Here is a 57,671-nt window from a genome sequence, read left to right on the forward strand (position 1 = left end):
ACTCCAGTCAACTCTGCAACAAAAAGAGGCTGAGCTTGCAGAGGCTAACTCGAAAATTTCTGATCTCGTTCAGCTTTCAGATCAAGTTCAACAGCTCAAAGCTTCTTTAGAAAACAAAGAGGTTGCTTTAAATGAAGTCACAGCCAAGGCTAATCAACTCGCGCCTCTACCTGAACAGCTCGGTGAACTCCAGACTGCCCTGGAGCAGAAGAATGCTGCACTCACCCAAGCAAATGCTAAAATAGCGGAACTTGCACCTCTACCAGAAAAGCTTAAAAAACTCCAAGAGGATATCATACAAAAGGAAACCATTCTCACGGAACTTACAGCCAAAGCTGAACAACTTGCTCCTCTACCTGATCAACTTAACGAATCCCAGACTGCCCTGGAACAGAAAGATGCTGAACTCACTCAGGCCAAAGCTAGAATCGCTGAGCTTGCACCATTACAGGAGGAAATCGTCCAGCTGAAAGAAACAATTCAGCAGAAACAAAGTGCATTGACTGAAGCTACGGCCAAGCTTGAAGAACTCACCCTGCTGCCTGAACAACTTACAGAACTCCAAACCGCGCTTGAACAAAAAGATGTCATACTTACCGAAGCAAACACGAAGCTTGAAAATTTTATGACATTAGAAGCGGAAACTACAAAACTCAGCGAAGTAATAGATCAAAAGGACGCTGCACTTGCAGAAGTAAACGCCAAACTTGAAACACTTCCTGATATACAAACCCAACTGGAAGAATCAACGAACAGACAGGCCGAACTCAGCGCTACTCTTCAAGAGAAAGAAACAGCACTTGCAGCAATTCAGGCACAGCTTGAAACTCTTCCTGCCATGCAGGAACAACTGCAACAGCTGCAGCAGGCCAATGCGAAACTCAATGAGACTGTTTCGGCAAAAGAAGCAGCTTTAGCTGAGGCACAACAGAGCATCTCTGCACTTACACCGTTAAAGGAACAGCTTGAACAATCCTCACAACAAATTTCTCAGCTAGCTGATAATGTTGAAAGCAAAGAAACTCGTATCAATGAGCTTTCTCAAGAACTGGATAAGTTACTGCAACAGAAAAACGCGTTGGGGGAAAAAGTAGAATCACTGCAGCAAACAGCAAACAAGTTTGACGAACTGAAGGTGTCATTGCAGAAAAATGTCGATGCTCTGACCATTGCCAAAGTCAAATTGGCCGAGGTAACCAGTGAACAGGATGTCATTGCAGATCTTAACGCTAAACTCGAAAAGGTCAGTCAACAATTTGAGGATGCCAAAGCTGCTCAACAACAAGCTGAGCAGAATGCCACTCAAAATAAACAACAAATTGAGCGGCTCACAACAAGTCTTGCTTCCAGTGAAGAAAAGATAGCCAGTCTCGAAACCCAGTTGCAATCCTCCTCCGAAAAAATAACTCAGCTCTCTGAAGAGTTAGCGGATAAGCCTGAAATAAATCAAGAAATGGTACAGCAGCAACAGGAAAGCCAAGACCTCATAACAGCATTAAAAACCCAAGTAGACCAACTGAAATCTCAACTGGATACCATGCAGGCAGAGCAGGAAAAGACCACGCAACAAATCCAGGCCCTTAACCAACAGCTTGAAGACAAAACACAAGAGCTGAGAACAGCTGCAGAAAATGTTATTGAGCTGCAGAAAATAAAGACAAGCCTGGAATCTCAACTGGCTGAAAGTAATAAAACGGCTGAGGCTTCACAGACACAGATATCCTCACTGCAAGAGAAAATCAACGCATTGCAAAACAAAAATGAGCAAATGTTGATGCAGACAACCGACAGTGACAATGATGGCGTCAATGATGCCCAGGATGCCTGTACCGATACACCTGAGGGTGTAACTGTTGATGCCACAGGATGTGAAGCTGATACAGACCAAGATGGCGTTGTTGATCGCCTGGACCTCTGCCCGGCCACAGAACAAGGCTCTACGGTAAATACAATGGGATGTCTCCCTGAGGCTGCCATTATTCTTGAAGGCGTCACTTTTAAAACAGGTACTGCAGTTTTAACCGATGAGGCAAAACAAGGGCTGGATAAAGTGGTGGCAATTCTAGCAGGCTTTCCAGCTATACAGCTCGAAGTAGCGGGCTTTACAGATTCCATAGGTGAAGAGACTCGCAACATGCAGGTTTCACAAAAGCGAGCCCAGGCCGTAGCAGATTATTTCATCAGCAAAGAACTTGCTGCGGAACGCTTTATCGTTAAAGGATATGGACCAGCAAATCCAATTGCTGACAACGGAACCGCAGCTGGGCGAGCTAAAAACAGACGTGTGGAACTCCATCCCATCACAGAGTAAACACGCTTTGAGCATTGAAAATAAAAAGGGCTTTGCCTATCATGGCAAAGCCCTTTTTTTGATTCTATGAACATTGATGAAATGCAATCATACGCTGGGAAAATACCTCCATATTTTTTTTAGCTCTCACATGTAACTGTTTTTAAATTACGGCAGACTTCCGATATCAGCTCTATATCATTGGTACAATGTATTGTTTGCTCGGTTGATTACTATTGCCTAAACTTAAGCAAAAATTCTCCTCTATGGACAGACACTACTTATATTTTTCAACAGCACACTCTGGTAATAGCCGAAGAATAGTCATATAATACTGTAAAATCACTTCTTGGCAGTATATTGCCTTTTATTCAGCACAGGAGTTATCATGCAAACCAATGCTGAAGCAGTAGACACGCCACTCGACTCCGCACTCAGTAAAACAAAAGACCCTCAATATCGCATGGTTAATCGTATCATGTGCCTTCATAACTATCAACCGGATGCCCTCATAGAGACCTTGCATGCTGCGCAAGATTCTTTCGGCTGTATTACATTGGAAACGATGCGCTATATCAGCCATATGCTGCATCTGCCTCTGTCCAGGGTCTATGCCGTAGCAACCTTTTACCACTATTTCACGCTCAAACCTCCGGGAAAACACCGCTGTGTCTTATGCATGGGAACCGCATGCTATATTGCAGGAGCAGAATCCATTGAAAAAGCAATTACAGAGAAACATCATATTTCACCTGGCGAAACAACAAGCGACGGAGAGATTTCTCTGTTAACTGCCCGTTGTCTTGGTTCATGTGGTCTGGCACCTGCCGCTATTTTTGACGATAAGGTCATGGGGCAATTAACCCCTAAAAATGTTCTTAAACAGTTGCAGGACTGGAGGGATCATGTCGCTGACACTTGAAGAACTGAACGATATTGCGGAAAAAGAACTGAGCAGACAGCAGCAATTTTCCAGACAGATCAGAGTGTGCTGTGCTGCCAGTTGCCTGTCCTGCCAGGACGCAGACCTAACGCAACAGTTACAGCAGACTGCCAGACAGCAGGCCATGGGAGAAACTGAAATTAAGCCTGTAGGCTGCCTGGGATTATGCAAAGAAGGACCGCTTGTTTCAGTGCACCCTGAAGGGACGCTTTATTCCCATGTGCAAATAAATACCTCAAAAGCTATTCTTCTCTCTGAGTCGTCCCTGCCAAGGCCCAGTGCAATTGATCCCGGGCAATCCCTTTTCTTCACCAGACAAAATCCAATTGTCTTACGCAACAGTGGCTCCATTAACCCAGAACGCATAGAAGAATATATTGCTGTTGGCGGTTACAAAGCATTGTATCAGGCCATACGTAATATGCATCCCGGAGAAATTCTATCACAAATTCAGCAAAGCGGTTTACGAGGACGAGGCGGAGCCGGATATCCCACAGGCCTGAAATGGTCTGCTGTTGCTAAAACAAAGAGCACCCAGAAATATGTGATCTGTAATGCGGACGAGGGGGATCCGGGAGCATTTATGGACCGGAGTGTCCTTGAAAGTGATCCACACAGCGTGTTGGAAGGTATGGCAATTGCCGGATATGCCGTAGGCGCTCAGGCTGGATATATTTATGTACGGGCAGAATACCCTCTAGCGGTTCAACGCCTGCGTACGGCTATCAGACAGGCAGAAAAATTTGGTCTCCTTGGTAACAATATTTTTAACTCATCCTTTCATTTTTCTTTGACTATACGATTGGGTGCTGGTGCATTCGTTTGTGGTGAAGAAACAGCCATAATAGCATCCATTGAAGGTCTGCCGGGTAAACCGCGACCTAGACCTCCCTACCCTGCCACATCAGGCATAAAAGGCTGCCCTACTCTAATCAACAATGTAGAGACATTCGCCAACATCTCCCCTATTCTTACTCGCGGGAGTGCGTGGTTTGCTGGTATCGGCACAGATAAAAGCAAGGGAACCAAAGTTTTTGCCCTTGCAGGACGGGTGAAGCGAACGGGTCTCATAGAAGTTCCCATGGGGACGACTTTACGTGAAATCATCTTTGATATTGGTGGTGGAATAAGCGACAACGGCACATTTAAAGCAGCCCAAACCGGTGGACCTTCAGGTGGCTGCATTCCAAAACAACATCTGGATATCCCCATGGACTATGAATCACTGGCCTCAATCGGGTCAATTATGGGATCAGGAGGGTTGATCGTTCTGGATCAAAGCTCCTGCATGGTTGATGTGGCGAAATTTTTTATGGAATTCTGCACGTCAGAATCATGCGGTAAATGCGTGCCATGTAGAGTTGGAACCATGCAGATGTACACCATTCTGGATAAAATAACCCGAGGACAAGCACAACTAAGTGACCTCGAACAACTTGAAGATCTTTGTGATCTTGTCCGATCAACATCGTTATGTGGTTTAGGTCAGACTGCTCCCAACCCTGTTCTCAGTACTCTTCGCTTTTTCCGTGATGAATATATCTCCCATATTCAAGATCAACACTGTCCAGCCGGTGTTTGCTCTCTGCTAACTGGAAAATAAAGACCATGACAGATCACAGACTCCAAAATAGCGTACGGCAGCGCCATTCACTTCATCCTGAAGATATTGTTACCCTGGTCATCGATGGCCAACAGCTAACTGCCGACCCCAACGACACCCTGCTCACTATTGCCCAAGCCCACAATATACACATCCCTACCCTCTGCTTCCTTGAAGGAATCTCTGCTTACGGCGGCTGCCGTGTATGCCTGGTTGAGGTAGAAGGCTATGGCAAACTGGTCCCTGCCTGCCTTACCCATCCTGCAGAGGGCATAATTGTGCGTACCCAGTCGCCACGTGTTATAGAATACAGAAAAAAAATTGTTGAACTTCTACTCAGTGAACGTAATCATATCTGTTCTGTCTGTGTTACCAACGGTCATTGTGAGCTGCAACAATTAGCTTCAACTCTAGGAATCACCCATATTCGCTACCCAGGTCTCTTCCCATCACTTGCAATTGATGCAAGTAATACGCGATTTATTCATGACCCCAACAGATGTGTACTCTGCAGTCGCTGCGTGAGGGTATGTGCAGAGATTGAAGGAGCCCATACCTGGGATATTATACATCGAGGCATAAAATCCAGAGTATCTGCTGATCTCAATCAGCCCTGGAAAGAAGCTGTTACCTGTACCGGATGTGGAAAATGTGTTCAGGCCTGTCCAACCGGAGCTCTCAGTGAACAAGGTAAGGCTGTTGGAGAGATGCTGAAAAAGAGATATACAGAATCTACAACATAATTCTATGGCATGATCCCAGGCAGGAGTACGAAGATGACCATAAATACATTGCAGATTGCAACTATCTGGCTTGACGGGTGTTCAGGGTGTCATATGTCTTTACTTGATATGGACGAACACCTCGAAAAGATTGCTCACCTCTTTGATATGGTCTACAGTCCCCTGGTTGACTCAACGTCTCTTCCGGCTTCAGTGGATCTTATCCTCATTGAAGGAGCTGTAAGCTCTGAAAAAGACCTAGAACACCTTATGAATGCACGGAAAAGTGCTGCATGTCTGGTCGCTCTGGGGGATTGCGCTGTAACCGGTAATGTCCCGAGCATGCGAAATTCATTTTCTCTCTCTGACGTTCTTGCCACAAGCTATCAGAAAGATGTTTCTGCCAATCCGCAGATACCAACCGGTTTTGTTCCAGCCCTTCTTGAACACGTCACACCTCTGCACGCACATGTTCAAGTGGACCATTTTCTCCCAGGCTGTCCTCCTCCTGCGTCAGCAATTTTCGCACTCTTATCGCATCTGCTGCAGGGAAAGCAACCTGATGTCAGCAAATTGAGCAGATTTGGATCTTGAATCTACGGGGAATATCATGGATCAACCCATTATAATTGAACCTATTACACGCATAGAAGGTCATGGCAAGATATCCATCCATTTAGCGCCCAATGGAGAAGTAGCTGACGCCAAACTGCATGTGACCCAATTTCGAGGATTTGAGACATTTTGTCAGGGCCGACCATTTGCAGAGATGATTTCCCTGGTAGAAAGAATATGTGGAATTTGCCCGATCAGTCACTCCCTTGCATCTGCCAAAGCCTGCGACGATATTCTAGGAATCAGAGTCCCTGAAACTGCACAAAAACTCCGGGTTTTACTGAATTGCGGCGAGTTCATCCAGTCCCATGCTTTAAGCTTCTTTCATCTTTCAGGCCCTGATTTAATTCTCGGTATGGATGCACCTGCAGAAAAACGTAACCTGTTTCACATGTTACAAAGTCACCCTGAGATAGCCAAAGACGGTATTCGCCTCAGGCAAATTGGCCAGCAAATCATTGAAGGCTTAACAGGAAAACGCATTCATCCAGCCTGGGTTGTACCTGGTGGGGTCCGTACTCCACTGCAGGAGCATGAACGAGATACACTGCTTGAACGTCTGCCGGAAGCGCAGGCTATTCTTGAGAGAGCTATTACTCTCTTCATTGAATCACTTAAAAAATGGCAAGATGAAATTGAACACTTTGCTAATTTCCCAACGCTTTTTGTCGCTCTCACCAACAGTTCGGGCCAACTCGAGCATGTACATGGTAATCTGCGATGTATTGACGAAAATGGTGCAATTCTGGAGCAATGTCAAACAGCAGCCGCCTATCAGGATATTATCGGCGAAGCCTCTGAACAATATTCATACTTGAAATCTCCGTTTTATATACCAAGGGGATATCCTGCTGGAATGTACAGGGTTGGTCCTGCTGCGAGGCTCAATGTGGCAAATGGATGCCCTACTCCATGGGCGCATACATTGTGGGAGCAGTTCAGATTATTTGCACAGGGTCCTATTTTGAGTTCGTTTTATAATCATTTCGCTCGATTGGTAGAAATTGTTTACTGCCTTGAAACAGCAGAACAGTTACTGCAGGAATCAAATATCACAAGCAAACATATTCGCGCCCATGCACAACCAAATTACCATGAAGGAATAGGAATTGTTGAAGCTCCCAGAGGAACGCTTATCCATCATTATAATGTTAATACAGATGGACTGATAGAGCGGGTTAACCTCATCGTGGCAACAGGGAACAATAATCTTGCCATGAATAAAGGCCTGGTTCAGGTTGCAAAAAAATGGGTGAAAGGTTCTTCTCTGTCTGAAGGTGCTATTAATCGTCTCCAAGCCGTAATCAGGGCCTTTGATCCGTGTCTCAGCTGTTCGACTCATGCCGTGAGAGGGCCGGTTACCGCCATTGAATTACTCAATTATGATGGAAAACTTCTGGATTCCATATGAACAAGACTGCTTCTCCCCAACTACATGGCCGAGAAAAAGACCGAATCGTTAAACAGGCTCAACCTGAGGAATCAACTCAAGAAGTTGTTTATAATATTGCGGTGTGGAGAGAATCCAGGCCTGCTCGTCTTTATTCATAAACTCTAAAATATCCTCTGCGTTCCGTACATCATTCCATTTGGCTACGACCTGAGCCTCTCTGGTTGTAAATACACCTCGGAGATGCTGAGGGACGGGAATGATAAACGATGTCCGACGTAAAGCACAGCTTTTATCCTGGATAAGGTCTTTCACCCTAGGTGTTCTTTTGACCATTTCCTGATACCATGGCAGAAGTTCTTCCATCTCCTGAAGCACATAAGGCCTGGACACCTCTTCCGGAGTGACCAACAGACCTTTATGCTGAAACCACTCCCCCCAGTCTTTTCTGGCTGTACAATAGGAAAGAGGAATAGCAAGCAACATACCGATAATTGCAGGCATCATCCAGGCGAGAAGCTGACCAGAATGAAATGTTGCTCCCACTGCCATAAGCAGTCCAATACATGTATGAACTCTGTGCTTGTAAATCACTGTTGACCAAGGCAGAGAACCGTCATCACGACGTTGAGCTGACCAACCACTATCTCTGCCGCTGAGTATAGACCAGACTGCACCGGTATGGATAAGCATCATAACCGGCGCAATAAGTGCGGAAAGAATGACTTCAGTCAAGGCACTCTTCACTATTTGCCATCCTCCGCCCAGGATTTTACGAGAACTGCGTCTGCAGAGATTATCGATTACACCTAAAAATTTGGGACAAAAAAGTACAGACATGGTCACAGCAAAAAGACGCAGCGCCCGTTCAGCATCCAATATTGGCCACACAGGAAACAGGGAAAAAGTAGCGGGAAAATATTCCGGCCGTACAAAATGAGTTTGCAGCGCCATGGCAAACCCTGCCAATACCAGCATCAGCCACAAGGGAGAACACATAAAAGACATTATTCCAGTAACCATGTGCATTCGACTTACAAAGGTAAGGCCTTTGGAAAAAAGTATCCTTGTATGTTGCATATTACCCTGGCACCAGCGCCTATCGCGAACTGCCATATCTAAAAGCGACGGTGGGCTTTCTTCATACGATCCCTGTAGATCCCAGGCAATGTCCACCACCCAACCGGCACGGCGAAGAAAAGCAGCCTCAACAAAATCGTGGCTGAGCACATGTCCTCCGAAAGGAGGCTTGCCTGGCAAAACCGGCAATCCAGCTGCTTCCATAAATGCGCTCACCCGAATAATGGCGTTGTGTCCCCAAAAATTCCCATCTTTATCTGCCCACCAGGCCAGTCCCGTACCAATTACAGGCCCGTAAATTCTGTTCGCAAACTGCTGGAGCCTGGCCATGAGTGTTTTACCCCGTATCAGACATGGGATGGTCTGAATCAAGCCAGTGTCCGGACAGGCTTCCATTCTCCTGGCAAGCTCTATAATGGTTTCTCCTTCCATCAAGCTGTCAGCGTCCAACACGACCATATGATCGTATAATCGCCCCCAGTTAACGCAAAAATCCTGAACATTACCTGCTTTTTTGCCAATATTTTCTCTGCGTCTCCGGTAGAAAACATTCGCCTTCCCCTGGAGTTTTTTCTGAATTACTCGAACCGCCTCTTCCTCCTGCAGAAAGATGTCAGGTTCTGTTGTATCGGAAAGAACGAACCAATCAAAACTCAACCCTGCATTGTTCTGTATAAGCCCATTGGCCATTGCCTCAATGGCGGCAAACACATGGGCGGTATTTTCATTGTAAGTCGGGATTAAAATAACATTTTTTGACTCAACCTTTTCTTTCATTTTGGGTTTCTTTGTACATACTATACGAAGGCCAAAACCAAAAAGACCACTGACACAAGCCAATGCAATCCAGAAAAAAGTCGCACCAAAGAGAGCAACCACAATATACTCTGTCCAGGCTGTATCCCCGACAGCAAACACCTGATGCATTTCATTTACGGCAAATGCAGTCAGTAACGTTGCTCCCCCCAAGACAATTACTCTCCTGTACCCGCGAGAACGAACAGCAGAAGAAGAAACAGCCTTTCTCAACTTACATACAGAGAGAGATTGCGGGGGCATCTCCCCTGGTAGCTTACTTGGGGTAACTTTCATGATTTCGATGTCCATCTATAGAGCCATGTTTCAGCCTTTCTATTGTCTTCAAACTTTAATTCAAGCCGAAGCTCGGAGAGTGCTACACCATCAGGCTGTAAATGAAAACTCACTCTGTAGCCATGCACATGTGGATTTTTTTGAACAACAACATTGCTGATTTTCCCTGCAGATGCAAGCACCTGTGCATCTGGCAAAATTGTTTCATCAAAATCAGGATCAGTATAGTCCACAACAAACAAACGATCAGGAGTGGGATGTTTAACATCAGCCCTTCCCATTCTTGTGGCAACAACCCGGGCTATATCTGTTATGGATTCATTGCCCCAGGAAAGTCTGTAGCTGAACGAATACTCGCTTCCAGCTTTAAACAGTTCTCTGGGTTTCCAAAATGCGACAATGTTATCATGTATCTCAGATTGACTCGGGATCTCCACAAGAATGACATTTCCATCCCCCCAGTTTCCCACAGGCGCAACCCAGAGGCCAGGTCTGTTTTCGTATGCTGCTTCAAGATCTTCATAGGATGAAAAATTACGTTCGCGCTGCATCAGCCCAAAACCAACAGGCGCAGAATCTGCAAAAACACAGATCTGCAATGTCTGAGGATTCGCAAGAGGCCGCCAGAGTCGTTCTCCCTTACCTGTTTCCATCAACAACCCGTCAGAATCATGGACTTCCGGCCGGAAATCATCTGCCACCCTTCCATTCATGGAGAACATATACATACTGGTCAAGGGAGAAAGCCCTACTTTGTCCATGTCGGTTCTTGGAAACAATGTGGCTTCGACATCCATTATTGTATTATCACCAGGACGAATGGTAAAGCGATAGGCACCAGCCACACTGGGACTATCAAGGAGAGCATGAACGACAATAGAGTTGCTTTTAGTGGTAGGTTTTTCTATCCAGAATGAACGAAACACCGGGAACTCCTCACCTTTAGGATCTCCGGTACGTACAGCCAATCCCCTTGCAGAAAGCCCGTAATTCTGTTTCTTACCAAGCGAGCGGAAATAACTTGCCCCTTGGAAAACCACTACTTCATCAAAATAATCCGGCCTGTTCATGGGATTATGAAGACGGAAACCTGAAAAGCCCACTTCTTCCTTAGGTAAGGATTGATCTGGATTGTTGCGATTTACAAACATTTCAGGATGATAATGCACTGTATGAACACGATTCTTTTCAACAATTCCAACCTCAATCGGATTTTTAAAAATATGCCCAAGAAGGAAAAATTGCATCTGATAGGGTAAATCCGTTTTTGCCCAAATTGCCTGTTTAGGCGAAAAGGCAATATTCCGATAGGTATCGTAGTCCATATTCTTTATGGCGTCAGGTATGGTCTGCTCAATTGGTTGATAAGGTTTTCTTGCCAGATTTCTAGCATAGGAAATGACCATTTCCCGATTAAATGGCCCATCCTGAATGAGAAAAGGCGATGACTCCTCCTGGGCTGTACAAACCGAAGACATCCCTAAAAAAAAGAATATAACAAACACTGTAGACAAACCTTTCATAGACAACTCCTTCTAAAAACGAGAGTACCTGCACTCAGTTAGCAGCACGTGCAATGTGCACAGGAAATATATTTTTCAAGGATGCAATAAGATCAAAATTTCGTTAGAAACAATTTAATTTTAAGTTAAAAAACTCATTCCATCTTGATGCACTTTCCTAATAATCTGATGGATATATCGCTTAAGGGTCACAGAACAAATAAATTATCCAATCTTGCTTGTCTCTCAACTCGGTAACGTCATCGCGTAAATGGCTCAATACGGCCGATATGGAACCATTGACGCGACGATGTTACCATACCGATATCCTACGCAATTTTTGAATATCTATTATTTTCCGTGACCCTAAGATAATGCTGACATGCAGCAAAACATGTTTCCAATTGCACCACAGATATACACTTGATATTATATGGATAAATTCAAGAGCGTAATGAAAAATTGCTCACGAAGTCCATATGACATATTGTCCGACACTTCATTTAAGCAAAAAGCATTCCAATTTATTGAGATAACAATATGGGATAAAAAAAGAAAACGAGAAAAAAGAGAGGACCTGAATACTTGTTTTTTCCCTCAAGATCTATATGCAAAAAAAATAAGACTTCAAACGTCATATGAACACCACCTTAGACTTGATATACCAGCTTATTGAGGATTCCCGTCTCGTGGAACTTATCCAGGCACTGGATGGCGAACAACTTCTACAGGTTATCGATCATGTGGGGGTGGAAGATGCAGGAGATTTCATGTTACTTGCCTCTCCCACACAACTTACCCAGATTTTTGACAACGTATTCTGGAAAAACAGCAAACCAGGGGGAAGGGAACAATTTGATCCCCATCAATTTGCACTTTGGCTGGAAATAGCCTGGGAGCACTCAGCTGATACGGCTAAAAAAATTATCAACGATATAGATGATGAATTACTCACCCTTGGTCTGGCTGAAAATCTAATCGTCATTGATCATGAATCCTTTTTGCTGCGTATGCAGAATTCAGCTCGATCTTTTGAAGACGATCTGCTTGACAAACTCCTTGATAGTGATCGCTTAATGGAATGGAGCAACTATTTCATTATTCCAAGAACCGGAACCAGCTGGGATGCGATTATTGCCATACTGGTGGATATTGATAATGAAGACAGTGACCGGGTAAACAGAATGCTGGAGACGATAAACCATATTTCCACAGAATACATTCAAGATAACGGTGAGTTATATCAAGTTCTTACTTCCTGCGAAATGCTGGAAAGTGATTTGGCTGCTGCACGGGAAGGGAGAAGGGAAAAACAGGGGTATGTATCACCTGAATCAGCTGTAGCGTTTCTACAACAAGCACAGATAACCACTCTTGATGAACTTATATCATCCCCAAAATATGATTATTTGACCAGTTGCTATTTTGCGGCGTTTTCACCGACTGAACGTGCACAAATGAGAAGCAAAACGTCCCGTACAGGGGTTCTGGAATACATTTCCAACTCTTTCCCAGGTACTGGCTATCAGTTTTCCGATACTGCAAAAAAAGTCTCTCTGGGGATAGAAAAATTACCCATGGAACCCGAAAAAAAGACTCCTCAAGCGGATATTACCTCGGCACTTCAGCTGATTAAAAGAGAGGAACCGCAAAATTTCAACAAATATATTTATGAACTCAACTATCTTGCCAATGTTTTAATTGCTGGAGATATCAGTACAAATAGGCAATTAACACCAGTTGAAGCAGCCGAGAGAACCATACAGGTCTGCCAAGCTGGAGTGTTACATATTCTCGATTCAGGACAGAAAATACATCCGCATTCCATCAAACAACAAATATTCAACAACGGTTTAGTGAAACTATTTCGTATTGGTTGGAATATAACAGCCAGTAGCAGGAATCAGGAGTAGCCCGCATTTCAGCCCTTCATTTTACAGCCATGGTTCGCGAAGAGTCCCCAGCAGCTCGATGATCTCTCTTGTATTTATCCTGATTGGAACAAGTACATGAATGCAATCACAATGTCTCCTCTTTTGACATTGCTGAACTAATCCGGCAATTTGCAAATCCACCTGGCAGATGGTTTAACCTGTTCACTTAGGATATATTGGTCATAGGTTGTTAACAGATCCCCTTCTTTCAGATAACCTACCACCGTATCAGGTGCGTCCTGGGAAACAACCGGCAGAAAAGAAAAATGACGACTGGAAAAAATATGAAACGCATCTTCAAGATTTTGATCCTCTCTCACCGTCACTACTTTGCGGCTCATTAAATCAGCAGCCACCACGCTCGCTTGATCCTGGCTGTCGTCAAGAAGAACGGCACGCACATCGCGCAGGCTGAGTACTCCTGCTAATTTGTCTTTAGAATCCAGTACAACGAAGTGTGGAAAAGAACTGGTCAACACCAGATCCATTACGTCCTGCAACGGCATATGGGTTCGAATGGTCTCAAAATTGCGAATCATAGTGTCGCTGATTCTAATAGCCCGTAATCGATTGACATCGTGTCCACGGACGATTTTTATTCCGCGATTTAGGAGTGTGGTTTCATAAATAGAATAACCATGCAGAAGCCGAACCACTATTATTGCTGGTATACAGGCGGTCATCAATGGAAGGACAACTTCATAATTATAGGTGAGTTCAAAAATAGTCATGATCGCAGTGATCGGGGCCAAGGTTGTTCCGGCAACCACAGCTCCCATACCGACTAAGGCAAAATGGCCTGACGACAATAAAGCCTGGGGCCAAACACTGATTGCCAGATGACCAAAAAGTGACCCCAGCATTGCTCCCTGAAACAAAGAAGGTGCGAATATTCCGCCACTCATTCCAGAACCGACACAAACTGCGGTGCAGATGAGTTTGGCTAAAAGAAAGATCAGCACCGCTGAGAACACAAGTGAACCATTAAGAGAACTATGCATGGTTGTTGTACCAAGGCCAAGGGCTTCAGGAGCCGCAAGACCAATACACCCCGCTATGACACCACCGATGCAAGGCGTCAACCATGGAGGAATACGCAAGTGCTCCCACAGTTGACTGGTTTTGAAAATTGCCCACAGAAATAATAGACTGAAAAAACCGGCAGCGATACCGAGTCCAAAGTAAAAAATCAGCTCAATTGGCTGCTCCAGGGAAAAAAAAGGAATTTCAAATACAGTTTCTCTGTCCCAGAAAAGCCTGGAGACAACGGTGCCGGTAACAGCAGCGATGACAATGGAAGAAAGAGACCCCACTTCCAAATCAAACAGGAGTATCTCTACAACAAACATGGTGCCGGCAATAGGTGCCTGAAAAATAGAGGCTATACCTGCGGCAGCGCCACAGGCTATGGCAAGCTTACGTTGCTCCGGCCCCATGCGGAAAAGCTGAATTATAGAAGAGCCAATGGAGGCTCCTATCTGCACAGTGGGCCCCTCCCTGCCTACGGAATTACCTGCAGCAACAAAAGTAGCTGTTACAAAGCTTTTCAGAGCGGTAATTCGATGACGGATAATGCCATCTTGCTGGTTAATAGCAACCATCACCTCTGGGACGCCGGTACCCCTTGCTTCCGGAGCGACATACATAAGCAACGGCCCCAACAGAAGTCCGGCCCCAGCGGGGATACCCACCTTCATCCACCAGGGCGAGCAACTATACTGATGGAGAAAATCAGCTCCGGCCGGCCATAAAAAACTCTGTTCCCAGCCAATGAGCCAGCGAAAAGCCACTGCAGCAAAACCTGCCAGAGCACCAATTGTCACAGCAATCAGCAGAGGTAACAACATATGATTAAAAGAATGTTTCAATGTTATCCTCTCCGAATAGCCAGTGTTTGTCCTGTGTCGAGATTTTTGAGTTACGTTAAGACAATAGCTGTGAAAAAAACTTTATCCACTTGTAATGGTCTCTCAGGGTCGCGAACATTAATAAATACCCAAAAATGGAATATATCGGTTTGGTAACGTCCTCGCATCAATGGTTTCATACTGGGCGTATTGAACCATTGACCATTGTTTAACGAGACACACCAACAGTACACATCCTGCGCATCACAATTGACAAGAAATAACAAACACAAACCCTTCAACCAAGCTGCAAAAGGAATAAATTCATTAATCCAATAATAAACCCCAGCATAGCTCCAAAGAGATTAATATACTTAAACTGCTCTTCCATAATTGATAGCAGCAACTGTTCAAGCTTCAATAAATCCAACGTGTTAATTTTATCAGTTACCAACTGGCTGATCTGCAATGACTGCACCAGGCCTGGTACTTCTTTGAGAAAAACCCTGTTCAGAGTCATAACACCATATTCAGTTATTGCCTCATGAATAGAAGGATGAATCATTGTCGAAAGTTGACCGATACGTATCTCCAGGAGACGATGACCAGCTGTACAAAGAAATTTTTGTAGATTTTTTTCAATATTGCTGCTTCTGGTAACGGCAAGAATGACCTTATGTAATGCAAACTCTTTTTGATCAATTGTTTTTGACGCATTAATTTTTTCTAAAAGACTATCAACAGTCATACTGCCATTTGCAATAAAGGCCTCACAAGTCTCCTTAATCAACCGTTGCATGCCCCCCGCCTCCTGGTTGGAGAACGGCATCAATATCATCTGCGCAAGCGAATACAAAAATGCCTGTAGTTTCTCCTCACCAATGTGGTCCTTAATATCTGCAAAGCTTGCATCTAACAGGCCATCAATGTGTTGCTGAAGCGCGATCGTTACCTTTTCTATCAACTTGGGATTCTGCAACCAGGTGAGTATTTCATCTTCCTTACTCTGTAGATACGTGTCCAGGCTTTGCTCCAGGTTTTCAGCGTCAATGAATCCTTTTGCCATGGCTCCCATTGGCCCAAGAGAATCCAAGAAATGGTCAACTGCGCCAAGTATTCCCTGGATAATTTTACTTCGGACCTCAGGTTCGGTTAGCTGTCGTCCCATGAGTTCAAGTAATTGTGGAGCCTGGTCTCCCATGACACCGTGTAACATCTGGACCAATTGCTCAGGACATACCTGTCGAAGACATTTCTCCGCCTTGCATCCCTCCTCAAACCAGGCTAAAAAAACTGAACCTATTTTTTCTTCAGTTTCTGAAGAGGCTAATACCGAACCGAAAATTTGTCCAGCCAGGCCATACAGTTGTTCCCTTGTACGTTTATCAATGAACACCTCTACAGGTTCTGAGCCTAACTTCTCCAATTGTCCCTGCGTGGTTTCATGCAGCTGTCTTTCCCATTCATCGGTACTGAAATATGCTGTCATCCGTGCAGCCGCCGTTTGAGCGAACTGTTCCAATCCGCCGGAAACCATGGCATTATGCGATTCAGGCATGAGAGATGATAAAGTGCCCAGATCTTTATCCAACAACTCAGCAAGACGATTTGAAATAATATTGTGAAGATGCTGTTGGAACTGTTCTGTAGAGAGAGCGGTTCCTATTTCTGTACTTGTCAAAAGGTGACTTCCAACCATTTCACCAATATTGGCGGCCAGATCATGCCTTTTTGAGGGGATGACCCCAGGTGTCATGGGGACTCTAACCCCAAATATTCGCCAGGCCTTTAACGGCCTGAAAAGCATACGGATGGCTACCCTGTTTGTCAGATAACCGATAAATGCACCAATTAGAGGAGGCCCGGCATAGGTTGCAGCGGGTAAAAACTCAGATATCATTGTTGTTTACTAATGGTATTTGTTGATCGAATCAGTGCCTGTTCATACATGGTATCTTTGCCATATCGTGCATTATGCCAAATGTTACCTCTACGCATCAAACATATGGCTACCGTAATTTTTCACATCTCTGCAATGTAAAGCAAAGCCCTCTTTTTCGAGCAGACACCTGTTGTATTATTTATCCAATGTTACAAGTGGCACAAGTTCTTCTGGTGATGCCACCAGATACTTTGCTCCTGCTTGTTGCAATTCTTCTCTGGTTCGAAACCCCCATAGAACGCCGGCACTGTCAAGCCCCGCATTGGCAGCGGTCTGCATGTCAATAGAGGTGTCTCCCACATAAAGGACTTGCTGTTTTTCCATTCCCAACTGTTCAACTATTTCCAATGCCCCCCGAGCATCAGGTTTTTTGGGAACACCAGGCCGCTGTCCAAGCACCTTGAAAAAGCTCCATCGAGGAAGTAATTTTTCAACGCAGAGCGTTGTAAAATCGTGAGGTTTATTAGACAGAATGCATAAGGTAGCACCACATTCCTTCAGGCCATCCAGCATGTCAGACACGCCCTTATACGGTCCTGTTTTAGCGTACCAGTTTCGACTATACTGGGTTTTGAAAATTTCTATGGCCGTTCCCAGGGTTTGGGTTGTCCTCTCATCTTCCGGTAAAATTCTTTCCACGAGTGTATGCATGCCACTGCCAACAAAGTACCGGTAAGCATCGACAGGATGTTCCGGGAATCCCAACTGCTTCAGCGTATGATTTGCGGCGTCGGCTAGGTCGTCAAGGGTATCTAATAATGTTCCGTCAAGATCAAAAATTACAGCTTTATAATACATGTATTGCCTCAATGTCATTGTATCAGAGGGTAACGGGTTTGAGCAGCCAGTCTCACATTTTAAAAAATGAGATAACACATTCCTGTTTCCATGCCTTATTTTGAAAAGCAGAAAATCTTCAGGCTTGGTAAGGGGCGCGAAAAATAAAACCTATCCACAAATTATACAGGATATCAACGAGATTAGATACTTTCTTTTATGCGCGATCCTAATGGCTCAAAGGTAATGAAAATCGGGGAACTGTAGCTCTGTGGGCAATGATTTATACATAAAACTTATACTTTGCTGAACCTGCAAATCATGCGGCACGCGTCTTACGAAGTACCCCGATTCTTTATTTCAGACAGTTTAATTACGTCTCCCCCCTTTACAATGCAACAAAAAACCTGATAAAAATGTATGATTTGGGTATGCTATTATTCAGGAGACTGAAATACCACATGAAAGGTTGGCCCATAGGTAACTGGCACCACCTTGTGGAACCGAATAAAGCTGGGACAGCTGGTCCCTTTTCAGAACCAGCTACCGCAACACACTCGTCATGCGGGGGTCCTTATTATCAAACGGAGCACCGCACACCACGGAGTCTATGACACAACTGAACACATCTTCACAGGCCATGGTTGATCTTACCAGAGTTTCTAAAACATATCCTCCGGATGTGAGAGCCTTGGATGATATAACCTTGTCGATCAGCAAAGGAGAACTTGTCTATCTTATTGGCCGCAGTGGATCCGGCAAAACTACCCTGCTCAAACTTATCAGCAGGATTGACCGTCCCACCAAAGGTATGATCGAAGTGGCGGGAATGGATATCACTAAAATTCAAGACAACCGCCTGCACCTACTCCGAAGAAAAATAGGCATGGCATACCAGGATTTCAAACTTCTCCCTGACCGTACAGTGGCAGCTAACGTGGCGATCTCGATGGAAGTTGCTCATAGAAAAAATTCTTTTATCCATAAGCAGACAAAAGAATTACTTGATCGCCTCGGCTTGTCCAGAAAAACCCACACGCTTGCCGCTGAATTGTCCCGTGGAGAACAACAGCGTGTTGCCATAGCCCGTGCAGTTGCCAATCAACCCGAAATAATTCTGGCTGACGAGCCAACAGGAAACCTGGATTCTGATACCACATCACGGGTCATGGACCTTTTTCATGAACTGCATAAAAAAGGTACGACTCTACTGATAGCTACACATGATGAAAATATTTATAAAAATTCCTCAAACAGAATTATTGAGTTAAGATTTGGCCGACAGCAAGCGACTGATCTTCCCGCTCCGATAGATACTCAATCAATAATCCTGTGACACAGCCCTATACCATGAGCCTTGTATCAACTGCCCTGAGCCATACAGGTCGAAATCTGAGACTGACCTGGAAATCACAGTTCATGACCCTTTGCACAGTTACCTTATCGGTGCTGATCTTTTCTTTTTTCTACCTCATCTACATTAATGCCATGCATATCAGCCATGAACTTGGTGATGATCTTCGGCTTGTCATTTATCTGGATGAAGAACCTTCTGCTCCCTTGCAGGAAGAATACAGGAGAAAAATTCTCAAATTCGATCAGGTGGAAAAAATTGTCTTCATTAACAGAGATGAAGCATACAATCGATTCAGTGACCAACTGGGAGAAGACAAAGATATCCTTGTGGATATACCTAAAACCTTTCTTCCTCCATCCATTGAAGTGTATCCCATAAAAACACTGGACAGCCTCTCCAGGATTAAACGGTTTTCAGATTATCTGCAAACCTTACCTGGCGTACTCAAGGTACAATACGGCAAAGAATGGATTGAGCGGTTCTATTCTTTTGTCCAGATTATTCGCATTGTGGTTATTCTTTCAGGCTTTCTCCTCATAATGACAACAACTTTCATGGTAGCGCATACCATTCGCCTCACCCTGCTTGCCAGAAAAAAAGAACTGGAACTTCTCCGACTTGTCGGGGCCACCAACAATTACATCCGAACCCCTTTTCTTCTTGAAGGAGCATTGCAGGGACTTTTTGGGGCATCGTTAGGTGTAGGCGCACTCTTTCTCCTGTACACGTGGATTGAACTGCAATTCACAGGAGCGACTTTATTACGTCTGTTCCCATTTACATTCCTCTCTCCCAAATCCATTGTTCTGGTCATCGGTGCTGCAACCTTGCTCTGCTCGTTGGGGAGCTTTACCTCAACACGAAAAATGATTCACTTGTAAAGCCTATCCATGCGACTGATTACTACCGTGCTCATCATTAGTCTTTTTTCTTCATGTCTTGCTGCAACAGGATTGTGCCTGGCTGCGGAGTCCCAGCCTATTAAACGACACAAGTTGACCATAGGTAAGCTCAGGCAGGAAATGAAATCACAGAGTATAAAAATTGAACAAAATGAACAAAAGCAAAGCAGCCTGCTTAATGAATTAAATACAATTGACGATAAAATAGCTGAGCAACAAGAAAAAGTTCTTCAAATTCAAGACAAAATCATTGAGCAAAAAAAAATAATTGCCTCAAAAACCGCTGAAATAGAGGCGATAAATGCAGAAAAAATGGCCTTGCAGGCTCATCTAGAAAAACGTTTACATGCATACTATCTCATGGGGAAAAATGGCATACTGCACATTGCCTTTTCCAGAGAATCTATCCCTGAGCTTCTTATATTCAACGATTCTTTTAAATATCTTGTAACGTACGACCATGCTATTTTTGAAGCATATCGCCAGAGAAAAGAATCTATTATACATGCAAAAAAAGCACATGAACTGGAAAAAAGTGTCCAGGAAAATTTTTTACAGCGTGCAGAAGAAGAAAAAAAGACACTTCTCTACATTTCCGAGCAAAAGAACCATCTTCTTAAAAGAGCTAAAACTGAAAAAAGCTTATATGAACTTGCTCTAAAGGAAATGAAACTCTCAGAAACTGAGCTGACAGATCAAATAGCAAGTCTTAAGAAAAAAGAGGAAAAAAAAGCCAAAGGATTTCTTTTGAACAAAGGGAAGCTCACCGCTCCAGTAGATGGAACTTTGCTTTCAACCTTTGGGCAATCCGACAAGGATGTATCCCAGTCAAAAGGTATAACAATCAGCATACAGGATGGTGCGCAGGTGCATGCCATTTTTCGCGGCAGAGTTATTTTTACTGGATACATGCGAGGATATGGCAGAACGGTTATCATTGATCATGGCTACAATTACTTCACAGTGACATCACGACTAGAACAGATTATTGTCGAAAAAGGCGATAAGGTCGAGCAAGACCAGATTATAGCTACCAGCGGTGATATTGCCACCCTTTTTGGGAAAGGACTGTACTTCGAAATCCGCCAGGGATCCGTAGCACAAGACCCTTTGGAGTGGCTCCGACCAAACGCTTTTTCCCAAGAACAAGATCCCGGCAAGTAAATAATTACCCTGTTTGATTTCTGATTAAACTGAGAATTGCCACATTATCCATTGCCACACCAGCTATTTCCAGTTACCCTAAATAGTTAAGATCAAGATATCTTATTTATCCACAGACTCAATGATAGAAATCATGAAGCTCCCTTTTTCACTCCACCCTTTCATATATTCTTATCACATGCGCCTCAGTATTGTTTTATGTTGTATTGCAATAAGTTACCTGTTTCCTTTTACTCCAGCCATTGCCGATGATACATCGCAGAACAGGGACACCTATCAGCAGTTGGAAACTTTTGCCAACGTTCTCACCCTGCTCCAGCAACATTATGTGGATGAAATAGATACTGAAGATGTTATCACCGGAGCCATAACAGGTATGCTCAGTTCTCTTGATCCTCATTCTGCTTATATGTCTCCTGAAGATTTCGCGGAACTGCAGGAGGAAACCAAAGGCAGCTTTGATGGCATTGGCCTGGAGATAACCATTCGTGACGAAGTGCTTACTGTTGTAGCCCCAATAGAGGGAACTCCAGCAGCGAAACAAGGTATACAGTCCGGAGATCAAATACTAAAAATCAATGGAGAAATAACAAAGAATCTCTCTCTGATCGAGGCTGTTCAAAGACTCAGGGGAGCCAAAGGAACGAGCGTTACTCTTTCTATTTTCAGAAAGTCATGGCAGAATATGCGGGATATCACCCTGAAGCGAGATATCATTCCTGTGCAGTCAGTACGTTCTTTTGAACTGGAACCCGGTATTTTCTACATACGGATTTCTAATTTTCAGGCAACCACCACGCGTGATTTCCGCAAGCAGCTTGCAAGCGAGAAAAAAGATCATCCCATTAAGGGGCTGGTCCTGGATTTACGTAACAATCCTGGGGGGCTTCTTGACCAGGCTGTTAAAATTTCGGATATTTTTATCGAAGAAGGGTTGATCGTATCTACTAAGGGGCGCAATGGTCAGGAGCAGATGGTGTTCAATGCACATAAAGGCGGCTCCGACACAGATTACCCCATGGTAGTCCTCGTTAATGGAGGGTCAGCGAGCGGAGCAGAAATTGTTGCCGGAGCTCTGCAAGATCATAAACGTGCGATTATACTCGGAACAAGCACCTTTGGTAAGGGGTCGGTTCAAACTATCCTTCCTATTCCGGGAGGAGCAGGAATTCGTCTGACAACGGCCAGGTACTATACTCCGAGTGGAGACTCCATTCAGGCAACAGGAATAAAGCCTGACCTTATCGTCCCCCTGAACGAGGTACAGCCTGAACAGCAGAAGGGACAAGCACAGCATCAATTAAAAGAACGCGACCTTCCCGGCCATTTTACCAATGACGGCACGACAGAAGTCCATGAGGCAGACCAAAAGCCATCAGTCGCGCCTGCCTCAGAAGAAGATGAAAATGGCGCAGTCAGCCAACGCCTGGCAACGGATAATCAACTGCGCACAGCCTTGTTCATCCTGAAAAGCCTGGAAATTGCTGGCAAACAGTAGAGCATACCCTGAACCGATGCCTGTTCAAAAATGCTGACTTGCATTAACGTTTAGGACACGCTCAACATTTTGCCATAAACATTGCTTGCCTTGAACATTGGTTTTCTGGAAATACAAGCGGAAGGAACACAAAAGCTTTCTCGCCCAGAGAGCAGCTATCAGGCTACTTGAGGCCAAGCTCTCTGAGCATGCTTTCATTTTCAGTCCATTTTTTTCGTACTTTTAACCAAAGATGAAGACGTACTGAACAACCAAGCAACTTCTCTATGTCAGAGGTGGCCTGCTTACGAATTTTTGCGAGCATCCTTCCTTTGGCTCCGATAAGGATTCCTTTCTGTGACCCCCTTTCAACCAGGATGGTGGCGTGAATAATAATAGGTGAGCTATCATCAGTTTCCTGAAAAGAATCGATGACCACTGCGGTTGAATATGGAACTTCTTCCTTGGTTAAAAGAAATATTTTTTCACGGATGATCTCTGCCACTATAAAACGCTCAGAGGCATCGGTTGGAATATCGTCTGGGTAATACTGAGGGCCCTCGGGAAGAAAAGAAACAATTTTTGCAATCAGTTCTTGCGTCCCCTCCCCGTCCAGGGCACAAACCGGCATTACAGCATCAAACCCATGCATTTCCACAAACCATTGAGTCAGTGGCAGAAGCGCTTCTTTTTCTATCAGATCGGATTTATTGAGAGCTAATACGGCGGGAACACGAATCTGGCTGAAATACTCCCGGTACTGTTTAACAACCTTTTCTCTTTGTTTGTGTGACATTGCAGCGCTATCTTCTACAAAAAGTACCACATCTGCCTCATCCACACTGTCGAGAGCAACTTTTACCATTTCCTGGTTCATCAAATCACGCGCTTTGTGCAAACCAGGGGTATCCAATAATATGATCTGGTATGTATCGCTGGTCACTATACCGGCAATACGGTTACGGGTTGTCTGTGGTTTGTGTGAGACAATTGATATTTTTTGTCCCAAGAGATAATTTAACAGAGTGGACTTGCCTGCATTGGGTGGCCCCACAATGGCCACAACACCGGAACGATAGTCAGCAAGGCCATTGTTTTGCCTAAATTTAGTCAGTTCCATAATATTCCAACATAGCCTTATAGCCTCATTTTAACTTTTAAAAAAAATAAACTTAAGAAATTAATGACAAAGGATAATATTCCTGCTATCCACTGTACCTTACCATGACTTATAAACTTCGCAATGCGTAAGCTTGTAATTTTCGTCATTTCTGGCCGCGACAGATTCAAGGTCTTTGGCAATTACATACAGCACCGTCCCACGGATGAACAGCCTCCGGCAAAATACTACTATAGCGCATTGCATACATTTGCCGAACATCATGAATGAATTTTGGAAAATTACGATAGAACCCCCTTTGCTGCATACGTTGACCATCTCCCCCCATGCTCATGAGAAATTCGAGTTAGACACATGATCAGTACCGGTAACCTCATAGAGTATTTGGATAGTGGCAAATTTCTTTGCGCCCTTGTCACCCAGGTCCAGGATAAGCGACTTCTTGTCATCAATCAAAATGGCAGAGAGATACCTTTGCCCGTTGCCAGAGTGCTCTCTGCTTCCAGCGAACAATACAGCACGAACCAGACAAGGGAAGAGGTCATGGACCTGCTGAAAGCAACAGCTGATAAACGTGCGGCGTTGGCAGCAACTTTCGATTTAGAGGAACTGTGGCAGATTGTTTCAGAAGAAGAACACCTAACATTCTCCCCCCTTTTCCTTGCTGAATTGATTCTTGGCCACCAGCCTGACGATGATGACCTTGCAGCGTTCCTCAGAGCTGTTATAGCAGATCCCTTTTACTTTAAATATAAAAATCAGCGAATAACGGCGTATACGCCTGAGCAGGCAACACACCTGCAGGACGAATTTCAAAAGCAGCAGGAAAAGGAACAACTGCTTAAGGATGGAGCGTTCTTCCTTCACAAAATACTCGAGGGCGAGCCTGTCAGTTCCGACCAGTGGCCAGACAAAGATAAATGCCTCACCTGGTTGGAAGACTATGTCCTTTTTGGTAACGATGCGCAAGAAAGCAAGCTGATAAAAAATCTCCTCAAAGAGGCATGTCTGACTGCTCCTCATGTTGGGTACAACATTCTCGTACGTGCCGGCAAATGGGACCGGGATGAAAATCTATCCCTGCGCAGATCCGATCAACCGGTTGATTTTTCCGATGAATGCAATGTTAAGGCAGATTCCTTTAAAGAACCCTCGGCTGAAGAACTGTTAACCGATACCAAGCGTAAAGATTTTCGCAGCCTTAACATTGTTACCATTGATGGTACCTTTACCCGGGATTACGACGACGCTCTTCACATTGAACGTGTTGATAATGGATACCTGGTCGGGATTCACATTACCGATGTCAGCTATTTTGTATCTCAACGCGATGTTCTTTTTGCTGAGGCTCAGCAACGGGGCACCAGTCTGTACTTCCCGGAAGGCCATATCCCTATGCTGCCCCAAACTCTTTCCCTGGGAGTTTGCAGTCTTATACTTGGAAAAATCCGTCCGGCAATAAGCTTCCTGGTCACACTATCCCATGATGGCATGATAATGCACACCAGTATCGTTCCATCTGTTATTCAAGTAAAAAGACAGCTGAGTTATCGTGAAGCAGATACGCTAGCTGAAACAGACCCTGACCTGCGTCTGATGAGCAGGGTCAGGGATCTTCTGCGTAAACGTCGCGTGGACAATGGTGCTTTACTTTTACCCTTTCCCGATGCCAATATTGACACCAGAGACAAGGATAATATTCAGATTTTTCTTTCTCCCATGGATACGCCTTCTCGCAGCCTGGTTTCTGAACTCATGATCCTGGCCAACGGGGTGGCGGCAGATTTTCTCGCCAGTCGGGGAGCACCAGGTCTTTTTCGTTCTCAGCCACCGCCTAAAAAGCGTATCATTGAGGGTATCAATAATAGTCTCCAGGATATTGCCCTGCAGAGGAGGTTTCTTTCTCGAGGTGAACTGACAGCGCACCCCAAACCGCATAGCGGCCTTGGACTAAACAGCTATACCACCATTACGTCTCCGATTCGCCGTTTCCTCGATCTGGCCATGCAGCACCAGATCAGTAACATGATTCATGGCAAAGGCATATTGTTCTCCAGCGAGGAGTGTAAATCCTTTGCTGGAGTTATCCAGCAAAAATTAAGCCGTGCCAACAGTGTACGCCAACAACGACACAGGTATTGGATTTTACGCTATCTGGAACCCAAAGTAGGTCAAAAAATGAATGCCCTGGTTGTTGGCCAGGGAAGCAAACGGGTTAACCTGCTCCTTACTGATTGCCTGTTTGATGTAGACCTACCTCCCAACCCCTACTTTCCCGTTGATCCCGGCGACATGGTTCGTATACGTATAGCTAAGGTCAATCCTCTCGATAATATTCTGAAGGTCGAATGGTAATAAAGTGGTCTGGCAAGGCCATAGCTGTTCATAGCTGAGGATTTTGGTTAGAAAGTAGGGCCGCGAAAACTCCAGAACATCTTCAATAGTTATCGCAGAAATATACTGATATCAGACCGGTAAGCGAGGATGGGAATATCCGGAAAGGACATGAATTAAGGCGCAAACACCAGGAGATTGTCCGAGAATAGGAATTTTCGTTCAGCTCGGGGCAAACCTGAAAAAATACCACAGGCATATATATGATATTCCGAGGATATTTTTTCAGGTTTAACGAAGATATGGGCGGAAATAACATTCTTGGACAGCGCTCCTAGAGCGCTACCCGCATGCTCGGCTACAGGCATGGGATTATGCTATTTTTTTAGGCATAGGAAAACTGTTACAAACAGACACGCATTTACATATCCATATACACTTCCGCTTTTTTAAAAGAGGCAGCCTGCCTGTCTTTTTCAGAAAGGATCGGTTTGTCGTCATACTGCCAGTCAATGGCCAGGTCCTTATCGTTCCAAATGATAGACCGCTCATGCTCGGGAGCGTAATAGTCAGTGGTGTGATACAAGAATTCCGCGACATCACTGAGAACGATAAAGCCATGAGCAAACCCTGGTGGTAACCAGAACTGTTTTTTATTCTCAGCTGAAAGATGCACACCGGTCCATTGACCAAAAGTCGGTGAAGATCGCCTTAAGTCTACGCCGACATCAAAGACCTCCCCGACTACGACACGGACAAGTTTCCCCTGGGGTTGCTGAATCTGATAATGGAGTCCTCGCAGAACACCTTTTATAGAACGGGAATGATTTTCCTGAACAAAAGGCAGGGTGACACCAGTTTGCTGCTGCCAGTTGCGCAGGTTAAAACTTTCAAAAAAAAAGCCTCGGTCATCACCAAAAACTTTTGGTGTCACAATAAGAACATCATTAATGGATGTTTTTTCTATTTGCATTCTCCTACTCCTACTCAACGATTACCATACATGGTTTGATAGTATTGCTGGTAGGAACCATCCATTACGCCTTCCAGCCACTCTCTATTTTCTAAATACCAGTCAACGGTTTTGTCAATTCCCTGTTCAAAAGTAAATTTGGGTGTCCAACCTAATTGAGCTTCTATTTTTCCCGCATCAATGGCATAACGGCGGTCATGTCCTTTACGATCTGTAACAAAAGTGATCAGATCCCTGCGTGGTTTACCGGTGTGACATGGCCCCACTTTTTCATCCAACATATCACATAAAAGTCGTACGATTTCTATATTTTGCTTTTCATTATGCCCACCGATATTATACGATTCACCCAGTGTACCCCGTTCAATCACTTCAAGTATTGCCTCACAGTGATCTTGCACATACAGCCAGTCCCTGACGTTTTTTCCATCCCCGTAAACCGGCAATGGTTTTCCGGTCAGCGCATTATTCATAATGAGAGGTATTAACTTTTCGGGAAATTGATATGGTCCGTAATTATTGGAGCAATTGGTGAGCAAGGTCGGCAGCCCGTAAGTATGGTGATACGCCCTGACGATGTGATCTGACGAGGCTTTTGAAGCAGAATATGGTGATCTTGGATCATAACAGGTATCTTCTCTGAAATACCCGGTTTCTCCGAGACTGCCATAAACCTCATCTGTACTGACATGCAAAAAGCGATGCTCAGAAATACCGTTAGTGTTCTCCAGCCATTCTTTGCGTGCAGTTTCCAGTAACACGAATGTTCCCTGAATATTTGTCTGGATAAACGCCTCTGGACCAGTTATGGAGCGATCCACATGGGATTCAGCGGCAAAGTGAACAACTGTATTTATTGCGTGGTCCCTGAAGAGCTTTTGTACGAGCTCCTGATCGCAAATATCTCCATGAATAAAATGATAGTTTGGCTTATCCTGAATATCCTTTAAATTTGCAAGGTTACCTGCGTACGTCAGCTTGTCGAGATTCACGATCTCCCATTCAGGTCGGGATTGCAAGGCAATACGCACAAAATTGGCCCCAATAAATCCACATCCTCCAGTAACAAGAACTTTTTTTCTCATATTTTTCAATTACCTTGTATGGTTATTATCGTCTTGGAAATCATCGTTTTTTTCAGGATTCACCTCTTCTTCCAACTCAAAAACCAGGGCTGAACCTGTGGTAATTGCACGGGCAACCTTCTTTCGGGCTGAAGTCAAAATACGCTGAATCGTTCCACGGGAAACTCCCATCATAATTCCCGCCTGTTCTTGAAAGAGACCTTCCAAATCGCAGAGACGAAGTGCTTCCAGCTCGTCCCTTTCCATTGATATATGGTCGAGTTCCTTCAAGGGGATACCGCTTGGCTTATACGCCCTGCCGCAATATTGTCCATGGCAGCGCCGTTCTTTTCTTGGTCGTGGTGACATGACTGCTTGCTGTTTATATATTAAGAAATGCAACCCATTTCCGGGCACGATACCGAATCAATGCCTGTATTGATCACGTGTATCTCTATATCATTCTTTGAGAAAAGACTATAAAGTACGGAGTGTATGCAAAAGGACATTTTTGTGTCCAATTCATACACATGAAGGTCATCGTACAGCCTCTGGCTCAAGTGTGTTTTATTGTCGTAGCAGGTAGACCATCCCATCGATATATAACCTCATGGGATGCTATTTCGAGGCGACGTTATACAGAAGAATACGCTGAAATAAAACGATTTTTACAAATCAACACAGTTACCATGAGAATTATTGTCTAATCATAGACAAAGAATGGTTGATCAGGTACTATGGATGGTCTGAAGGAAATATGCTACAATTTTTTGTATGAATTGAGGATCACGAAAAAAATAAATTATCCAATCTTGCTTGTCTCTCAACTCGGTAACGTCGTCGCATCAATGGCTCAATACGGCCAGTATGGAACCATTGATGCGACTTCTTGTAACAAATTTTTCTGTGCAATGCGTAATTTTCTGAGATAAGCAAATATTTCTACACCATGGTTCCTGATGGCTACCGCTTAGACCTACTGCGCACTCCTTGCACCTGATTCCATGCCAGGTCTTCGGACATAACCCAAAGCATCCGTATTTCTACCTATTCGTTTTATGAAACATTTCTCTAGCCTGCTCTTTTCGATCATTTTTATGGTGCTGCTTCTACTCCCAGCATCTGGTCTGACCAAAGACTCTTCAGAGCCGGAACTTACTGATATCATAGTTACGACATCAAACACGCACCTGCTTATTTTTGCAACAGTTTCCAATGCGTTTACCCCTGATATGGTAGAAGGTGTACAAAACGGGTTACCCATTACCTTTGTCTTTAAACTCCAGCTCACTAAATTACGTCCTCGATGGTTTAATTCAGATCTGGTGGATATCCAACTTACCCATACCCTCACCTATGATAGCCTCAAAGAGGAATATACGGTTCAGTACTCGTACAAAAAGGGAAAACTCCAGAAAACCCGTTCGCTTAACGAAGCAAAGCAACTCATGGCTGAACTCAATGGATTACGAGTTATTGACCTGAGTAACTTGTTACTTGACGCTCCTTATGCCATTCGCCTGAAAGCCACACTGGCTAAAAACACGTTGCCACTGGGCATGCATTATGTTCTTCCCTTTACTTCTTTATGGGATTTTGAAACAGACTGGCGAACCATAGAATTCAGGTATTAACGTGCTACCTGCAGGTTGGCGATTCATTCGCAGCCATCAGACAGCAAAAGGAATATTCCACAGATAAAGCCCGATTCCCCTAACAGCCCAAACAAAGATGTAGAACATGCTTACCCCTGAGCAAAGAAAAAAAAAGCAGCGTTTGATTAGGTATGTCATCATTTTCTGTCTGACCTTGATCCCGCTCCTGGGCTATCTGCAAAAAGGCCTGCTGAAAGGTGAATTTCATCTTCCCATTTCCAGCACTGTTCTTATTTTTGCTCTGATCAATATCAATGGTCTCCTACTGCTTCTGATGTTGTACCTGGTCTTACGAAACCTGGTAGAACTTGTTTTTGAACGCAATCAGAAAATCCTTGGCTCCAAGCTTCGCACCCGCCTCGTGGTCTCCTTTGTGGCGCTCTCCCTCATCCCCACTGTATCTTTATTCTTCATCAGTCTCAGCTTTGTCTCGACTTCCATGGATTACTGGTTTAACTCCAACGTGGAAGAGTCCCTTGACGCATCGCTTAGTCTTGCCCGGTCCATATTTCACGACACGGAAAAACGCGCCATAAATATAGGGGCTCAGGTGATCAACCTGCTTGATTCCCAGACGGTAAAAACCGATGACATTACCTCTCTTGAAAATTTTTTTAAACACTCCCTTGAGATAGCCCCGCCTGGAGCACCCGATGCCATCACCTTGCTCAAAAAGGACCATCGTCCTCTCCTCTCCCTGCAGGGGCCACGCCTGGAAGGTACAGTACTTCCCACAATCCCTTCCGAAGCCATACGGCACGCAGCCAGCAATAACCAGCCTACTGTAGTTACCACCGAAACCAGCTTCGGCGAGTTTATACAGGCCATTCAACCATTTACGGCAACGACAAAGCAAGGTGAATCCAGATTCCTGGTTACCAGCCTTCTCATCCCAGCGGCAAAACTTGAACAGATGAAAACCGTCTCTGACGGTATTGCAGGATACAAACAATTGGTTATCCTCAAAGCACCAATAAAACTGAGCCTCATTATCATGCTGCTCATAATCACCCTGTTGATACTTTTTGGAGCTATCTGGTTTGGTTTTTACATTGCCCGTAGCCTTACAGGCCCTATCAACAATCTGGCGCTGGCCACTCGAAGAATTGCAGACGGTGACCTGGACTTTCACCTGGAAAGGGAATCTGACGATGAAATGGGACTCCTGGTCGATTCTTTCAACTCGATGACGGCTGACCTTCGTGCCTCCCACACCAAACTGGGAGAAGCCCACAAAGCCTTGCAGGAAAGCAACCTCATATCTGAACAGCAGCGGAGATACCTGGAAACCATTCTGGAAAATGTCGCTGCAGGCGTTATTGCCCTGGACGAAAATAATAAAATCACGACCATCAATCGATTTGCAGAAGAGCTACTGCATATTCAACCTCAACGCCTACTGGGTAAGGATTTTCATCAGTTTCTGCCGAAATCGCATACTGCCATTGTGGAAAGTTTTTTAAACGAACTGATTCACAATAAACACCATTCCATTGAGCGGCATCTACGGGTCACCATACGCAGAGGGGAAACACTTTCCTTGCAGGTGAATATCACCCGCATGCTCGACAAGCAGGAGCAGCCAATTGGGTTCGTTATTGTTTTTGACAACCTTACAAAACTTGAAAAAGCACAACGTCTGGCTGCGTGGCAGGAAGTCGCCCGCAGAATCGCCCATGAAATAAAAAATCCTTTGACCCCCATCCAACTTTCAGCGCAGCGATTGCGGAAAAGATATCTCCATACTATTACCAAGGATCAGGATATTTTTGACCAGTGTGTCAACACCATCGTTAATCAAGTTGACGAAATCAAAAGGCTGGTCAGCGAATTTTCTGACTTTGCCCGTATGCCGAAATTAAACAAGCAGGTTGGCCAGATAACAACCATTGTCGAGGAAGCATTTTTTCTATATCGAGAAGCCCACAAAAATATCCGCTTCACCCTTGAAATTCAAGGCACCTTCCCTGAATTTACTTTTGATGCTATTCAGATAAAACGTGTTGTTATCAACCTGCTTGACAACGCTATCAATGTTATGGATAAAGAAGGGGCAATTCAAGTTCGTCTCCGTTTTGGTAGCCCTGAAAAGACTACCATGCGTATCGAAGTGGCGGACAATGGGCCTGGAATTTCCGAAGAAATCAAGTTACGCTTGTTTGAACCATATTTCTCAACAAGAAAGTCAGGGACAGGACTCGGCCTGGCCATAGCGCATACCATAGTTGCTGAACATAACGGTTCGATTTCGGTTTTCGATAATCAACCGACAGGAACGGTATTTAGTGTTGAGCTGCCCTTGGACAGTTGATATTGTACACAGCGATTAGACAGCACGGTTGTAACGCGGCACGCTGTATGGGCTTCCCCATCTATACCTCATAATTACCAATGGCAAAAACGATACTCATCATTGACGACGAAACACCAATACGAGAATCCCTTTCAGGAATACTTGCAGATGAAGGATTCACCCCCCTTTCGGCTGGATCAGCAGAGGAGGGTCTTTCAATCATTGAGGAAGAAGAAATCAGCCTGATTCTGCTTGATATCTGGATGCCGGGAATGGATGGACTCGAAGCACTGAGTAAAATCAGGGAACAGTATGAAATACCAGTGGTTATGATTTCAGGTCACGGTACCATCGATACGGCGGTACAGGCGACAAAAATGGGGGCTTTCGATTTTATTGAAAAACCGCTCTCATATGACAAAATCATACATGCCATAACAAAAGGATTGCATGTTGCCCGACTAGAACGAGAAAACAGGCTGCTGCGGGAGAGCAATCCGCAAAAAAAGAATATCACGGGGAAAAGCAAACTCGTGACCATGCTCAGAGATCAAATCGAGAGGGTGGCTCCCACCGATGCCTGGGTACTTATCAGGGGAGGCCATGGTACAGGCAAAGAACTTGTTGCCCAGACCATTCACAGATTGTCAGTCCGTGGAAAGCAACCAATGATTGAAGTGAACTGTGCCGCAATCCCTGAAGAACTCATAGAGTCAGAACTTTTTGGCCATGAGAAGGGCTCCTTTACCGGTGCGACAGAAGCCAAAAAAGGGAAATTCGATCAGGCCAACGGGTCCACACTTTTCCTTGACGAAATTGGAGACATGAGCCTTAAAAGTCAGGCCAAAGTGCTGCGAATTCTTCAGGAGCAGAAATTTGAAAGGGTCGGCGGCTCAAAAACCATAACCGTTGATGTCCGGGTACTTGCCGCAACCAATAAAAATCTTGAAGAAGAAATTGAAAAGGGAAATTTCAGGGCAGACCTGTTCTATCGACTCAATGTCGTACCCATCAACGTTCCTGATCTTGCCGAACGGGCAGAGGATATTCCATTGCTTGTAGATGATTTCCTCAATGATCACCTGCAAAAGGGTATGGGGCAAAAAACTGTATCCCCTCAAGCTATGGATCTACTTATGCAGCATTCCTGGCCAGGTAATGTTCGTGAACTGCGTAACATGGTCGAGCGACTGGTGATCATGAGTCCAAACAAAATTATCGCTCCTGAAGATGTTGCCCTTTTTCTCGGTGTTTCTCCTCCACAGGAACATAAAATCAGCTTACCTTCTTCCCATTTACACGCACTTAATTATAAAGATGCCAGAAGGGAATTTGAAATTGAATACCTCAAAACAAAGTTAGAAGAAAACGATGGCAATATATCCAAAACAGCCGAACAGGTAGGTTTGGAGCGTAGTCATCTGCACAAAAAACTCAAAACACTGGGGATAGAAACTGCAAAAAACAATCATTAAGCGTTTCCCTCTCCCTTATTTTACCTCTTACAGGAGCACCCATGGTTTTTCCAGAATACCGTCCACGAAGAATGCGTCAAAACGAGACGCTGCGCGCCATGATCAGAGAGACCCGCCTGTCTGCTGATCAACTTATTCTCCCTCTGTTCGTTGCGCCAGGAAAAAAAGTACGCGAACAGATCCCCTCAATGCCTGGAGTTTACAGGCTTTCCGTAGACCTGTTGGCCGATGAAGCCAGGGAGTGTCTGCAACTCGGTGTTCGCTCTGTTATTCTATTCGGGCTTCCTGAAAAAAAAGACGGGGTCGGGTCCGGAGCCTATGCAAAAAATGGTATTGTACAGAAGGCTATCAGGGAACTCAAGAATACAGTTCCTGAGTTAAATATCGTAACAGATGTCTGTTTATGCGAATATACGGATCATGGCCACTGCGGCTGCCTGCACAATAATAGCGTTGACAACGACGCTACTCTTGAACTACTCGCTAAAACTGCTCTTTCCCATGCCGAGGCCGGCGCAGACATGGTTGCCCCTTCTGACATGATGGATGGTCGAGTCAGTGAGATACGGGCGGCTCTGGATGAAAATTCCTTTCATATGATTCCGATCATGTCGTATGCCGTCAAATATGCTTCTGCTTTCTACGGCCCTTTTCGTGATGCAGCAGAATGTTCACCTCAATTTGGTGATCGAAGAGGCTACCAGATGGATCCCGCAAACAGCAGGGAAGCTCTCCGAGAAGCGACCCTTGATGTTGAGGAAGGGGCTGATATCCTCATGGTGAAGCCGGCAGTAGCCTACCTCGACATTATCCGTCAGATCCGTGATGAATTTGACCTGCCAGTGGCTGCCTATCATGTAAGCGGCGAATACGCCATGATTAAGGCGGCTGGTGAAAAAGGATGGATTGACGAACAGGCAGTAATGGCAGAGACTCTGCTTTCTATCAGGCGCGCCGGTGCAGATATCATCCTCACCTACTTTGCAAAAGATATGGCAAAACTACTTCAGCAAGGTTGTATATAAGATACAATCCAGAGCATTGCCATCAGCTGTCTTGATTATTCCATACTCAAGGCAGCTGATGGGATCGTCCTCCATAGCCATTGTTTACAGCGTGAATCATCTGGCTTTACAAATATTTTTTATGAATGCTTTGCGATCAGATTTTTAAATTTTTCCACTTGATCAGCGGAAGGAATTTCAGCAGCTAATGCCTGAACATTGGCATCAAAATCTAATGCAGGATCAAGACAATCTTCACAGATGATAGTCGCCATGGGGCCAATACAAGTTGCCAGGGCCTTCTCCAATATGGCTATTTGTTCATCCGTCAGCGGCTGCCCTGCCCCCTTGGCCCTTTCCTGATCTGGGTGTTGAGCATCTTTAACATCGGTCTCGGGTATGGATTTTCCCACCAACAGACGTAGAATATCACCCGTGGCAGGCAGTTTCATTGGTGTTACAGAAAGGGATCCTTCCTGGAATCTATACCGGCAGGAATCCATCACAGCAAGAAGATCAATGGCCTCTTCTCCCCTTTTATTGGAGTAATACACATAGACAATCGTCCCCTGATCCAGCATGATCTGCCCGGAACGATTATTTTCAGAGACAATGTAGGCAACCCCTGTTTGCCTTTCCCTGCACCTCTTGGCAAGATCTTCTGCTATTTCCCTTGTTGTATGAATATTATCCGCACTCATTTTTTCTTCCGAAGCCTATCAAACGCCATCTGCAGACTCACGCCCATACGCTCAATTGCCTGCGCCAAATCACCAATCTCATCACGGCGTTTCGTCTCATTAATTGTTGCATCCAATTTCCCCATGCTGATTTCATCGGCAATTCTGGTTAAGTTCTGAATTGGACCACTTAACCTGCGGGCAAGAATCCAGGCTATCAATAATACCATAAGCATTGTAACTACCAACAGAACAAGTGACTGCCTTTGGGAAGCATCGGCTGCTGAAAAAGCTTCAGAATAATCCTGCTGAACGATGAGCGTCCAACCCAGATTTGTTTCATATTTATACGACACTATCTTTGTGCCATTATAATCAAAAATAAACCCATCCTGTTGTATTTGCTTAGGAGCACGTAATACAGGATGTTCACTCATATCCTGCAATTTACCGGAAACATCTCCCTTTCCTTGAGCTATCAGCCGATTATTTCCATCCACCAGGGTTACATATCCAGTATCACCTATTTTCACATTGGCGATGGTTTCAGAAAGATTATCAAGGCTCATGGCCATGGCAATAGCCCCTCCCAGTTTACGACCATGGGTAATAGGCCGGGCAAGTACCAGAGCTGGTTTATCTGAAGTACGCCCCATGAGCACTTGCTGTCCCAAATCCTTGCCTATCAATACCTGTTTATAATAAGAACGATCGCTGTAATCTATGGCAGGTTTATCATCACTTCGGCCAAGACTTTTGCCGTTGGCATCTACGACAAAGCTAAGATATATGTAATCATACGTATCAGTAATGGATTTAAGAACCGGATTCTGACGACCTGCATCCATAGATTGAATATCTTCAAGGCGAGAGTTCTGGTCCATAATCTTAAGATTCATCTCAGCCCATTCATCTATTCTTCCTGTCAAGGCCAGGGTCTGCCTCTTCAATGACTGATAAGTGCTTGCCTCCCAGTCTTGTTTGGCCTTGAACAAACTAATGTACCAGAGTCCTCCAAACGGTATCAATGCGACAATAACCATGGTAAAGAGGATTTTATGAAAGATCGTCAATCCCCGTTTTTTTGATGTGTTTTCTCCACTTCCAGACATTTGCTTCTCCTTAATTTCATATAGCTGTTACAACATAAAGGTCAAAATGTTCTCTTTCGCTATTCCCCAGTTACAAGTCATCAAGCATATACAATGGGATTTCCATTGCAGATGTTCGGAATCAATGCGGCAAATACTATTGCACTTACAAAAGCATACGGGAAATACGTAAGAAAAAAATCTGAATTATTCTTTCTGCTGAGAGTTACCGTGTAACCATTTGATGCACAAATTATGAAAAATGATGAGTTCACCTATTAGCCAGTGCATACGATACATGGTACCACTATGCAGACATGTGAAAACTTTTCTAACCCGCATTACCAATGACTTCTCAAAATACATTTAACCACTTGAAATCACGGAATTTCCCCAAAATTTAAAAGTATTTTTTTCAGGGAAATTCAAAAAAGTTACCCTGCGGGACGAGTAGATTGTACAGCAACAGTTTTCTTACCGGGCATTTACAGGTAGACGAGACTCCGCCAAGTCTGTTCCAAGGCATCTTCCATGCCTTGCAATCACCACAAAAATGCCATGAGGGATCCGGGCTAACAGTGCGAATAACTGGTTGCCATTCTGCGAGCAGTGTTTCCGCCCATTGCCACATTGGTCCAGAAAACATACCCTCAAACCAGTTTACTAATAAAAGTATAGCAAAAACAATCTGTACTACAAATTTTTTGCGCACTTTTATTATGGTTATTGGAAAAAAACACCTAACCAATTGAATATGCTTGGCTTATCGAAACAAACAGATTTGTCGACGCATTTACAGTAAGATACAAAAATGAAAGAAGTTTACATATGGATCTGTACGAATGATGCCCCATGATTTCTGCAACAACTGACTAAAACATGCCAGTATCATACATGATAAACGATCTATCTGCCCTGGTGCTGGAGACTTAAAAAATATAAGAAAAATAAAGATATACCGTTTAGACTATTTAGGATGGCCCAAGCAGGAGAATATACTAAATCTCAAAATACTATTTATAGATTATCCGTCGAATTTTAGTGTACAGAAACGGATAGACAGATGCAGCGACAATACCACCGAATGCATCTGCAACCAAATCTGCGCCAGAGACCATTCGGCCAGGGACAAAAGCTTGATGTAATTCATCGCTGATACCATAAAGGAGACACAAGAGTATAACTGTACATTGGATCTTTCGAGGTTTATCAGACCAATGAATATCTGGAAAAGCAAACGCGTAAGACAATCCCAAAACCGTGTATGCTATTGCGTGGAGCAGTTTGTCTACACCTGGAATGGACGGCAGGTGAATGGTATCACCGGTTTGATGAGAAAGAAAAAAAATCACCCCCATAATAATCATCATAGGGGGCGTTTTGATAAGATCGAAACGAATGGACAAGATACAAAACTCCTGTCAGACTTATGGCTGACTGATGTGCACCTGCTCAAGCAGTTCAGGTGAAAAGCGTTTTTTCATACGTCGAATGGCAGCTGATATTCTTTGGGTCGGAACATTATCAAGCGGGTATCGGTTTTTATCCTCATAGGATGTAAGACAAAGCTGCTTATTCTCAATGGCAAAGGTATGACTCCAATTGACCTCAATGGTTTCCGGAGTTTCCTCAATAGGCACTTCAAGAAGTTCACCATCACGAGCAAGTTGAATGGCATCGGACTCACTCACTTCCAGCAACCATGCATCTCCATTGCCATTACTGAAAAATATAAAGACACCAAGCTCAAAAAAGTCCTCTTTATGAGAGACTGCGGCCCGTTGAATCTGTTCGATTGCATAGGTCAGGGTTACCTGGCCGTCCTGCTTTTCAGTTATTTGCTGTTCAACCTGTTTTACGGTGCGGCAACAATGTTTATATTTTTTTCCTGATCCACAAGGACAGGGTTGGTTCCTTCCTATTTTTCCCATATGTGAGACCTTCTATTATGCGAAAACAAATCAATGTGTTTTTAGTAAGTTAACATAAACTCTGCGATTATTACCGGGAGAAGATAATATGTTCCCAGCAATGCTGCAATGACATTTCCATTCCTCTTCTCTGTCTGCTCATAAATGGCTTTTTCGAAGTCTCGTTCCTTTCTTACCTGCTCAATGTTGCTTTATGCTCAATATTTTTTTCTCAAGAAAACGTAGACTCCGAGATCGACTCTATGGCTGCGGTAAAATTTATCGCATTCCACTAAGTTTGCGCGTACCTAAACCAGAGTAAAAAATCGTCATTTTTGGTGAGACGCTATCTCGTCTCTTATCGCGACATTTCATTCCCACCAAAAATACCGTTTCCCCATGATCAATTGCATAACACAATATTTTCAAAAGTTATGAAACATTTCACCAAGTCTATATTTTTCACAGATACATATTACAGCACATGCGTGGCTCCCGACTCAGCTATTGCAATACAGAATGAACGGCATAAGCAAGATCTTCCATGAGCACAGGTTTGTTAAGGTAGGCGTCCACGCCGATAGCGACTGATTTACGGTGATCCAGCTGTTCACTAAACCCTGTACAAATAATGACGCGTACGCTTGGACTGATTTTCTTTATTTTGGAATACAATTGCAAACCCGTCATCTGAGGCATGGTAAGATCAGTGATGACCAGATCAATTTGACTGGACAAATTTCGAAATGCTTCCAATGCCTCGACACTGGATACCCTTACTGTAACCTTATAACCTAACCGCGTTAGCATATCTCCGGTTACTTCAGCAATGGCAGTCTCATCATCAACCAGGAGAATGTGTTCGCCATTCCCCATTGGGGTTTGCTTCTGCCTGGGCGATTGAACTTCATTCTGCTCACAGATATCCACTACCGGAAGATATACAGTAAACATTGTTCCTTTATCCACCGTACTCTGCACATGGATATCTCCCCCATAACTTCTTAATATACCATGAACAACTGCAAGCCCCAGGCCTGTTCCCTTATCCCTGGCTTTTGTAGAAAAATATGGATTAAATATTTTTCCCAGCGTCTCTTCATCCATACCATGCCCAGTATCACTAATCTGCAACTGCAGGTATCGCCCAGGAGAAAGAGTGTACTCACTGAGGTCCTGATATTTCAGTATTTTTTCGCGTAAAACAAAAGCAAGGGTTCCCCCTTTTTCTTCCATGGCATGAAAAGCATTGGTGACTAAATTCATAACTACCTGGTGCAGCTGCGTTACATCGGCCATAACAGGAGAGAGATCATCCTGGATGTCTATTTCCAAAGCAATAGTAGTCGGTAGGGTTGGCCGCACCAATTGAATAATGTCCCGCAACACATTGGACAGATATACAGGTTTGATTTCCTGGTCGACCTCACGACTGAATGCCAGTATCTGTTTGATCAGATCCCTTGCCCTTTTTGACGCCTCCAGAATTGTCTGGCAATGTTCACGCATAACAGGATTGCCTTTTGACTCAATGAGCATCAGCTCAGCCCTTCCCATTATCGGGCTGAGAATATTATTAAAATCATGGGCAATACCGCCAGCCAAACTTCCGATAGCTTCGAGTTTCTGGGTTTGCTGAAGCTGTTTTTCGTACTGTTCCTTCTCTTTCTTCAGCTTGGTCTGTTCAGTTATGTCGACCACTGAGACATACACTTTCTTCCAGGTATGCTCATATCCCTCGGCAACTACTGCACGTAACTCAATAGTTAGTTCACGCCCACCGAAGGTGCGGTTCATCACTGTAATTTCAAATTTCCCATGCTGTAAAAGCTCTACCAACTCTTCCTTGACTATCCACTCAGACTCTTCAGGTAAAAAATGAGACAATCTTCGCAAGTCATCAACTGAATCGGTTTCATACAGATCCAAAGTTCGGGCATTGACTTCAACAATACGGATTTTTTCAGCACACAGACGAAGTAAATTAGGATGCGTTGTGAAATATCTGTGAAAATCAGTGACACCCTGACGAGCAAGTTGGTCTAAATATTGGCGAACTTCTGAAAGATCTTCTTCCCAGAGAGAAATGGGAGACTGCTCGAAAAGATGACGATATCTGGCTTCGGCGATCAGGAGCTCTTCTGTGGTATTAAGAATGACCAGCTTTTTTCTGTGATTCAAATACACAAGCAATAAAATGAGAAACAGGACTGTAATCAGCCCTGAAACAACAAAAAAATTTTCCTGGGAGAAAATATTTTCAAGATGTTGCCTGTGTACTGCCCCGGACACTGATATCCGGGCAGAGGAGGATTGCACCACTTCACTCCTTTGAACCTCTGCCACTGCCAGAGAGAAGCTCGGTAGACACATATATTGGCCCATATTGTTACAGGTTGCGTGACTTTGACCTTGAAAAGGGCCTAACACCACCATACAAACCAAAAAGAAAAGATATGAAATGTTTATTTTCCCTGAAAAAAGATGCACAATCAAAAAATGACGTAAGAAATAAAAATTGGTGGGCTGCTTCCGGGCAGCGTATCTTCTTGAATTCGAGGCAATGCTCTAAAGAGTGTCGTAGCCATCGGGGCAACACACTCTACCACATTCTATAGGGTGATTGGGGACGATGTCAAAAAAAAGCATGGGGCTCTTTAAAAAGTAAAGATAATCTTCTCGAATAAAACGCCACGATACGGTAACTTGCCTGTTATTATATTTCACACCGCAATTTACTCATAACTCTTTCATATCAATATATTTTTTACCGGTTAACACCATGGGATCCAAATACCAGTTCTGGATTGATCGGGGTGGAACTTTCACTGATATTGTTGCCAAACACCCGGATTCATCACTCAGCACTTGCAAACTCTTATCTGAAAATCCCGAGCAATATGAAGACGCCGCCATAGCAGGAATAAAAAAAATCATGGGGCTTGCCCGGGATAAATCCATTCCTGCAGAACTGGTTTCATCTGTAAAAATGGGCACAACAGTTGCTACCAATGCCCTGCTGGAGCGTAAAGGATCACGCACGCTGCTGATTATCACAAAAGGGTTCAAGGATGCCCTACGTATAGGGTATCAGAACAGGCCTGACCTGTTTGCCCGCCACATACTCTTGCCAGAATTACTTTATGAAGCAGTCATTGAAGCTGAAGAACGCGTAGATGCCTCGGGTAATGTTCTCACCCCATTACACCTGGAAAAACTGCGCCCACAATTGCAACATCATTACCACAGGGGAATTCGTTCGGTGGCTATATGCCTCATGCACGGTTATCAGTTCCATGACCATGAATCCCGCATATTTGAACTTGCTTATGAAATAGGCTACACCCAAATTTCAGCCAGTCATGAGGTCAGCCCTCTGATGAAGCTTGTTTCGCGAGGCGATACAACTGTTGTAGATGCCTACCTTTCGCCCATACTTAGAAACTATGTTGATCAGGTCAGCAAAGAGATTGATACAGATTCCACCAACCTGATGTTTATGCAATCAAATGGCGGATTGACAGATGCCAGTATTTTTCGAGGCAAGGATGCAATACTCTCCGGTCCGGCAGGAGGTGTAGTGGGCATGGTACGTACTGGTGAAATGAGCAGTTTTCACAAACTTATCGGCTTTGATATGGGTGGAACATCGACGGATGTAGCCCATTACGATGGAGAATTTGAACGAAGCTTTGAAACTATGGTAGCCGGTATACGCATGCGTGCTCCTATGATGTATATACATACGGTAGCAGCAGGAGGAGGGTCTATTCTTCATTTTGATGGCGCCAGATATCGAGTGGGTCCGGAATCAGCCGGGGCGGAGCCGGGGCCCGCATGCTACAGAAAAGGCGGACCGTTAACAGTGACCGACTGCAATGTAATGCTTGGCAAAATACAGCCCCATCACTTTCCTGCCGTTTTTGGGCCTCATGCAAACCAACCTCTGGATAAAAAGACAGTAATCAAGCAATTCGAACTGCTGACACAACGTATTGAACAGGAATCAGACAGCAAACCTGCATCTCCTGAAGCAGTAGCCGAGGGGTTTCTCCGCATTGCTGTGGAAAATATGGCCCATGCCATAAAAACAATCTCTGTTCAACGTGGATACGATGTTACCGAGTATACACTCAACTGTTTCGGGGGGGCAGGAGGACAACACGCTTGCCAGGTCGCCGACGCTTTGGGGATGACACAGGTATTTCTTCATCCCTACGCCGGGGTACTTTCCGCTTATGGCATGGGCCTGGCAGATGTCAGTGCCATGCGTGAACAACAGGTGGAACTGGATTTAATCACGCCGAACCTTTCTTCACATTTAGCCAAAATACTGCCACCCTTACAGAAGGAGGTCTATGAAGAGGTACATAAGCAGGGGGTTGCCGGCTCTGATATCAGCATTACCTGTAAAATTCATCTACGTTACAAAGGAACGGACACCTCCCTCCTCATTGACCAGGCACCACCAGACACCATGCAGAGACAATTTGAACATCTTCATCAGCAACGATTCGGCTATGTTCCCCTGGACAGAGAACTAGTGATCGAGGCTGTTTCCGTTGAAGCTATTGGCAAGGCCGAACATCTCCAGGATATAGAGGTCAAGGAAAGTTTCGGATCTCCTGTCCCTCTTGAACAGGTGCGCATGTACACCAACGGAAAATATCACCACACGTTCCTCTACAACAGAGATCAATTTCTCCCCGGCCAAGCAATAAAAGGGCCTGCGATACTGATTGAAACCACTGGAACCATTGTTGTTGAAGAGGGCTGGAAAGCCGAGATTAACGGCAGAAATCACCTGATAATGACCAGGTATCTGCCAAGACCTGTGAAAGAAGCCATCGGTACACAAAATGTGGACCCTGTAATGCTTGAGGTATTCAACAATCTTTTCATGTCCATAGCCGAGCAGATGGGTGCCACACTTGCCAATACAGCTTACTCGGTTAATATCAAAGAACGTCTGGATTTCTCCTGTGCCCTGTTCGATGCTGCAGGCAACCTGGTTGCCAATGCGCCGCATATCCCTGTTCACCTCGGCTCCATGGGAGAATCCATCAAGGCCGTTATTCAGGCCAACTCCGGTGTTATTGAACCGGGTGACGTATATATGCTCAATGATCCTTACAACGGAGGTTCACACCTGCCAGACGTCACTGTCATTACACCGTTCTTTGACAGTAAAGGCAGAGACATCCTTTTTTATCTTGGTTCTCGCGGACATCATGCGGATATAGGTGGTCGTACCCCTGGCTCCTCCCCACCAGACAGCACCCATATAGAACAGGAGGGTGTTCTCATAGAAAACTGGCTCCTGGTTAAACGCGGACGCCTTCGGGATCGTGAAACCCGTACCTTGCTTGCTTCCGGCCCATTTCCCTGTCGTAATATAGATCAGAACATGGCTGACCTTGCTGCCCAGATTGCTGCCAATGAAACAGGTGTTCAGGAGCTGCAGAAAATGGTAGACCATTTTGGCCTTGAGGTAGTAAAGGCCTATATGGCTCATGTACAGGACAATGCTGAAGAAGCTGTTCGATGTGCCGTAACTACACTGAAGGATTGCTCTTTCACCTACCCCATGGATGATGGCAGTAAAATTAAAGTGAGCATCAAGGTCGACCACAAGAAACGTTCCGCTGTCATCGATTTCAACGGCACCTCACCCCAGCATAAAGGTAACTACAATGCTCCGGAATCTGTCTGCAGAGCAGCAGTTTTATATGTATTCCGCACTCTGGTTAACGATGATATTCCTTTAAATGCTGGCTGTCTGAAACCTCTGGACATACGCATACCCAAAGGCTCGATGATCAGCCCTGTCTATCCTGCTGCCGTTATTTCCGGAAATACTGAAGTTTCGCAGGCAGTGACCGATACACTTTTTGCAGCACTCGGCATACTGGCTTCTTCACAGGGTACCATGAACAACTTCCTTTATGGTAATGAGCATTATCAGAACTACGAAACCATCTGTGGCGGCACAGGAGCTGGCCCAGATCACCCTGGTACAAGTGCGGTGCACAGTCACATGACCAACACTCGCATGACAGATCCAGAGGTAATTGAACATCGTTTTCCCGTACTGGTGGAAGAATTTTCCATCCGGCGTCACTCAGGTGGTCCTGGTCACTTTGCCGGTGGAGACGGAGTTGTAAGAAAAATACGCTTTCTGGAATCCATGACGGCAACGGTGCTCTCCTCGCACCGTAAAACAGCGCCATTTGGCCTTGCAGGAGGCGGCGACGGGCTCTGCGGGAACAATTATATTATCCGTGTCGATGGTACCTTTGAACAATTGCATGGCAATGATGAAGCAACCATGCGTCCAGGAGATGTTTTTATCCTGGAAACACCTGGAGGGGGTGGTTATGGGCCACCAGATGCAAACTCCTGATTCCCAAAACTGTACTCCTGAGATCACATTGACACGTAACACAATACATTATGGCTGGGTCATAGTACTACTGGGTGCAGCCGGCATTTTCTCTGGACTTGGACTGGGTCGTTTTGCCTTGGGAATGCTGCTCCCTGCCATGGCTGACTCTTTACACCTCAACTATGAACAGATGGGGACGATTTCCACTGCAAACTTCATTGGCTATTTTATTGGAATCCTTTTCTCTGCCAAGTTAGTGCGCCGTTTTGGAGCACGTTACATAGCATCCTGTGGTCTCGTCTTGACAGGTATTTCAATGATATTTGTGGCATGCGCTCAAAATTGGATTATCCTGGCCTTTCTTTACTGGTTCACCGGTGTGGGCGGTGCCTGGGCTAATATCGCCATCATGTCGCTCATCGCAGGCTGGTTTGCACCAACAAATAGAGGAAGAGCTGCCGGGTTCATAGTAACAGGTAACGGCGTCGCCATTGTCTTTTCCGGCCAGGTCATCCCCATACTTAATAGCATGACCACCCTTCACTGGAGACTGAGTTGGATTGTTCTGGCCGCCATCATTCTGTTTGTGGGTGCCCTCTGCCTCTTGTTTCTCAGAAACTCTCCCCAGGAAAAGCACCTGCTGCCTGTAGGCGACCAAACTGAAAGCGACACGTACCCCTCGCAAACATTTAAAAACCGCCCTACCCTGCCTCTCACATTGCATACGGGGCTACTCTACTTTGTCTTTGGCTTTACCTTTGTAAGTTACGCCACATTTATTGTGACTACCATGGTGGAACAGTTTGCCATGTCCCAGATTACAGCAGGAAATTTCTGGTCATGGGTTGGAATCCTCAGCCTCGCATCCGGTCCCGTTTCAGGTTATTGTTCTGATCGTTTCAGCAGAAGGGCGACCCTTGCCGTCATATTCATCCTCCAAACCTTTTCCTATGCACTTGTTGGTATATCTGCGTCCCCTGTTTTTCTTTATTTCTCCATCTTCTGTTTTGGCATAGTAGCCTGGGCAGTCCCTTCAATAATTGTAGCTCTGTGTGGCGATTACGCCGGGCCAATCCACGCAGTATCCATGTTCAGTACAGTCACACTGATCTTTGCTCTGGGCCAGGGGTTGGGGCCTTACCTTTTTGGAGTTATGGCGGAAATAACCGGGACATTCTCCAACGCCTACCTGCTGGCAGCTGTCATGACGGCTGCGGCTGCAATCGGTTGCTTTATGCTGCCAAAAACAAGTACACGTATTGCGTAACAGAGGGTAGCATAACAAATTTATTCAATTGGGTTTTGTTCTTAAAAGCTGTTATAATTTATGAAAAGAATAGTCTGAGAGGATAATGCACAAGAGATACCTGTTCGCAGCGTTACCAACCAACAGCATGCAAGGAGATAAAACCAATGGCAATTTTTATGTATCAGGCCAAAGAGTTGTTTCAGTGGTTGACAGACAAAGAAGACATCACCGTACTTGATGTACGAAATGATAAAGATTTCAACAGGTTTCAAGTAGAAAGTCCTTACCCTTTTACCATGCTCAATGTTTCCTATTATGACTTCATGGAAATAGAGGAGGAATCCGTTGCCCGTGTCCCCAGAAATGCCAGGATACGTATAGTCTGCGCAAAAGAAGGCTCTGCCAAATATGTTGCTGAAATACTCGAAAAGCATGGGTTTGCCGATGTTGGTTACTTGGCCGGTGGCATCAAGTCGTGGGGCAATTTACTTGTGCCTAAATTGCTTGAAAAAAACGATTCCTACACCTTGTACCAATGCATTCGTCCTGGAAAGGCGTCCTGCAGTTATGCTCTTTTGTCTGGTCAGGAAATGATGGTTTTTGACCCATCCAGAGATATAGATTTTTACATGAACCTGGCCAAGGAACACGGGTGTTCCATTGTCAAAACCTTTGAAACCCATTTACAGGCAGACTATATAGCTGGCAGTCGTGATATAACCAAGGCGACAGGTGCAACCTTTTATGCCAATGAAGGTGATTTTGCCGGCTCTAAAAATCCCTACACAAAACTCACAGATGGACAAACTTTCTCTTTCAGCCAGGGAAAAGATATAGTGCGAGTACTCTTCACCCCTGGCCACACGCCAGGCTCAACCTGCTATATAATTGATGAGAAATATATTATTTCCGGAGATATGATTTTTATCAACTCTGTGGGACGTCCAGACTTGGGTGGAAAAGCAGAAGAATGGTCGGGCATGCTATACGATTCAATCCAGAAAGTCAAACAGTTACCTGAAACACTTCAAGTTCTACCTGGGCATTATATGGAGTGGGAGGAAGCGAATTCAGACCTCTTGTTTACCCTGCCGCTTGGCCAGGTACTGGCAAGAAATAAAAATATCTATGATCTTGACAACCTGGAGGATTTCATCACCTTCATCAAGGACAACATTCGTCCTCAGCCGGAAGAATACACAACTATTCGCCTGGTAAATGCAAACCTTGAACAACCAGATGATGAAAAACAGGAAGAATTGGATCTTGGTAAGAATGAATGTGCTGCAAGCATGTATGCAAAAAGTCAGGAGCAAAAAGAATAGAACCGGCCACTCCACACATATGTATTTTTATTATATTCCCGGGCAGTTGCAATAATACCCACTGCTTCATGCCCGGTTCCTTTTCCGGGACTACTTATACAATCCAGATTATGCGCCACTTCGCAGGTGCTCTCCAAGACAAAGTATGATACACTGCCGTATTCTTTCTGGTACAGTCTACAAGCAGACAGTAGCATGCCAACCATTTTATCATAAAGACATCCCATGAATGAGCGTAGAAAAGCACAACGAATCACCTTTGAAACTGCAGCCCAGGTTCACCTGGCCAACAACGAATCATTTCCAGCAGAAGTAGAAACAAAAAATATCAGTTTGACCGGACTCTACCTCAAAACCGACAAATCCATCCCAATACATACCAGCTGCTCAGTGGAGATTGACCTGCGGGGTTCTACTTCAAAAATGCACTTTATCGTTGACGGTAAGGTCTGTCGGCATGACGAAAACGGGCTGGCTATTACCATTACCCATCTGGACGCGGATAGTTACACCCACATCATCAATCTCGTCAATCTTAACTCCGCCCAAGAACAAACCTGAGAGGCTCTATCACTCCAAGATCGCAGCCGTCTATACCTCCTGGAGTAACTGCAGATCAAGCAGGTAAATTGTTTTCCCCTCCACCCTGATCAATCCATCTTCTTTCAGTCGGGCAAAAATACGCGACAGGGTTTCAGGTGAAGTGCCCAGCAGACTGGCCAGCTGTCCTTTAGGTATTTCTAGTTCTACTTTGTCTTTTCGCTTCTGCTCTTCGCTTAAGTACAATAAATGAGCTACCAGTCGCGCCGGAACATCTTTTAATGAGAGATGTTCAACCTGTGTGGCAAACCGACGAAGCCTGAGAGAGAGCATAGCAAGCATGCCAAGGGCTAAAGAGGTATTAGAGGTCACCAATTCAACAAACTCATTACGGGGAAAAAACAGTGTCTCTGTAGTCACCAGGGCGGTAGCCGACGCTGGAAATGGAGCACCGTGAAACACAGGGACTTCTCCAAACGGTTCGCCTGGGCCAAAAACGTGTAGTATCTGTTCTTTCCCGTCCTGACTCATCTTATAGATTTTTACTTTTCCCGAGGCCACCATATAGAAGCCAATCCCTGGATCACCTTCCAAAAAAATAGTTTGCCCACGACCATATCTCTTTGTAACAGCGATGCCAGCTACCAGTTGCAGTTGCTCTTTCTCGAGCCCTTGAAATAAAAAACTTTGAGCCAGAAATTCTTCTTTTTTCACTATTTTTAAAAAAGTTTGTTTTTTTGATCTACATCAAAGAATGATACCATAGATAGTGTACGCTACAGACATACTACAAAGCAACCTTATCTCACGCGATAAAAAACGCACACACAAGGAGATTCAAATTATGTTCTGTAATCAATGTGAACAAACGGCTAAAGGCACAGGCTGCAACGTCATGGGTGTTTGCGGTAAAAAAGAAAATGTTTCCGATCTGCAGGATCTGCTCATATATGCTTTGCAAGGTCTTGCTCTTTATGCAAAAGAAGGCAGAAAGCATAATATCATTGATGAAGACATTGATCTGTTCACCTACGAAGCTATCTTTTCTACCCTGACCAATGTAGATTTTGATCCGAATCGTTTTCGCATGTTGATAAACAGAACAGTGGAGCTCCGTGAAACAATGAAAGCGAGTGTCGCTGCGGCAGGTGGCAACACTGACTTTGAGCAACCACAGGCGTCCTTTATCCCCGCAGACACAGAAGACGGTATGGCATCACAAGGTGCAGAGCTGCACTTTATCGAACAGCTGGACAGTGATGAAAATATTCGCTCCTTAAAACAAACCTTGCTCTATGGTGTGAAAGGAATCGCTGCCTATGCAGATCATGCGGCCATTTTAGGCCAGAAAGATCCTGCTGTGGCCGAATTCTGTTATGAAGCGCTTTGTGCCCTCATGGCCAAAGGGTTGACCATTGAACAGTGTGTACCAGTGGCAATGAAAGCAGGAGAAATCAATCTGCGTGCCATGGAATTACTGGATGCCGCCAACACCGGAACCTACGGACATCCTGTACCGACTTCTGTTCCCCTTGGCCATCGTAAAGGGAAGTGTATTCTTATAACCGGGCATGATCTTCATGATCTGGAACTGCTGCTTCAGCAGACCCAGGGAAAAGGAATCGACATCTACACCCATGGAGAAATGCTCCCCTGTCACGCATACCCGGAACTGAAAAAATATGACCATTTTTACGGCCATTACGGGACAGCGTGGCAAAATCAGCAAAAAGAATTTCCACATTTTCCCGGACCGATTCTGTTTACCACCAACTGCATCCAGAAACCCGCTGAATCCTACATGGATCGTGTCTTCACCAACGGCCTTGTTGGATGGCCTGGCGTGAAACATATTGCAGATAAAGATTACAGTGCTGTTGTGGATATGGCGTTGGCAATGGAAGGATTTACAGATGAAGTGGACAGTGGCTCAGTTCTGGTTGGTTTTGGGCGCAATACGGTACTGGGCGTTGCCGACAAAGTTATAGAAGCGGTACAATCAAAGGCTCTCAGACATTTTTTCCTTGTCGGCGGTTGTGACGGCGCCAAGCCGGGCAGAGACTATTTCACCAAATTTGTCGAACAGGTACCCGATGACTGTGTTGTTCTCACCCTTGCCTGCGGCAAATTTCGTTTCTTTGACAAAAACCTTGGCAGCATCGGTGATTTACCGCGACTGCTCGATGTGGGCCAGTGTAACGATGCCTATTCGGCCATTCAGATTGCAGTAGCTTTATCCAAAGCCTTTGACTGCGATGTCAACGATCTCCCACTGTCCATGGTTCTTTCATGGTATGAACAGAAAGCTGTGGCAATCCTGCTGACCCTACTTTATCTCGGTATTAAAGATATCCGTCTGGGGCCTTCCCTGCCTGCATTTGTGTCACCGGCAGTTCTACAGTTTCTGATAGATACCTTTGAAATCAAACCAATAACGACACCAGAAGAAGACCTGAAGGCTATACTCGGATAAAACAACCTGTCTATGAAAAAATGTTCCCTCGTTCTAGCTCCACACGCACAGCGTGGGAACATTGTGGATCAAACCACCAGTTATGCAGACTATTACTAGACCTTAGGGTCACGGATAAAATACATTATCCAATCTTGCTTGTCTCTCAACTCGGTAACGTCGTCGCGTCAAGGATTCAATACGGCCAGTATGGAACCATTGACACTACGACGTTACCAAACCGATATCATACGCAATTTTTGAATATTTAGTATTTTCCGCGCCCCTTATGTTGATGCAGGAACAGATATTATGAAAGTAACACGAAAAATTATTGAAATAGACGAGGAGCTCTGCAATGGATGCGGCCTCTGTGTGCCGGATTGTGCCGAAGGCTCGCTGCAGATCATCGACGGCAAAGCAAAACTGGTAGCTGACAAACTCTGCGATGGTCTCGGTGCCTGCCTGGGTTCCTGTCCCACAGGAGCTCTGCGCATTATTGAACGTGAGGCAGAAGAATTTGACGAAGAAGCCGTGGAAGAATATCTGGCTGCTCATAATGATACGCTCAAGGAGCAGAAGAACTCTACTCCAGTCGGCTGTCCTTCCGCACAGCTGCAGATGATGCAACCGGCCAGCAGTTGTCAGGCTTCCAATGAACCTGCAACACAAAACGAATCTAACCTCTCGCACTGGCCAGTACAGATACGGCTTATTCCTCCCACCGCACCTTTCCTTGAAAACGCGGACCTGTTGGTTGCTGCGGATTGTACGGCTATCGCATACCCCAATATTCAGCGGGATTATGTGGCAGGACGGGTAGTTATGATGGGATGTCCTAAATTTGACGACCAACAGCTGTACGTGGACCGTTTTACAGATATCTTCAGTAACAGAAAAATTAAGACGTTGACTGTCCTGATAATGGAAGTTCCTTGCTGCAATTCCATGCTGCACATAATCAAAGACGCTTTTAACAAAACAAATCCGACTTTTCCAGTTCAACAGGTTGTAATTTCCCGAGAGGGAAAAGTTCTGCAAACAAAGACATGGTAAAACGATTACCTATGGGAATATTTAGGGTAATGTGACATCATAATCTATAATCTGGTGGCACTTTAGCCAATAATGTTTAATACATTATGGATAACTACTCACTGCGTACCTGATTTTTCCGCACTCAGCCTGGCTTTCGTATGCTGCAATACACTGCGCCAACCTGCTTGGGAACACCTCAGGCATCCTGTAACCAATGAAATAGGTGAGACGTTCAAGCTTGTCCGTCTCATCTGTGAGTAGGTACCACTATAATAGAGTTAAACCTGGATTTTTTCTTGCACGAAATTGTTGCCGCAACTGCGAGATACCGGGCATGCAATCGAAGTCACCTGACAAAATCTTCGCCTCCACTGGAGAGTTGTTACCATGAAAACAAACCTCACCCTTATAGGTATGCCTGGAGCTGGAAAAAGCACAATAGGCATCATCCTTGCCAAAAATCTCTCCATGGGTTTTATAGACACAGATGTCCTTATCCAAATCAATCAACAGAAATCACTCCAGGAAATCCTGGATGAAAGCGATTATCTGAACCTGAGACACATTGAAGAACAGGAAATCTGCAAGCTGAACATTTCCAAACACGTTATTGCCACTGGAGGAAGTGCAGCTTACAGTGATCGAGCAATGCGCCACTTACAGACGATGTCCACCATCATCTTCCTCAAGGTATCCTATGATGAGATCAAACGCCGCATTAAAAACTTTGAAACTCGTGGTATAGCCAAAGCGGAGCACCAGAGTTTTCAAGAACTTTATGACGAACGGCAAGAACTGTATAACAGATATGCAGATATCACCATCGATTGCCAACTTCGAGACCAGGAAGACATCGCAGTAGAAATAGCTCAACGATTCATTATTTGATTTAGCGCAGCTGAGCGTTCAGATATGATACAGATATATACTTGCTGCCCAGACGTTTACCCTGACTCTGCGATTACTCTTTCATGGGTTTACATAAAAGTCATGCCCTGTCCACACCAGATATTTTCATTATAGCGACCAACGATAGTAACCAATGCTGAATAAAGACCTCCTTCTGAGCCTTGAAAGAATTGTCGGCCCGGAAAATGTACTGACAGAACAGTCTGATCGACTTATCCACGGCTATGATGCTACCCAGAAGCAATACATGCCAGATGTTGTTGTCTATGTAGAAAACAGTCTGCAAGTAAGCGAAATAGTCAAACTTGCCAATCAATACAACATCCCCATTCTACCAAGAGGAGCTGGTAGCGGCTTTACAGGAGGCTCATTGCCAGTACAGGGTGGTATCGTGGTTGTTCTCACACGAATGAATGCCATCCTGGATATTGATGAGGACAATCTCACAGCCACAGTTGAACCAGGGGTAGTTACCGCACATCTGCAAAGAGAAGTGGAAAAATCTGGATTGTTCTACCCTCCAGACCCGGCATCCAAAGAATTCAGTACCATTGGCGGCAATGTTGCCGAGTGTGCTGGTGGTCCGAGATGCGTCAAATATGGTGTTACCAAGGACTATATTCTGGGCCTGGAAGTTGTTACCCCCACTGGAGATATCCTGCACACCGGTGGCGTAACCATGAAAAATGTTGCGGGATACGACCTGACCAAACTCTTTGTTGGTTCCGAAGGAACCCTTGGAATTGTTACCCGTATCACGGTAAAACTCCTTCCAAAGCCCGCTGCAAAAAAAACCATGCTGGTTCAGTTTTCATCAATCGACAGTGCAGCCCGGGCAGTCTCCACTATTATTCGTAATAAAATTATTCCCACCACCCTGGAATTTCTGGATGCCACAACCATCGAGTGTATTCGTGGTAAAACCGGACTTCCGGTGTTGGAAAAATGCAGAGCGCTTCTCATTATAGAGGTGGATGGTGATCAGGAAATCCTGGAAAAGCAAACTGACAAAATTCTGGGACTTCTCACCCCGCTAGGTATCCTGGAAAGTCGTGTTGCGGCAGATCATACAGAGGCCGAAGCCATCTGGGATGTACGTCGTAGCGTGAGCCCCAGCATGCGAAAAATCAATCCGGATAAATTCAATGAAGACATCGTTGTCCCACGGAGTAAAGTACCGGACATGATTCGGGCATTGGAAAAAATCAGTTCCACCTATGATGTACCAATTGTCAATTTTGGCCATGCCGGTGATGGCAATATCCATGTCAATGTGATGGTTGATTTACAGCAACCAGGTATGCAGGCAACGGTTGACAAAGTGCTTCTTGAAATATTTCAAACTACCGTTGATATGGGTGGCTCAATCAGTGGAGAACATGGCATCGGTACAGCGAAAGCTCCCTTTCTGCGCCTGGAAATTGATCCGGCAACACTCCACTACATGCAGATGCTTAAAAAAGCACTGGACCCTAACAATATTATGAATCCAGGAAAAATTTTCCTGGAAACTTCTCCTGAACAATTGGCCTTCCCCACGCAGTTACAAGATGATCCGCAATAAAACACTTCAAGACTATGAACAGAGTATCAACCAATGCGTCCGGTGCGGAGCTTGTCAGGCACATTGCCCGGCATACCTCCAGCAACGTAATGAAGGCGCTGTTGCCAGGGGAAAACTCGCAATAGCAAGGGCCATGTTACAAGGAGAGGTTCAAACGGGCGCACATCTGACGGAAGACATGTCCATGTGTCTGCTCTGTGGTTCCTGTGTTATCAAATGTCCTAATAAAGTTCCCACAGACAAAATTGTCGGAGCTGTACGCAGGGAATTGAGCAGGCAGTCAGGGGTATCTTTGACAAGTCGTGCCATTGGCGCAATCACTGGTTCAACCTCTCTCATGAAAAAGCTGGCACAAGCTGTAAGGAGAGTCTCTCCTGCTGTGTTTCGAAAAATTCCAGCTTCCAGCGGGTTACGCCTCCGTTTTCCGATACAGGGGATGGAATTGCGAACCATACCATTATTTGCACCAAAAAATCTCTTTGCATATTACCCTGAGTATCAGCCTGGTGATCCTGACAAGCCTGTAATCGGCATTTTTGCAGGATGCGGTATAACCTATCTCTACCCTGAAATAGGCAAATACATGATAGAAATTCTGCGCTTACTTGGATATTCTATCTTTTTCCCACACGATCAGGGATGTTGCGGGATCCCGGCACGTTCAGCGGGAAACGGTCCAGTTATTGAAAAACTGGTTCGACAAAACGTAGCTGCCTTTTCCAGACGCCGGGTGGACTATATCCTTACAGGATGTGCATCCTGCCATGCGGGCATCGGAGAGTTGCCGGAAACCATGGTTGGACCTGTGGAGGAGTTCAGCAGCAAAGTGATGGATATCCATGTATTTCTCTATCAACAGGGACTGCACCACTCTCTTTCTGCGCTTCCTCGTTCTACTTCGCGAATCGATCTCACGTACCATGATCCCTGCCATTTGCGGACCCACGGCATAACCAGAGAGCCAAGGGAACTCTTGCAATCCCTCCCCGCAGTACGATACCGGGAAATGGAAAATGCCGGATCCTGCTGTGGACTTGGTGGGACCTTTTCCATCGCCCACTATGAGCAATCTCAGAAAATAGGCGCTCTCAAGGCTGAAAACCTGAAAAAAACAGGTGCACAATATATCGCCACCGCCTGTCCGGGATGCATGATACAACTGCAGGATGCCATTAATCAGGCCGGACTTCATACACAGGTCATGCATACCTTGGAATTACTTCATAGTACCCTAACCCATACTGCCGATATATCCAGGCTTAAAGAACTCCTTCCATCGGTAAATACGAACCAATGATCCGCCTTGCCTATGGAAATGACAGCATCGAATTTGCCCTACATAGACATGCAGAAATTCTCTCTATTCAGGAACCAACAATCCGAATTTCCGAAGAAATATTCAGGCATGGCATTACGCCGTTTCTGAAACAACTGCTACCAACGGACAATCTTGCCATTGTTGTTGCTGATAAAACCAGACTCTGCGGTTACGAAACAGTGCTTCCCTGGTTGGTGAAAAGCTTGCGCGAGAAAGGGCTGAGAAGACAACAGATAACCTTTTACATAGCATACGGTACCCATCAGCCACAAGATGATCGAACATGCCGGCACTGCTATGGCCAGGTATACGATGAATACCATTTTATCCATCACCACTGTGATCATGCTCAGTTTACCGAGTTAGGGAAAACGCAGCGGGGAACACCAATCCTGATCTGTCAGGATATACTCGAGTCTGACGCCATACTGACCATTGGCGCGGTCAGTCACCATTATTTTGCAGGATATGGAGGCGGCAGAAAATTACTGTTCCCAGGTCTTGCAGAGCGCTCAGCTATTCACAGCAACCACAGTTTGTATCTCAATCGTCAGACGGGTAATCTTGAGGAACAATGCCAGCCAGGTAGCCTGGACACCAATCCGATAGCTGAAGATCTGAAAGAAATCAACAGCTATTTACCAGACTATTTTTCCATTCATGGAATCCTCAACAGCGATGGACAACTTGCTGATTTTCTTTTTGGTTCAGGATATGATGTTTTTCTCTCTGCCTGTTCACGACTTGATGGCTATTATCGACATGAAAATACTAAAGAATTTGACATTGTCCTCGCTTCTGCCGGAGGATCGCCCAAAGATATTAATTTCATCCAGGCTCACAAGGCCATTCATAACAGCAGCCGCTTTGTACGCGAAGGGGGGCAGTTAATCATGCTGGCTCGGTGTCCTGATCAAATCGGCTCAACCACATTCCTCCCCTACTTTTCAAAAAATGGTTTTACCCAGGCTTTTGCCGGACTCATTGACAAATATTCAGGAAACGGCGGCACGGCTCTGGCAATGATGAAAAAAACAGACCGAATAGCCATTTCTCTGCTTACTGATCTGACGCCAGACACGTGTAAAAAAATTGGTGTGCAAAAATGGGACATAACTCGAATCCAAAATGCCTTGGCAGATGAAGATACATCACTGGCCATTATCCCAAATGCGTCGCTGCTTATATAACTGGCAGCTTGAATGATAGGGAAAATATGTTGTACAAGCTACGAGAAAATACGGGCCTGTTCGGAACAAACATTTGCCATTTTCCTCTGTTTCAATTAAGAATTGTTCTTGGGTGAAGGGTGAACGTATACCAGTTGTACTTGAAATGTAACATTTTTTGCCTGTAATAACCTCTGACCAATAACCACAAACCATCAGTCTGAGTTGCAGCAGTCTGTGTAAACGTATCCATGTCCAACGCAAGATCAAATCCTATCGTGGCCTTCTTTGCATCCGTGCAACTGGCCCTGTTTCTTCTCTTTATTCTGGCTGCCACTTCAATCATCGGTACCATAATTCCACAAAATCAACCTTCACATTTCTATATAGAAAAATATGGGGAGCAGGCTGCCCGTTTCATGGGCATACTGGACTTCACTGATATGTACAGTTCGTGGTGGTTTCTGGCCCTGCTTCTCCTATTTGTTATAAACCTGATTGTTTGCAGTCTCAAACGTATTCCCCAGGTTCTCAAGCTCATTCGTAAAGATAATCTAAAAATCCAGCCGGACCGCTTGCAAAACATGCATTTCTCGCACAGCGTGAGCTACGATGAGCAAACAACACCTCAGCAAATTGATTCTTTCCTACGAAACAACGGATGGAAACCGGAACAGCGCGTATTCAAAAATGGCATACTGTTTTTCTCCGAGAAAGGTGCCTGGACACGCTTTGGAGTCTATGTGGTCCACCTGTCCATTTTGATTATCCTCACAGGCGCGGTACTGGGTTCGTCCATGTTTGCAAACAAAGTATTACACAGGCCTGACTTTGCCTTTAAAGGTTCCATGGCCATTCCCGAAACCCAGAAAAACAATAGGGTTTTTCCTTTTGGAAAGCAGACTCCAATTCCATTAGGATTCACAGTTCGCTGCAACTCTTTTTCCATTGATTATTACGCAAACGGCATGCCCAAAACCTATCTTTCCCAGGTGACGATTTTCGAAAACGGGAAACCTGTACCAACAATGGAAGATATTGCCATCAAAGTGAACAAACCACTTAAATATAAAGGGGTGACTCTCTACCAATCCAGCTACCAGCCATTCCAAGACTTTCTTGTAACTGTCAAGAAACAGGGAGATAACGATCAACCGACCTTGCAGAAACAGGCAGTCATAGCTCCTGCAAAACAACAAAAATGGCAAGAAGCAGACGTTTCGTTTGGGATCCTTAACCGGGAAATTTCTCGTAATATAACCCAAAGAATAAAAGTCTGGTTTTCCGACAACCAGGGCAAACCTTCTATTTTCTGGGTTGCGGCCGGCCAGGAGGCCTCCATTGAAAGGCCAACGGGTACATACACGTTTACTGCTAAACAGCTCTATGCCACAGTCTTTCAGGTCACCAAAGACCCCGGTGTATGGTTAGTGTATCTTGGATGTGGCCTGATGTTGTTAGGGCTATACATAGCATTTTTTACTTC

Annotated in this window: 42 protein-coding genes (1 of these 42 cut by a window edge); 27 read left to right on the top strand and 15 right to left on the bottom strand. The window is 44.8% G+C overall.

The genetic code is table 11. The features are described from left to right. The 6 genes from G493_RS32820 to G493_RS0125945 all read left to right on the top strand — a co-directional run. On the top strand, positions 1-2,311 hold a 2,311-nt coding region (locus G493_RS32820; protein WP_161629894.1), incomplete at its 5' end, for an OmpA family protein. Between the two features lie 367 nt (positions 2,312-2,678). Further along, the gene (hoxE, locus tag G493_RS0125925) at positions 2,679-3,212 is read left to right on the top strand and encodes a bidirectional hydrogenase complex protein HoxE (protein WP_035276013.1); all 534 of its coding nucleotides are present in this window, start codon (positions 2,679-2,681) and stop codon (positions 3,210-3,212) included. Beyond that, positions 3,196-4,836 carry a NuoF family protein gene (locus tag G493_RS0125930; protein WP_028582675.1) on the top strand — a complete coding sequence of 547 codons (1,641 nt, stop codon included), beginning with the start codon at positions 3,196-3,198 and terminating at the stop codon, positions 4,834-4,836. The genes hoxE and G493_RS0125930 overlap by 17 nt, the downstream gene beginning before the upstream one ends. A gap of 5 nt (positions 4,837-4,841) precedes the next feature. Then, on the top strand, positions 4,842-5,579 hold the full coding sequence (gene hoxU, locus G493_RS0125935; protein WP_051309986.1) for a bidirectional hydrogenase complex protein HoxU: 738 nt from the start codon (positions 4,842-4,844) through the stop codon (positions 5,577-5,579). 33 nt (positions 5,580-5,612) lie between these two features. Then, on the top strand, positions 5,613-6,152 hold the full coding sequence (locus G493_RS0125940) for an NADH-quinone oxidoreductase subunit B family protein (protein WP_028582677.1): 540 nt from the start codon (positions 5,613-5,615) through the stop codon (positions 6,150-6,152). Positions 6,153-6,168: 16 nt separating this feature from the next. Further along, positions 6,169-7,584, top strand: a complete 1,416-nt coding sequence (locus G493_RS0125945) for a Ni/Fe hydrogenase subunit alpha (RefSeq protein ID WP_028582678.1) — start codon at positions 6,169-6,171, stop codon at positions 7,582-7,584. Positions 7,585-7,632: 48 nt separating this feature from the next. On the opposite strand, the gene mdoH is transcribed toward G493_RS0125945, so the two are convergent. Together mdoH and G493_RS0125955 are read right to left on the bottom strand one after the other, a co-directional pair. Next, positions 7,633-9,735 (bottom strand): glucans biosynthesis glucosyltransferase MdoH, encoded by a 2,103-nt coding sequence (gene mdoH, locus G493_RS0125950; protein ID WP_028582679.1) that lies wholly within the window; start codon positions 9,733-9,735, stop codon positions 7,633-7,635. Further along, positions 9,732-11,258 (bottom strand): glucan biosynthesis protein, encoded by a 1,527-nt coding sequence (locus G493_RS0125955; protein WP_028582680.1) that lies wholly within the window; start codon positions 11,256-11,258, stop codon positions 9,732-9,734. The genes mdoH and G493_RS0125955 overlap by 4 nt, the downstream gene beginning before the upstream one ends. Before the next feature lie 617 nt (positions 11,259-11,875). Between G493_RS0125955 and G493_RS0125965 the strand changes: the two genes are divergently transcribed. Then, positions 11,876-13,150, top strand: a complete 1,275-nt coding sequence (locus G493_RS0125965; protein WP_028582681.1) for a DUF6178 family protein — start codon at positions 11,876-11,878, stop codon at positions 13,148-13,150. Between the two features lie 137 nt (positions 13,151-13,287). On the opposite strand, the gene G493_RS31440 is transcribed toward G493_RS0125965, so the two are convergent. The 3 genes from G493_RS31440 to G493_RS0125980 form a co-directional block, all read right to left on the bottom strand. After that, on the bottom strand, positions 13,288-15,039 hold the full coding sequence (locus G493_RS31440) for a chloride channel protein (protein WP_232363839.1): 1,752 nt from the start codon (positions 15,037-15,039) through the stop codon (positions 13,288-13,290). A gap of 277 nt (positions 15,040-15,316) precedes the next feature. After that, complete coding sequence (locus tag G493_RS0125975) at positions 15,317-16,918, bottom strand: DUF445 family protein (RefSeq protein ID WP_028582682.1); 1,602 nt, start codon at positions 16,916-16,918, stop codon at positions 15,317-15,319. Between the two features lie 177 nt (positions 16,919-17,095). Continuing rightward, positions 17,096-17,758: an HAD family hydrolase gene (locus G493_RS0125980; RefSeq protein WP_028582683.1), complete on the bottom strand. Its 663-nt coding sequence runs from the start codon at positions 17,756-17,758 to the stop codon at positions 17,096-17,098. A 589-nt stretch (positions 17,759-18,347) separates the two neighbouring features. Between G493_RS0125980 and ftsE the strand changes: the two genes are divergently transcribed. From ftsE to G493_RS0126000, 4 genes are all read left to right on the top strand, one after another. Beyond that, positions 18,348-19,073, top strand: coding sequence for a cell division ATP-binding protein FtsE (gene ftsE / locus G493_RS0125985; RefSeq protein WP_051309989.1), 726 nt, complete (start codon positions 18,348-18,350; stop codon positions 19,071-19,073). A gap of 83 nt (positions 19,074-19,156) precedes the next feature. Next, complete coding sequence (locus G493_RS0125990; protein ID WP_232363840.1) at positions 19,157-19,975, top strand: cell division protein FtsX; 819 nt, start codon at positions 19,157-19,159, stop codon at positions 19,973-19,975. A 9-nt stretch (positions 19,976-19,984) separates the two neighbouring features. Further along, positions 19,985-21,160 carry a murein hydrolase activator EnvC family protein gene (locus tag G493_RS0125995; RefSeq protein WP_028582686.1) on the top strand — a complete coding sequence of 392 codons (1,176 nt, stop codon included), beginning with the start codon at positions 19,985-19,987 and terminating at the stop codon, positions 21,158-21,160. 133 nt (positions 21,161-21,293) lie between these two features. Continuing rightward, a complete protein-coding gene (locus G493_RS0126000; RefSeq protein ID WP_232363841.1) occupies positions 21,294-22,658 on the top strand; it encodes a S41 family peptidase in 1,365 nt (454 codons plus the stop codon). 163 nt (positions 22,659-22,821) lie between these two features. On the opposite strand, the gene era is transcribed toward G493_RS0126000, so the two are convergent. Further along, positions 22,822-23,757 carry a GTPase Era gene (era, locus tag G493_RS0126005; RefSeq protein WP_051309992.1) on the bottom strand — a complete coding sequence of 312 codons (936 nt, stop codon included), beginning with the start codon at positions 23,755-23,757 and terminating at the stop codon, positions 22,822-22,824. A gap of 354 nt (positions 23,758-24,111) precedes the next feature. Here era and G493_RS0126010 point away from each other — a divergent pair, with 354 nt between their 5' ends. Continuing rightward, the gene (locus G493_RS0126010; RefSeq protein WP_028582689.1) at positions 24,112-26,112 is read left to right on the top strand and encodes a ribonuclease catalytic domain-containing protein; all 2,001 of its coding nucleotides are present in this window, start codon (positions 24,112-24,114) and stop codon (positions 26,110-26,112) included. A gap of 400 nt (positions 26,113-26,512) precedes the next feature. Here the strand turns inward: G493_RS0126010 and rfbC are convergent, their stop codons facing one another. From rfbC to G493_RS31450, 3 genes are read right to left on the bottom strand one after another with little or no spacing between them, the layout of a single operon-like run. Next, entirely contained in the window at positions 26,513-27,064 is a 552-nt protein-coding gene (rfbC, locus tag G493_RS0126015) for a dTDP-4-dehydrorhamnose 3,5-epimerase (RefSeq protein ID WP_028582690.1), read from the bottom strand. A 14-nt stretch (positions 27,065-27,078) separates the two neighbouring features. Continuing rightward, positions 27,079-28,149, bottom strand: coding sequence for a dTDP-glucose 4,6-dehydratase (gene rfbB / locus G493_RS0126020; protein ID WP_035276018.1), 1,071 nt, complete (start codon positions 28,147-28,149; stop codon positions 27,079-27,081). Positions 28,150-28,158: 9 nt separating this feature from the next. Next, positions 28,159-28,497, bottom strand: coding sequence for a DUF134 domain-containing protein (locus tag G493_RS31450; protein ID WP_051309994.1), 339 nt, complete (start codon positions 28,495-28,497; stop codon positions 28,159-28,161). 689 nt (positions 28,498-29,186) lie between these two features. Here G493_RS31450 and G493_RS0126035 point away from each other — a divergent pair. The 4 genes from G493_RS0126035 (at position 29,187) to hemB (ending at position 34,576) form a co-directional block, all read left to right on the top strand. Beyond that, positions 29,187-29,762, top strand: a complete 576-nt coding sequence (locus G493_RS0126035) for a DUF4390 domain-containing protein (protein WP_035276020.1) — start codon at positions 29,187-29,189, stop codon at positions 29,760-29,762. Between the two features lie 106 nt (positions 29,763-29,868). Further along, positions 29,869-32,094 (top strand): sensor histidine kinase, encoded by a 2,226-nt coding sequence (locus G493_RS0126040; protein WP_028582694.1) that lies wholly within the window; start codon positions 29,869-29,871, stop codon positions 32,092-32,094. Positions 32,095-32,174: 80 nt separating this feature from the next. Next, positions 32,175-33,551 carry a sigma-54-dependent transcriptional regulator gene (locus G493_RS0126045; RefSeq protein ID WP_028582695.1) on the top strand — a complete coding sequence of 459 codons (1,377 nt, stop codon included), beginning with the start codon at positions 32,175-32,177 and terminating at the stop codon, positions 33,549-33,551. Between the two features lie 41 nt (positions 33,552-33,592). Beyond that, positions 33,593-34,576, top strand: a complete 984-nt coding sequence (hemB, locus tag G493_RS0126050) for a porphobilinogen synthase (RefSeq protein ID WP_028582696.1) — start codon at positions 33,593-33,595, stop codon at positions 34,574-34,576. A 119-nt stretch (positions 34,577-34,695) separates the two neighbouring features. Here the strand turns inward: hemB and G493_RS0126055 are convergent, their stop codons facing one another. From G493_RS0126055 to G493_RS32825, 5 genes are all read right to left on the bottom strand, one after another. Then, positions 34,696-35,256 (bottom strand): hypothetical protein, encoded by a 561-nt coding sequence (locus G493_RS0126055; RefSeq protein WP_028582697.1) that lies wholly within the window; start codon positions 35,254-35,256, stop codon positions 34,696-34,698. Next, on the bottom strand, positions 35,253-36,347 hold the full coding sequence (locus G493_RS0126060; protein WP_028582698.1) for a cache domain-containing protein: 1,095 nt from the start codon (positions 36,345-36,347) through the stop codon (positions 35,253-35,255). Before G493_RS0126060 ends, G493_RS0126055 begins: the two co-directional genes overlap by 4 nt. Before the next feature lie 992 nt (positions 36,348-37,339). Then, positions 37,340-37,732, bottom strand: coding sequence for a VanZ family protein (locus G493_RS0126065; RefSeq protein WP_051309997.1), 393 nt, complete (start codon positions 37,730-37,732; stop codon positions 37,340-37,342). Between the two features lie 21 nt (positions 37,733-37,753). Beyond that, positions 37,754-38,257, bottom strand: a complete 504-nt coding sequence (locus tag G493_RS0126070) for a YecA family protein (RefSeq protein WP_028582700.1) — start codon at positions 38,255-38,257, stop codon at positions 37,754-37,756. Between the two features lie 483 nt (positions 38,258-38,740). Next, positions 38,741-40,555, bottom strand: a complete 1,815-nt coding sequence (locus G493_RS32825) for a hybrid sensor histidine kinase/response regulator (protein WP_161629895.1) — start codon at positions 40,553-40,555, stop codon at positions 38,741-38,743. 463 nt (positions 40,556-41,018) lie between these two features. On the opposite strand from G493_RS32825, the gene G493_RS0126080 reads away from it, so the two are divergent. The 4 genes from G493_RS0126080 to G493_RS0126100 all read left to right on the top strand — a co-directional run bounded on the left by G493_RS0126080 (position 41,019) and on the right by G493_RS0126100 (position 47,756). Then, a complete protein-coding gene (locus G493_RS0126080) occupies positions 41,019-44,639 on the top strand; it encodes a hydantoinase B/oxoprolinase family protein (RefSeq protein ID WP_035276022.1) in 3,621 nt (1,206 codons plus the stop codon). Beyond that, entirely contained in the window at positions 44,614-45,888 is a 1,275-nt protein-coding gene (locus tag G493_RS0126085; RefSeq protein WP_051310002.1) for an MFS transporter, read from the top strand. Before G493_RS0126080 ends, G493_RS0126085 begins: the two co-directional genes overlap by 26 nt. 146 nt (positions 45,889-46,034) lie before the next feature. Further along, positions 46,035-47,195, top strand: coding sequence for an MBL fold metallo-hydrolase (locus tag G493_RS0126090; protein ID WP_028582703.1), 1,161 nt, complete (start codon positions 46,035-46,037; stop codon positions 47,193-47,195). Between the two features lie 225 nt (positions 47,196-47,420). After that, positions 47,421-47,756, top strand: coding sequence for a PilZ domain-containing protein (locus G493_RS0126100; protein ID WP_028582705.1), 336 nt, complete (start codon positions 47,421-47,423; stop codon positions 47,754-47,756). Between the two features lie 30 nt (positions 47,757-47,786). Here the strand turns inward: G493_RS0126100 and G493_RS0126105 are convergent, their stop codons facing one another. Next, the gene (locus G493_RS0126105; RefSeq protein WP_028582706.1) at positions 47,787-48,452 is read right to left on the bottom strand and encodes a Crp/Fnr family transcriptional regulator; all 666 of its coding nucleotides are present in this window, start codon (positions 48,450-48,452) and stop codon (positions 47,787-47,789) included. Between the two features lie 127 nt (positions 48,453-48,579). On the opposite strand from G493_RS0126105, the gene hcp reads away from it, so the two are divergent. The 7 genes from hcp to resB all read left to right on the top strand — a co-directional run. Then, complete coding sequence (gene hcp / locus G493_RS0126110; protein WP_028582707.1) at positions 48,580-50,208, top strand: hydroxylamine reductase; 1,629 nt, start codon at positions 48,580-48,582, stop codon at positions 50,206-50,208. Positions 50,209-50,499: 291 nt separating this feature from the next. Further along, positions 50,500-51,243, top strand: coding sequence for an ATP-binding protein (locus tag G493_RS0126115; protein WP_028582708.1), 744 nt, complete (start codon positions 50,500-50,502; stop codon positions 51,241-51,243). Positions 51,244-51,612: 369 nt separating this feature from the next. After that, positions 51,613-52,113 (top strand): shikimate kinase, encoded by a 501-nt coding sequence (locus tag G493_RS0126120; protein ID WP_028582709.1) that lies wholly within the window; start codon positions 51,613-51,615, stop codon positions 52,111-52,113. 154 nt (positions 52,114-52,267) lie between these two features. Next, positions 52,268-53,698 carry an FAD-binding oxidoreductase gene (locus G493_RS0126125; protein WP_028582710.1) on the top strand — a complete coding sequence of 477 codons (1,431 nt, stop codon included), beginning with the start codon at positions 52,268-52,270 and terminating at the stop codon, positions 53,696-53,698. Next, positions 53,685-54,995 carry a (Fe-S)-binding protein gene (locus G493_RS31460; RefSeq protein ID WP_084813783.1) on the top strand — a complete coding sequence of 437 codons (1,311 nt, stop codon included), beginning with the start codon at positions 53,685-53,687 and terminating at the stop codon, positions 54,993-54,995. Before G493_RS0126125 ends, G493_RS31460 begins: the two co-directional genes overlap by 14 nt. Beyond that, the gene (locus G493_RS0126135) at positions 54,992-56,206 is read left to right on the top strand and encodes a lactate racemase domain-containing protein (RefSeq protein ID WP_028582711.1); all 1,215 of its coding nucleotides are present in this window, start codon (positions 54,992-54,994) and stop codon (positions 56,204-56,206) included. The genes G493_RS31460 and G493_RS0126135 overlap by 4 nt, the downstream gene beginning before the upstream one ends. 230 nt (positions 56,207-56,436) lie before the next feature. Next, positions 56,437-57,671 carry the 5' portion of a cytochrome c biogenesis protein ResB gene (gene resB, locus G493_RS0126140; RefSeq protein ID WP_028582712.1) on the top strand. Its footprint extends 142 nt past the window's final position, so 1,235 of the gene's 1,377 nt are visible here — the first part of the coding sequence; the start codon lies at positions 56,437-56,439; its stop codon lies beyond the right edge, outside the window.

Origin of the sequence: Desulfogranum japonicum DSM 18378, assembly GCF_000429945.1 — a bacterium.
GTDB classification, from domain to species: domain Bacteria; phylum Desulfobacterota; class Desulfobulbia; order Desulfobulbales; family Desulfobulbaceae; genus Desulfogranum; species Desulfogranum japonicum.

Coding starts and splice junctions, on each gene's coding strand:
- G493_RS0125975 (WP_028582682.1), bottom strand. CDS start 16,918: ATGATATCTGAGTTTTTACCCGCTGCAACCTATGCCGGGCCTCCTCTA.
- G493_RS0126070 (WP_028582700.1), bottom strand. CDS start 38,257: ATGGGAAAAATAGGAAGGAACCAACCCTGTCCTTGTGGATCAGGAAAA.
- G493_RS0126045 (WP_028582695.1), top strand. CDS start 32,175: ATGGCAAAAACGATACTCATCATTGACGACGAAACACCAATACGAGAA.
- G493_RS0125980 (WP_028582683.1), bottom strand. CDS start 17,758: ATGTATTATAAAGCTGTAATTTTTGATCTTGACGGAACATTATTAGAT.
- G493_RS0126125 (WP_028582710.1), top strand. CDS start 52,268: ATGCTGAATAAAGACCTCCTTCTGAGCCTTGAAAGAATTGTCGGCCCG.
- hcp (WP_028582707.1), top strand. CDS start 48,580: ATGTTCTGTAATCAATGTGAACAAACGGCTAAAGGCACAGGCTGCAAC.
- G493_RS31460 (WP_084813783.1), top strand. CDS start 53,685: ATGATCCGCAATAAAACACTTCAAGACTATGAACAGAGTATCAACCAA.
- G493_RS0126115 (WP_028582708.1), top strand. CDS start 50,500: ATGAAAGTAACACGAAAAATTATTGAAATAGACGAGGAGCTCTGCAAT.
- G493_RS0126100 (WP_028582705.1), top strand. CDS start 47,421: ATGAATGAGCGTAGAAAAGCACAACGAATCACCTTTGAAACTGCAGCC.
- G493_RS0125930 (WP_028582675.1), top strand. CDS start 3,196: ATGTCGCTGACACTTGAAGAACTGAACGATATTGCGGAAAAAGAACTG.
- rfbB (WP_035276018.1), bottom strand. CDS start 28,149: ATGAGAAAAAAAGTTCTTGTTACTGGAGGATGTGGATTTATTGGGGCC.
- G493_RS0126135 (WP_028582711.1), top strand. CDS start 54,992: ATGATCCGCCTTGCCTATGGAAATGACAGCATCGAATTTGCCCTACAT.
- G493_RS0125940 (WP_028582677.1), top strand. CDS start 5,613: ATGACCATAAATACATTGCAGATTGCAACTATCTGGCTTGACGGGTGT.
- G493_RS0126120 (WP_028582709.1), top strand. CDS start 51,613: ATGAAAACAAACCTCACCCTTATAGGTATGCCTGGAGCTGGAAAAAGC.
- G493_RS0125945 (WP_028582678.1), top strand. CDS start 6,169: ATGGATCAACCCATTATAATTGAACCTATTACACGCATAGAAGGTCAT.
- hoxU (WP_051309986.1), top strand. CDS start 4,842: ATGACAGATCACAGACTCCAAAATAGCGTACGGCAGCGCCATTCACTT.
- G493_RS0126035 (WP_035276020.1), top strand. CDS start 29,187: ATGAAACATTTCTCTAGCCTGCTCTTTTCGATCATTTTTATGGTGCTG.
- G493_RS0126010 (WP_028582689.1), top strand. CDS start 24,112: ATGATCAGTACCGGTAACCTCATAGAGTATTTGGATAGTGGCAAATTT.
- G493_RS0125965 (WP_028582681.1), top strand. CDS start 11,876: ATGAACACCACCTTAGACTTGATATACCAGCTTATTGAGGATTCCCGT.
- G493_RS0126085 (WP_051310002.1), top strand. CDS start 44,614: ATGGGCCACCAGATGCAAACTCCTGATTCCCAAAACTGTACTCCTGAG.
- G493_RS0126000 (WP_232363841.1), top strand. CDS start 21,294: ATGAAGCTCCCTTTTTCACTCCACCCTTTCATATATTCTTATCACATG.
- G493_RS0126060 (WP_028582698.1), bottom strand. CDS start 36,347: ATGTCTGGAAGTGGAGAAAACACATCAAAAAAACGGGGATTGACGATC.
- mdoH (WP_028582679.1), bottom strand. CDS start 9,735: ATGAAAGTTACCCCAAGTAAGCTACCAGGGGAGATGCCCCCGCAATCT.
- G493_RS0126040 (WP_028582694.1), top strand. CDS start 29,869: ATGCTTACCCCTGAGCAAAGAAAAAAAAAGCAGCGTTTGATTAGGTAT.
- G493_RS0126055 (WP_028582697.1), bottom strand. CDS start 35,256: ATGAGTGCGGATAATATTCATACAACAAGGGAAATAGCAGAAGATCTT.
- rfbC (WP_028582690.1), bottom strand. CDS start 27,064: ATGCAAATAGAAAAAACATCCATTAATGATGTTCTTATTGTGACACCA.
- G493_RS0125955 (WP_028582680.1), bottom strand. CDS start 11,258: ATGAAAGGTTTGTCTACAGTGTTTGTTATATTCTTTTTTTTAGGGATG.
- G493_RS0125990 (WP_232363840.1), top strand. CDS start 19,157: ATGACCCTTTGCACAGTTACCTTATCGGTGCTGATCTTTTCTTTTTTC.
- hoxE (WP_035276013.1), top strand. CDS start 2,679: ATGCAAACCAATGCTGAAGCAGTAGACACGCCACTCGACTCCGCACTC.
- hemB (WP_028582696.1), top strand. CDS start 33,593: ATGGTTTTTCCAGAATACCGTCCACGAAGAATGCGTCAAAACGAGACG.
- G493_RS0126090 (WP_028582703.1), top strand. CDS start 46,035: ATGGCAATTTTTATGTATCAGGCCAAAGAGTTGTTTCAGTGGTTGACA.
- ftsE (WP_051309989.1), top strand. CDS start 18,348: ATGACACAACTGAACACATCTTCACAGGCCATGGTTGATCTTACCAGA.
- G493_RS0125995 (WP_028582686.1), top strand. CDS start 19,985: ATGCGACTGATTACTACCGTGCTCATCATTAGTCTTTTTTCTTCATGT.
- era (WP_051309992.1), bottom strand. CDS start 23,757: ATGGAACTGACTAAATTTAGGCAAAACAATGGCCTTGCTGACTATCGT.
- G493_RS0126080 (WP_035276022.1), top strand. CDS start 41,019: ATGGGATCCAAATACCAGTTCTGGATTGATCGGGGTGGAACTTTCACT.
- G493_RS31450 (WP_051309994.1), bottom strand. CDS start 28,497: ATGTCACCACGACCAAGAAAAGAACGGCGCTGCCATGGACAATATTGC.